Source organism: Dietzia natronolimnaea, assembly GCF_002289575.1.
In the GTDB taxonomy this organism is placed as follows: Bacteria; Actinomycetota; Actinomycetes; order Mycobacteriales; family Mycobacteriaceae; genus Dietzia; species Dietzia natronolimnaea_A.
The window spans coordinates 54,808-111,016 of the sequence record NZ_NTGA01000016.1 but is presented as its reverse complement, the minus strand read 5'-3'; the positions used below and the strand labels follow the sequence as shown (position 1 = coordinate 111,016).

The 56,209-nt window shown below is 72.2% G+C and carries 56 protein-coding genes (2 of these 56 running past the window's edge); 40 read left to right on the top strand and 16 right to left on the bottom strand.

The annotated features are described in order from the left end of the window. The 6 genes in view from CEY15_RS09535 to CEY15_RS18140 are tightly spaced (at most 14 nt apart) and all read left to right on the top strand, a layout consistent with a single transcriptional unit that may run on beyond the window. Nucleotides 1-252, top strand: partial view of a hypothetical protein gene (locus CEY15_RS09535; RefSeq protein ID WP_095718232.1) — the 3' portion only. It extends 198 nt beyond the left edge of the window; only the last 252 of its 450 coding nucleotides appear in the window; its start codon lies beyond the left edge, outside the window; it ends in the stop codon at nucleotides 250-252. Beyond that, entirely contained in the window at nucleotides 249-803 is a 555-nt protein-coding gene (locus tag CEY15_RS09530) for a DUF6286 domain-containing protein (protein WP_095718231.1), read from the top strand. Before CEY15_RS09535 ends, CEY15_RS09530 begins: the two co-directional genes overlap by 4 nt. Nucleotides 804-817: 14 nt before the next feature. Then, a complete protein-coding gene (locus CEY15_RS09525) occupies nucleotides 818-1,462 on the top strand; it encodes a hypothetical protein (RefSeq protein WP_095718230.1) in 645 nt (214 codons plus the stop codon). Beyond that, entirely contained in the window at nucleotides 1,459-2,037 is a 579-nt protein-coding gene (locus tag CEY15_RS09520; protein ID WP_095718229.1) for an RNA polymerase sigma factor, read from the top strand. Before CEY15_RS09525 ends, CEY15_RS09520 begins: the two co-directional genes overlap by 4 nt. Beyond that, entirely contained in the window at nucleotides 2,028-2,552 is a 525-nt protein-coding gene (locus tag CEY15_RS09515; protein WP_017838014.1) for a hypothetical protein, read from the top strand. The genes CEY15_RS09520 and CEY15_RS09515 overlap by 10 nt, the downstream gene beginning before the upstream one ends. After that, on the top strand, nucleotides 2,542-2,862 hold the full coding sequence (locus CEY15_RS18140; protein ID WP_141244238.1) for a hypothetical protein: 321 nt from the start codon (nucleotides 2,542-2,544) through the stop codon (nucleotides 2,860-2,862). Before CEY15_RS09515 ends, CEY15_RS18140 begins: the two co-directional genes overlap by 11 nt. Here CEY15_RS18140 and CEY15_RS09510 read toward each other — a convergent pair. The 5 genes from CEY15_RS09510 to CEY15_RS09490 all read right to left on the bottom strand — a co-directional run bounded on the left by CEY15_RS09510 (nucleotide 2,753) and on the right by CEY15_RS09490 (nucleotide 7,914). Further along, nucleotides 2,753-4,768 (bottom strand): heavy metal translocating P-type ATPase, encoded by a 2,016-nt coding sequence (locus CEY15_RS09510; protein WP_095718228.1) that lies wholly within the window; start codon nucleotides 4,766-4,768, stop codon nucleotides 2,753-2,755. The two genes, CEY15_RS18140 and CEY15_RS09510, sit on opposite strands and share 110 nt — an antisense overlap. After that, nucleotides 4,765-5,160, bottom strand: coding sequence for an ArsR/SmtB family transcription factor (locus tag CEY15_RS09505; RefSeq protein WP_095718227.1), 396 nt, complete (start codon nucleotides 5,158-5,160; stop codon nucleotides 4,765-4,767). The genes CEY15_RS09510 and CEY15_RS09505 overlap by 4 nt, the downstream gene beginning before the upstream one ends. A gap of 62 nt (nucleotides 5,161-5,222) precedes the next feature. Further along, entirely contained in the window at nucleotides 5,223-6,350 is a 1,128-nt protein-coding gene (locus tag CEY15_RS09500; RefSeq protein ID WP_095718226.1) for a hypothetical protein, read from the bottom strand. Between the two features lie 269 nt (nucleotides 6,351-6,619). After that, nucleotides 6,620-7,246: a CueP family metal-binding protein gene (locus tag CEY15_RS09495; protein WP_238556361.1), complete on the bottom strand. Its 627-nt coding sequence runs from the start codon at nucleotides 7,244-7,246 to the stop codon at nucleotides 6,620-6,622. A gap of 2 nt (nucleotides 7,247-7,248) precedes the next feature. After that, a complete protein-coding gene (locus tag CEY15_RS09490; RefSeq protein WP_095718225.1) occupies nucleotides 7,249-7,914 on the bottom strand; it encodes a DUF305 domain-containing protein in 666 nt (221 codons plus the stop codon). A 234-nt stretch (nucleotides 7,915-8,148) separates the two neighbouring features. On the opposite strand from CEY15_RS09490, the gene CEY15_RS09485 reads away from it, so the two are divergent. Both CEY15_RS09485 and CEY15_RS09480 read left to right on the top strand, forming a co-directional pair. Further along, complete coding sequence (locus CEY15_RS09485) at nucleotides 8,149-8,871, top strand: response regulator transcription factor (RefSeq protein WP_095718272.1); 723 nt, start codon at nucleotides 8,149-8,151, stop codon at nucleotides 8,869-8,871. 74 nt (nucleotides 8,872-8,945) lie between these two features. Continuing rightward, nucleotides 8,946-10,055 carry a sensor histidine kinase gene (locus CEY15_RS09480; protein ID WP_042330141.1) on the top strand — a complete coding sequence of 370 codons (1,110 nt, stop codon included), beginning with the start codon at nucleotides 8,946-8,948 and terminating at the stop codon, nucleotides 10,053-10,055. Here the strand turns inward: CEY15_RS09480 and CEY15_RS09475 are convergent, their stop codons facing one another. Further along, entirely contained in the window at nucleotides 10,056-10,460 is a 405-nt protein-coding gene (locus tag CEY15_RS09475) for a four-helix bundle copper-binding protein (protein ID WP_095718224.1), read from the bottom strand. 41 nt (nucleotides 10,461-10,501) lie between these two features. Then, nucleotides 10,502-11,704, bottom strand: coding sequence for an MBL fold metallo-hydrolase (locus CEY15_RS09470; protein ID WP_095718223.1), 1,203 nt, complete (start codon nucleotides 11,702-11,704; stop codon nucleotides 10,502-10,504). A 294-nt stretch (nucleotides 11,705-11,998) separates the two neighbouring features. Between CEY15_RS09470 and CEY15_RS09465 the strand changes: the two genes are divergently transcribed. Further along, entirely contained in the window at nucleotides 11,999-12,238 is a 240-nt protein-coding gene (locus tag CEY15_RS09465) for a hypothetical protein (RefSeq protein WP_141244237.1), read from the top strand. Nucleotides 12,239-12,310: 72 nt separating this feature from the next. Here the strand turns inward: CEY15_RS09465 and CEY15_RS09460 are convergent, their stop codons facing one another. The 4 genes from CEY15_RS09460 to CEY15_RS09445 are packed head-to-tail and all read right to left on the bottom strand — an operon-like array spanning nucleotide 12,311 to nucleotide 17,247. Next, on the bottom strand, nucleotides 12,311-12,934 hold the full coding sequence (locus tag CEY15_RS09460; RefSeq protein ID WP_095718221.1) for an ATP-binding cassette domain-containing protein: 624 nt from the start codon (nucleotides 12,932-12,934) through the stop codon (nucleotides 12,311-12,313). Beyond that, nucleotides 12,931-14,625 (bottom strand): ATP-binding cassette domain-containing protein, encoded by a 1,695-nt coding sequence (locus CEY15_RS09455; protein ID WP_095718220.1) that lies wholly within the window; start codon nucleotides 14,623-14,625, stop codon nucleotides 12,931-12,933. Before CEY15_RS09455 ends, CEY15_RS09460 begins: the two co-directional genes overlap by 4 nt. Beyond that, nucleotides 14,618-15,613 (bottom strand): ABC transporter permease, encoded by a 996-nt coding sequence (locus CEY15_RS09450; protein ID WP_245847459.1) that lies wholly within the window; start codon nucleotides 15,611-15,613, stop codon nucleotides 14,618-14,620. The genes CEY15_RS09455 and CEY15_RS09450 overlap by 8 nt, the downstream gene beginning before the upstream one ends. Beyond that, nucleotides 15,610-17,247, bottom strand: a complete 1,638-nt coding sequence (locus CEY15_RS09445; RefSeq protein WP_245847457.1) for an ABC transporter substrate-binding protein — start codon at nucleotides 17,245-17,247, stop codon at nucleotides 15,610-15,612. The genes CEY15_RS09450 and CEY15_RS09445 overlap by 4 nt, the downstream gene beginning before the upstream one ends. A 91-nt stretch (nucleotides 17,248-17,338) precedes the next feature. Here CEY15_RS09445 and CEY15_RS09440 point away from each other — a divergent pair, with 91 nt between their 5' ends. The 8 genes from CEY15_RS09440 to CEY15_RS09405 all read left to right on the top strand — a co-directional run bounded on the left by CEY15_RS09440 (nucleotide 17,339) and on the right by CEY15_RS09405 (nucleotide 26,311). Then, entirely contained in the window at nucleotides 17,339-17,662 is a 324-nt protein-coding gene (locus CEY15_RS09440; RefSeq protein WP_428844193.1) for an ArsR/SmtB family transcription factor, read from the top strand. 183 nt (nucleotides 17,663-17,845) lie between these two features. Beyond that, nucleotides 17,846-18,922, top strand: a complete 1,077-nt coding sequence (locus CEY15_RS09435) for an XdhC family protein (RefSeq protein WP_095718217.1) — start codon at nucleotides 17,846-17,848, stop codon at nucleotides 18,920-18,922. Continuing rightward, the gene (locus tag CEY15_RS09430; protein ID WP_095718216.1) at nucleotides 18,919-19,485 is read left to right on the top strand and encodes a nucleotidyltransferase family protein; all 567 of its coding nucleotides are present in this window, start codon (nucleotides 18,919-18,921) and stop codon (nucleotides 19,483-19,485) included. The genes CEY15_RS09435 and CEY15_RS09430 overlap by 4 nt, the downstream gene beginning before the upstream one ends. Nucleotides 19,486-19,627: 142 nt before the next feature. Beyond that, a complete protein-coding gene (locus CEY15_RS09425) occupies nucleotides 19,628-20,746 on the top strand; it encodes an isopenicillin N synthase family dioxygenase (protein ID WP_095718215.1) in 1,119 nt (372 codons plus the stop codon). Then, nucleotides 20,743-22,113 carry a DUF6986 family protein gene (locus tag CEY15_RS09420; protein WP_095718214.1) on the top strand — a complete coding sequence of 457 codons (1,371 nt, stop codon included), beginning with the start codon at nucleotides 20,743-20,745 and terminating at the stop codon, nucleotides 22,111-22,113. The genes CEY15_RS09425 and CEY15_RS09420 overlap by 4 nt, the downstream gene beginning before the upstream one ends. Continuing rightward, complete coding sequence (gene allB, locus CEY15_RS09415) at nucleotides 22,110-23,516, top strand: allantoinase AllB (protein WP_095718213.1); 1,407 nt, start codon at nucleotides 22,110-22,112, stop codon at nucleotides 23,514-23,516. Before CEY15_RS09420 ends, allB begins: the two co-directional genes overlap by 4 nt. 8 nt (nucleotides 23,517-23,524) lie before the next feature. Next, nucleotides 23,525-24,571 (top strand): allantoicase, encoded by a 1,047-nt coding sequence (gene alc / locus CEY15_RS09410; protein ID WP_095718212.1) that lies wholly within the window; start codon nucleotides 23,525-23,527, stop codon nucleotides 24,569-24,571. Nucleotides 24,572-24,769: 198 nt separating this feature from the next. After that, the gene (locus tag CEY15_RS09405) at nucleotides 24,770-26,311 is read left to right on the top strand and encodes an NAD(P)-binding domain-containing protein (RefSeq protein WP_095718211.1); all 1,542 of its coding nucleotides are present in this window, start codon (nucleotides 24,770-24,772) and stop codon (nucleotides 26,309-26,311) included. Between the two features lie 37 nt (nucleotides 26,312-26,348). Here CEY15_RS09405 and CEY15_RS09400 read toward each other — a convergent pair whose 3' ends face one another. Together CEY15_RS09400 and CEY15_RS18135 are read right to left on the bottom strand one after the other, a co-directional pair. Then, the gene (locus CEY15_RS09400; protein WP_245847452.1) at nucleotides 26,349-27,836 is read right to left on the bottom strand and encodes an HNH endonuclease signature motif containing protein; all 1,488 of its coding nucleotides are present in this window, start codon (nucleotides 27,834-27,836) and stop codon (nucleotides 26,349-26,351) included. A gap of 381 nt (nucleotides 27,837-28,217) precedes the next feature. Further along, on the bottom strand, nucleotides 28,218-28,919 hold the full coding sequence (locus CEY15_RS18135) for a helix-turn-helix domain-containing protein (RefSeq protein ID WP_245847450.1): 702 nt from the start codon (nucleotides 28,917-28,919) through the stop codon (nucleotides 28,218-28,220). 193 nt (nucleotides 28,920-29,112) lie between these two features. On the opposite strand from CEY15_RS18135, the gene CEY15_RS09390 reads away from it, so the two are divergent. The 12 genes from CEY15_RS09390 to CEY15_RS09335 all read left to right on the top strand — a co-directional run bounded on the left by CEY15_RS09390 (nucleotide 29,113) and on the right by CEY15_RS09335 (nucleotide 43,994). Then, nucleotides 29,113-30,474, top strand: coding sequence for an amidohydrolase family protein (locus CEY15_RS09390; RefSeq protein WP_095718210.1), 1,362 nt, complete (start codon nucleotides 29,113-29,115; stop codon nucleotides 30,472-30,474). Beyond that, nucleotides 30,471-31,235: an ABC transporter ATP-binding protein gene (locus CEY15_RS09385; RefSeq protein ID WP_095718209.1), complete on the top strand. Its 765-nt coding sequence runs from the start codon at nucleotides 30,471-30,473 to the stop codon at nucleotides 31,233-31,235. Before CEY15_RS09390 ends, CEY15_RS09385 begins: the two co-directional genes overlap by 4 nt. Beyond that, nucleotides 31,235-32,197, top strand: coding sequence for an ABC transporter permease (locus CEY15_RS09380; RefSeq protein ID WP_428844192.1), 963 nt, complete (start codon nucleotides 31,235-31,237; stop codon nucleotides 32,195-32,197). Before CEY15_RS09385 ends, CEY15_RS09380 begins: the two co-directional genes overlap by 1 nt. A gap of 161 nt (nucleotides 32,198-32,358) precedes the next feature. Beyond that, nucleotides 32,359-33,540, top strand: a complete 1,182-nt coding sequence (locus CEY15_RS09375) for a nitrate ABC transporter substrate-binding protein (RefSeq protein ID WP_095718208.1) — start codon at nucleotides 32,359-32,361, stop codon at nucleotides 33,538-33,540. Next, complete coding sequence (locus CEY15_RS09370; RefSeq protein WP_095718207.1) at nucleotides 33,537-34,865, top strand: FAD-binding oxidoreductase; 1,329 nt, start codon at nucleotides 33,537-33,539, stop codon at nucleotides 34,863-34,865. Before CEY15_RS09375 ends, CEY15_RS09370 begins: the two co-directional genes overlap by 4 nt. Beyond that, nucleotides 34,853-35,677, top strand: a complete 825-nt coding sequence (locus CEY15_RS09365) for a creatininase family protein (RefSeq protein ID WP_095718206.1) — start codon at nucleotides 34,853-34,855, stop codon at nucleotides 35,675-35,677. Before CEY15_RS09370 ends, CEY15_RS09365 begins: the two co-directional genes overlap by 13 nt. Beyond that, complete coding sequence (locus CEY15_RS09360) at nucleotides 35,674-36,291, top strand: pyridoxamine 5'-phosphate oxidase family protein (RefSeq protein ID WP_095718205.1); 618 nt, start codon at nucleotides 35,674-35,676, stop codon at nucleotides 36,289-36,291. The genes CEY15_RS09365 and CEY15_RS09360 overlap by 4 nt, the downstream gene beginning before the upstream one ends. Before the next feature lie 68 nt (nucleotides 36,292-36,359). Beyond that, on the top strand, nucleotides 36,360-37,760 hold the full coding sequence (locus CEY15_RS09355) for an amidohydrolase family protein (protein WP_095718204.1): 1,401 nt from the start codon (nucleotides 36,360-36,362) through the stop codon (nucleotides 37,758-37,760). Next, the gene (locus CEY15_RS09350; RefSeq protein WP_095718203.1) at nucleotides 37,757-39,136 is read left to right on the top strand and encodes an 8-oxoguanine deaminase; all 1,380 of its coding nucleotides are present in this window, start codon (nucleotides 37,757-37,759) and stop codon (nucleotides 39,134-39,136) included. Before CEY15_RS09355 ends, CEY15_RS09350 begins: the two co-directional genes overlap by 4 nt. Nucleotides 39,137-39,142: 6 nt before the next feature. Beyond that, nucleotides 39,143-40,039 (top strand): FAD binding domain-containing protein, encoded by an 897-nt coding sequence (locus CEY15_RS09345; protein ID WP_095718202.1) that lies wholly within the window; start codon nucleotides 39,143-39,145, stop codon nucleotides 40,037-40,039. Further along, nucleotides 40,036-42,666, top strand: coding sequence for a molybdopterin-dependent oxidoreductase (locus tag CEY15_RS09340; RefSeq protein WP_095718201.1), 2,631 nt, complete (start codon nucleotides 40,036-40,038; stop codon nucleotides 42,664-42,666). Before CEY15_RS09345 ends, CEY15_RS09340 begins: the two co-directional genes overlap by 4 nt. Beyond that, the gene (locus CEY15_RS09335; RefSeq protein ID WP_245847447.1) at nucleotides 42,663-43,994 is read left to right on the top strand and encodes an amidohydrolase family protein; all 1,332 of its coding nucleotides are present in this window, start codon (nucleotides 42,663-42,665) and stop codon (nucleotides 43,992-43,994) included. The genes CEY15_RS09340 and CEY15_RS09335 overlap by 4 nt, the downstream gene beginning before the upstream one ends. A gap of 64 nt (nucleotides 43,995-44,058) precedes the next feature. Here CEY15_RS09335 and uraH read toward each other — a convergent pair whose 3' ends face one another. Both uraH and CEY15_RS18480 read right to left on the bottom strand, forming a co-directional pair. Beyond that, nucleotides 44,059-44,382 carry a hydroxyisourate hydrolase gene (gene uraH / locus CEY15_RS09330; protein ID WP_095718199.1) on the bottom strand — a complete coding sequence of 108 codons (324 nt, stop codon included), beginning with the start codon at nucleotides 44,380-44,382 and terminating at the stop codon, nucleotides 44,059-44,061. A 10-nt stretch (nucleotides 44,383-44,392) separates the two neighbouring features. Beyond that, on the bottom strand, nucleotides 44,393-44,944 hold the full coding sequence (locus CEY15_RS18480; protein WP_176475065.1) for a 2-oxo-4-hydroxy-4-carboxy-5-ureidoimidazoline decarboxylase: 552 nt from the start codon (nucleotides 44,942-44,944) through the stop codon (nucleotides 44,393-44,395). 298 nt (nucleotides 44,945-45,242) lie between these two features. On the opposite strand from CEY15_RS18480, the gene CEY15_RS09320 reads away from it, so the two are divergent. The 11 genes from CEY15_RS09320 to urtE all read left to right on the top strand — a co-directional run bounded on the left by CEY15_RS09320 (nucleotide 45,243) and on the right by urtE (nucleotide 56,053). Continuing rightward, entirely contained in the window at nucleotides 45,243-45,563 is a 321-nt protein-coding gene (locus CEY15_RS09320) for an urease subunit gamma (protein ID WP_095718198.1), read from the top strand. Then, nucleotides 45,560-46,387 (top strand): sirohydrochlorin chelatase, encoded by an 828-nt coding sequence (locus CEY15_RS09315; RefSeq protein ID WP_095718197.1) that lies wholly within the window; start codon nucleotides 45,560-45,562, stop codon nucleotides 46,385-46,387. Before CEY15_RS09320 ends, CEY15_RS09315 begins: the two co-directional genes overlap by 4 nt. Nucleotides 46,388-46,432: 45 nt before the next feature. Beyond that, nucleotides 46,433-48,619: an urease subunit alpha gene (gene ureC, locus CEY15_RS09310; protein WP_095718196.1), complete on the top strand. Its 2,187-nt coding sequence runs from the start codon at nucleotides 46,433-46,435 to the stop codon at nucleotides 48,617-48,619. Further along, nucleotides 48,616-49,332, top strand: a complete 717-nt coding sequence (locus CEY15_RS09305) for an urease accessory protein UreF (protein ID WP_095718195.1) — start codon at nucleotides 48,616-48,618, stop codon at nucleotides 49,330-49,332. The genes ureC and CEY15_RS09305 overlap by 4 nt, the downstream gene beginning before the upstream one ends. A 37-nt stretch (nucleotides 49,333-49,369) precedes the next feature. Next, nucleotides 49,370-50,005 (top strand): urease accessory protein UreG, encoded by a 636-nt coding sequence (ureG, locus tag CEY15_RS09300; RefSeq protein ID WP_095718194.1) that lies wholly within the window; start codon nucleotides 49,370-49,372, stop codon nucleotides 50,003-50,005. Beyond that, on the top strand, nucleotides 50,002-50,949 hold the full coding sequence (locus CEY15_RS09295; RefSeq protein WP_095718193.1) for an urease accessory protein UreD: 948 nt from the start codon (nucleotides 50,002-50,004) through the stop codon (nucleotides 50,947-50,949). The genes ureG and CEY15_RS09295 overlap by 4 nt, the downstream gene beginning before the upstream one ends. Nucleotides 50,950-51,106: 157 nt before the next feature. Further along, nucleotides 51,107-52,360, top strand: a complete 1,254-nt coding sequence (urtA, locus tag CEY15_RS09290; RefSeq protein ID WP_017837968.1) for an urea ABC transporter substrate-binding protein — start codon at nucleotides 51,107-51,109, stop codon at nucleotides 52,358-52,360. Between the two features lie 84 nt (nucleotides 52,361-52,444). After that, the gene (gene urtB, locus CEY15_RS09285) at nucleotides 52,445-53,329 is read left to right on the top strand and encodes an urea ABC transporter permease subunit UrtB (protein ID WP_017837967.1); all 885 of its coding nucleotides are present in this window, start codon (nucleotides 52,445-52,447) and stop codon (nucleotides 53,327-53,329) included. Beyond that, nucleotides 53,326-54,537 carry an urea ABC transporter permease subunit UrtC gene (gene urtC, locus CEY15_RS09280; protein ID WP_245847444.1) on the top strand — a complete coding sequence of 404 codons (1,212 nt, stop codon included), beginning with the start codon at nucleotides 53,326-53,328 and terminating at the stop codon, nucleotides 54,535-54,537. The genes urtB and urtC overlap by 4 nt, the downstream gene beginning before the upstream one ends. Continuing rightward, nucleotides 54,534-55,355: an urea ABC transporter ATP-binding protein UrtD gene (gene urtD / locus CEY15_RS09275; protein WP_017837965.1), complete on the top strand. Its 822-nt coding sequence runs from the start codon at nucleotides 54,534-54,536 to the stop codon at nucleotides 55,353-55,355. Before urtC ends, urtD begins: the two co-directional genes overlap by 4 nt. 5 nt (nucleotides 55,356-55,360) lie before the next feature. Continuing rightward, complete coding sequence (gene urtE, locus CEY15_RS09270; RefSeq protein ID WP_176475069.1) at nucleotides 55,361-56,053, top strand: urea ABC transporter ATP-binding subunit UrtE; 693 nt, start codon at nucleotides 55,361-55,363, stop codon at nucleotides 56,051-56,053. Between the two features lie 102 nt (nucleotides 56,054-56,155). Here urtE and CEY15_RS09265 read toward each other — a convergent pair whose 3' ends face one another. Then, a protein-coding gene (locus CEY15_RS09265; RefSeq protein WP_095718191.1) for a TetR/AcrR family transcriptional regulator crosses the window boundary here: on the bottom strand, nucleotides 56,156-56,209 show its 3' portion. The gene runs 618 nt beyond the window's last position; the window shows 54 of its 672 coding nt (coding positions 619-672); its start codon lies beyond the right edge, outside the window; the stop codon is at nucleotides 56,156-56,158.

The window sequence follows — 56,209 nt, the reverse complement described above, 5'->3', positions numbered from 1 at the left end:
CTGCTGGGGGTGGGCGCCCGCCGGGACTTCGACTCGCGCCCGTCGGCCACCTGCGACCTCTACGGGACCGTCGCCGTGCTCACGCTGGACGTGGGCGTCGCGTTCCCCGTGAACCTGTCCGCCACCTGCCGAGGCCTGCGCCGGTACGTGCGCGAGAGGGTCGGCGAGTTGACCGGCCTCCAGGTGGGCCGGTTGGACATCGAGATCTCGTGGCTCAACCCCGGGACCGCGACGAGAGGAGCACTGAGATGAGTGCACGGACCCGCGGAAGTGGACTGATCAGACGGCCACCGCGCGCCATCCCGGTGGGACTGCTCGCCGCAGCGCTCCTGGTCGCGGGCGGCCTGGGGAGCTGGCTGCTGGGGACCTACCTGGTCGACGGCACCTGGCCCTCGGCGGCGTCCGCCACGGTGGACTCGATCTCGGGCACCGGCATCGGATCGACGGAGATGCGCATCGCCGCCGTCGTCCTGGCTGTGGTGGGGCTCGCTCTGCTGCTGGCCGCCCTCGTGCCGGGACGCCCGTCGCGCGTCCTGGTCCTCGAGGATGCCGTCCCGGGCGAAACCGCCATCTCCCGCCGGGACCTGGCGCGCCGCATCCAACGGCGCACCGAGAACGTCGACGGCGTGCACAGTGCGAGCGTGGCCGTGCGTCGTCGCCGGATCGATGTGGCCGTGGAGACCGTGGTCGACGATGCCGCCCCGGTGACCCGGGGTGCGAAGGACGCCGTGGACCGGGCGCTGGCCGAACTGCGTCCGGCCAGCCCGTCACGCCCCCGCGTGCGCACCCACCGCAGAAGCTGAGAGGACGACACATCATGCGTAGCCTTTCCGGAACCCGCAACCGCATCGCGTTGACGGTGGCGGGTCTGCTGACCCTGGCCGTCGCGGCGTGGCTGGTCGCGGTGTCCTTCGCCCTCATCCCCGCGGGCTCGCCGCTCGCCGGCCTGACGGTGCCGGCCGACTCGACGGTGTCGATGCTGGTGCAGGAGCACCGTGGGTGGGCACTGCCGGCCGCCACCGCCGCCTCCGTCCTCGCCGTGCTCGCCGGGCTGGGTCTGCTGCTCGCGCAGATCCCCACCGCACCGGCGCACACCTCTCTGCGTCTGCACGACGACGACGGCACCGTCCTGGCCACCCTGGAACCCCAGGTGCTGGAACGTGCGCTCGCCGAGCGGGTGGAGGGCGTCCCCGGCGTCGAGGAGGCGTCCGTGCGGGTCTCCGGCTCCACGACCTCCCTGCGGATCCTGGCCGAGGTGACGATCGCCGAGGAGGCGCAGGTGGAATGGGCTGTCGAGGAGGCCCGCCGGGTGCTTGCCGCGGATCCGGAGACCGCCCTCGGCACCAGTCCTCGGTCGGTCGACCTGCTGGTCCGCGTGCACACCCCGCGGACCTCCCGATCCGACCGCGTGGCCGTGCGCCATCACGGTGCGGGCGGGGAACTGGTCTCCGAGGCGGCATGACCCCCGCGCCCTCCCCGCCGGGGGAGTACCCCGACCGCACCCTGGTGCTGCGCGCACAGGACGGTGACCCCGAGGCCTTCGACGTGTTGATCGACCGCCACCAGGGTCGCCTGTTCCGCATCGCCTACCTGGTGTTGGGGGATCGGCAGGACAGCGAGGACGTGGTCCAGGAGTCGCTGCTCACCGCGTGGAAGCGGCTGCATCTCCTGGACGACCCGGATGCGGTGCGGAGCTGGCTGTCCCAGATCTGCTCGCGTCGGGCGACCGATATCGCCCGCCGCCGTGCCCGGCGCTCGACCGACGCCCAGCCGCCCGAGCTCCTGAACGTCCACCGCGACGAGGGCCCCCGCGCCGACCCCGCCCGCACCACGGAGGTCAACGCCCAGATGCAGGCGCTGGCGCGGGTGCTGGGGACGATGGACCCGGACCTCCGGTCCTGCTGGACACTGCGCGAGATCGACGGCATGTCCTATCGGGAGGTCGCGTCCGCGCTCGACATCACCGAGTCCACCGCGCGGGGCCGCCTCGCGCGTGCCCGCACGCACGTGATCGAATATATGAAGGAATGGCGGTGAACACCATGGACGGATCCTCCGGACCCGGTGGACCCGACGACGCCGAGGCCACCCGGCACTATCTCGATCAGATCAGTGCCCTGCACCGCGACTGGGACGAGCTCGAGAGCCGGGGCGACGACTCCGTGCAGCTGTCCGGTCGGGCGAGGTCGGCACTGGCGGAGGCCGTCCGCGCGGATGCCCGACACGGCGCGCGGGTGCAGATGCCTCCCACCGACATCGGCCCCTACTCGCTGACCGAACTCGCCCTGCGGACACTGATCCGCGACACCGTCGACGGCGTCCCGGGGGTGCTGAGTCTGCGGACCACCGTCGACCACGATCCGGTCGAGGGCTGGGGTACCCGCGGTCTGCCCCGCCGCATCGCGTGCCGCGTCTCGTTCGCGGCGTCGACCCCGGATCTGCCCGCCCTGGCGGACGCGGTCCGACAGGCGGTGCGTGGTGCGTGCGCCCGCGAATTCGACCTCGTCGACCTGGTGGTCGACGTCCACATCGAGGATCTTCATGAGAACTGAGCCGACGGCAGCGGAGTTGATCGACCTGGTGGTGGCCGTCCCCGGGGTCAACGGGATAGAACCCGGCATCGGCACCTCACTGCGGGCGCTCGATGCCCGCATACGGCGGGCCGGCTCCGCCCTGAGTCACTTCGGTCTCCACGTCGACCGCGACGGCAACAGGGTCACCGTCGAGGTGAGCCTGGACCCCTCCCGACCGGTCAGGCAGAGCGTGCGCGAGATCCAGTCGGTCCTGCGGGACGCCCTGGGCGCCTCGGTGCCGGTCGGTACCGAACTCGAGGTGCGGGTGCAGTCGCTCCACCGGGGCTGAGCCCGCGGCGCGTGCGTCCGGCGCGCACACCGTTGGCGATCACCAGGATCTCCGCGAGCTCGTGCACCAGCACGACCGCGGCCAGCCCCAGGACGCCGGCCAGCGCCAACGGCACCAGCCCGATGATGATCGCCAGCGAGAGCCCGATGTTCTGCAGCATGATCCGGCGGGAGCGGCGGGCGTGCTGCAGCGCCCGGGGCAGGTGCCGCAGGTCCTCGCCGAGGAGGGCCACGTCGGCCGTCTCGATCGCGACGTCGTTGCCCATCGCCCCCATCGCGATCCCCAGGTCCGCGGTCGCCAGGGCGGGGGCGTCGTTGACGCCGTCGCCGACCATCGCCGTCGCCCTCTCCGCGCGGAGCCGGGTGACGATGCGGGCCTTGTCCTCCGGCCGCAGGTCCGCGTGGACGTCGTCGAGCCCCACCTCGGCCGCCAGCGCGCGGGCGGTGCGGCCGTTGTCCCCGGTGAGCATCGCCACCCGATAGCCGTCGCGGCGCAACGCGGCGACCACCTCCGCGGCCTCGGGCCGCGGCTCGTCGCGGACCGCGATCGCCCCCAGCACCTCGCCCTCCCGCTCGACCAGCACGGCCGTCGAGCCGTGGTGCTGCATCCGTTCGACATCCGACGCCAGGGGGCCGGGCCGGATCCATCCGGGCCGACCCAACCGGACCGACCGCCCGTCGAGCAGCCCGGTCAGGCCGGCGCCGGTGACGGCGGTGACCTCCCGGGCCGCGGGGACCTCGTGGCCGGCCGCGTCCAGGATCGCCGCCGCCAACGGGTGTTCGCTGCGGGCCTCCAGAGCGGCGGCCACCGCGAGAACCTCCGCCCCGGAGACCCCGTCCGCGGTCGCGATCTCGACGACGGCAGGACGGCCACGGGTCAGGGTGCCGGTCTTGTCCAGGGCGATTCCGCGGATGCGGCCGAGGGCCTCCAGAGCGGCGCCACCCTTGACCAGCACACCGAACCGGCTTGCCGCACCCACGGCGGCGTACACGGTGACGGGCACCGAGATCGCCAGGGCGCAGGGCGAGGCCGCCACCAGGACGACGAGGGCCCGTTCGATCCACACCTGCGGGTCGCCGAGCAGGCTCCCCACCACCGCGATCAGCGCGGCGGCCACGAGGATGCCCGGGACCAGGGGCCTGGCGACGGTGTCGGCCAGCCGCTGGGCCTCGCCCTTGCGGGACTGTTCGGCCTCGACGATCCGGACGATCCTCGCCAGCGAGTTGTCCCGCGCCTCCGCGGTGACCGTGACCTCCAGGGCGCCGCTGCCGTTGATCGACCCCGCGTACACCTCGTCCCCCGGACCGGCCTCGACCGGGACCGATTCGCCGGTGATCGCCGAGTTGTCCAGGGCGGTCCGCCCTGTGCGGATGGTGCCGTCGGTGGCGATCCGCTCGCCCGGTCGGACGATCATCACCTCGCCCAGACGCAGGTCGTCGGGCTCCACCCGCAGCTCGCGCCCGCCGCGGAGGACGGAGGCGGTCGACGGCACCAGCGACAACAGGGAGCGCAGGCCGCGGCGGGTGCGTGCGACCGAATACTCCTCGAGCCCCTCGCTGATGGCGAAGAGGAACGCCAGCATGGCGGCCTCCTCGATCTGCCCGAGGATCACCGCACCGGCGGCCGCGATGGTCATGAGCGTGCCCACGCCGATCCTGCCGCGCACGAGCCGCCTCAGGGTCGAGGGGACGAAGGTGTAACCGGCCACCAGCAGCGCGAGCACGGACAGCGCGGACCCGGCCGCGTGGGGGCCGGCCGTCCAGTCGAGGATCAGTCCCGCGAGCAGCAGGAGCCCGGCGATGACCGCGGCCCGGATCTCGGTGACCTGCCACAGCTTCTCCGGACCGCGGTCCTCGTGCTCGCCGGCCAGCGGTTCGTCGGGGCCGCACCCGCACGCGTCGCTCACGAGACCTGGTCGGGGCACAGCGCGACCGCCGACCCGGTCGCGGCGAGGAGCGTCTCGGCGGAGGCCAGCAGGTCCATCAACTCGGGCCGGGCGAGCGAGTAGAACACCTGCCGGCCCTGCGGTCGCCCCTCCACGAGCCCGCAGTCCCGCAGGCACGCGACATGGGCGGACACCGTGGACTGCGCCAGCCCGAGCTCGGCCACCAGATCGGCGACCCGGGTCTCACCGCGGGCGAGCCGGCGGATGATCGCCAGCCGGGTTCCGTCGGACAGGCTGCGGAACAGCGCGGCAGCGGCATCGAGTCCGGGCCCTGACTCGGGGGTCGCTCCCGGCTCCGTCCCTGACCGGCACCCGGTGGTGTCCGCGTACGCAACCCCGGCATTGATCGTCATTCGACGATGATAACTGTGTTGAGCGATGTGTTCCAGGGTCGACGCCGGTGTCGACCCGGCCCCTAGGAGTTGGCGATCGCGAGCACCGCCCACACCGGGAGCCACAGGCCGAAGGTGAGGATGGTCAGGATCAGGTGCAGCACGTGGTTGACGCGCCCGCCGCCGCCGTTGGCGACGAACACGGTCTGCTGCATCGGGTACGGCTGCGGCATGAAGGGCTGCGGCATGAAGGGCTGCGGCATGAAGGGCTGCGGCATGAAGGGCTGCGGCATGAAGGGCTGCGGCATGAAGGGCTGCGGCATGAAGGGCTGCGGCATGAAGGGCTGCGGCATGAAGGGCTGCGGCATGAAGGGCTGCGGCATGAAGGGCTGCGGCATGAAGGGCTGCGGCATGAAGGGCTGCGGCATGAAGGGCTGCGGCATGAAGGGCTGCGGCATGAAGGGCTGCGGCATGAAGGGCTGCGGCATGAAGGGCTGCGGCATGAAGGGCTGCGGCATGAAGGGCTGCGGCATGAAGGGCTGCGGCATGAAGGGCTGCGGCATGAAGGGCTGCGGCATGAAGGGCTGCGGCATGAAGGGCTGCGGCATGAAGGGCTGCGGCATGAAGGGCTGCGGCATGAAGGGCTGCGGCATGAAGGGCTGCGGCATGAAGGGCTGCGGCATGAAGGGCTGCGGCATGAAGGGCTGCGGCATGAAGGGCTGCGGCATGAAGGGCTGCGGCATGAAGGGCTGCGGCATGAAGGGCTGCGGCATGAAGGGCTGCGGCATGAAGGGCTGCGGCATGAAGGGCTGCGGCATGAAGGGCTGCGGCATGAAGGGCTGGGGAGGGTACTGCTGGGCCATGACGTGCTGCGGCATGAGGTGCTGGGGCAGGTACGGCCGGTACGGGCCGGGAACGAAGGGGTCGTTGTCGAACGCGGGTGGCGCGCCCAGATGTCGGGGGGCGAAGTCCTGGTCAGGGCGGTACGGCGCGGCGGGTGAGTTGCCGTAGGGCAGACCGCCCTCGTGCGCCAGGGGTTCGGCGGGCCCGGCGGCCGGGCGGGTCGGGAACTGCTCCGTCGGGAACCGTTCCGTCGGGAACTGCTCAGGGGGGAACCTCTGGATGGGGGCGAACTGGTCCGTGGGCGCCGGAAGGCGGTCCCGACCGGCGTCCGAGGACTCGTCGGGCCGGTAGGGGAACTGCTCGTTCATGGCGTCTCATTTCACGGTGCGGTAGAGGCGACTCGACTGACGTCGGGGTCACCCTAGCCGCGGCCGTGCGCCGCTCACCCGGGGCGGAACGGAAATCCGGGAGAAGATCGGGGGACCCCTGCAGCGCGCCCGGCCGGGTCGTCAGGGTCTACCCCTACGAGCCACCGCTCTCCCGGCGTCTGTTGGGTACGTCACCTCGGCGAGTCGGGTCAATTGGCGCGGGCCTGAGCAGGTCAGTCGTCAGATAGGTCGACGCGATCGGCCGCCGCCTACGCCACCTGCATCGTGGTCAGGCAGGTCAGGTCGTCGTCGCCGGTGGAGACGGGCGAGGTCGTCGAGTCGCCCTCGTGCGCGATCGTCAGGGTGCCGGTGAGGTCGCGCGGGAGCCACAGGCCCACGAAGCCGTTGTCGTAGGTCGTGCGGGTCTCGTCGAGCACGGTCTGCCCGGTCGCCCCGTCCGTCACGGTCACCTGCACGGTCTCGCCGCCGAGCTCCCCGAGGCACGTGGTGAGGCTGTGGAAGAAGCAGTCGTGCGTGAAGGTCCGGTACGGGGCCACGGAGAGGTAGAACTCGTCGGCCGGCATCGGCAGCGCCGCCTCCTCGAGGTCGCCGGTGGGGTCGCTCAGGACCAGCTGGTCCGGTTCGACGGAAGCCCACAGGTCGTCGGGCCGCTCGGCCACGGGCATGGTGTCGAGCCGCTCGATCACCTGCCGGGCGTCCAACCCCTCGAGGCCGTGTCGCTCGACCAGGGTGGCCGCGGCCCGGTCGGAGGTGGAGTCCGGCTCCGGCCCGGCCGAGGTGCAGGCGGTCAGCCCCAACGATCCCGCGACCACGGCCGCGAGCAGGGCGCGACGGCGCGCGGACGGGCGGGGAACAGTCGTCAGAGCGCTCGTCACGGTCACAGGCCGGCGAGCATCTCGCGCATCTGATCGATCTCCCGCTGCTGGGTGTCGATGATGGTCTGGGCCAGCTCGACCGCCTGCGGGTGGGTGCCGCCGGATACCTGGTCCTCGGCCATGTCGATCGCGCCCTCGTGGTGGACGATCATCTGCTCCAGGAACAACCGCGCGGCGTCGGTGCCCTCGGCGTCGGCCAGCTCCTGCATCTCCTCCGGCGAGAGCATCCCGTCCATCATGCGCATCTCGCCGGCGTCACCCATGTGGTCGCCCATGTGATCGCCCATGTGATCGCCATGATCGTCGCGGCCCATGCCGGGCTCGCCCCACTCCTCGAGCCACTCGTCGAGCTGCTCGATCTCCGGGCCCTGCGCGGCCTTGATCTCCTCGGCCAGCTCGCGGACGTCGTCGGGGACGCCCTCCTTGGCCAGGATGATGTCGCTCATCTCGATGGCCTGCTCGTGGTGCGGGATCATCATCCGCGCGAACCGCACGTCGGCGGCGGAGTGCTCGGACGCGTCGCCCTCCTCGGTGGTCGCGGGAGCGCCGTCCTCGGCGGTGGTGGTCGTGGCCGGCGTCGTGGCCGTCGTGTCGTCGCCGTCGTCGGCACAGGCGGAGAGCGTGAGGACGGCCACGGCTGCGGCGGCGAGGAAGATCCTGCTGGTCATCGTCGAGGTCCTTTCGAACGGAGCGGCCGGGCGCCCGGACTGCTGGGAACCATCCTGCCCGTCGGGTCCGGCGCTTCGGATGGAGGTCGTGTGAAGGTTTGGTCAAGGCCGTCGCGGGGGCGGCGGATCCGCAGGCGGGGCGCGATGATGGGACCCATGACCCCCAACCCTGGCGACCACGGACAGACCGGTGCACCCGGTCCCGTGCCGCGCCCACCCACGGGGTTGCGGGCGATGGTCGTCGACGACGAGCAGTCCCTCGCGGACCTGGTCGCCTCGTATCTCCGTCGCGACGGATTCGAGGTCACCGTCACCGGCGACGGTGCCGAGGCGGTCACGCTCGCCCGGTCGGTGGACCCGGACGTGATCGTCCTGGACCTGGGGTTGCCGGGGCTGGACGGGGTCGAGGTGTGCCGGCGGATCAGGGCGCACTCCGACGCGTACGTCGTGATGCTCACCGCCCGGACCGACGAGGTCGACACACTGATCGGGCTGTCCGTCGGCGCGGACGACTACATGACCAAGCCGTTCAGCCCCCGCGAGCTCATGGCCAGGATCCAGGCGATGTTGCGCAGACCGCGGGGTCCCGTGACCGGGTACGACGACGACGTGGCCGCCGCCGGGGCCGCGGGCACCACCACGGTGGAAGCGCGGTCGCGGAGGATCGGGGATCTGACCATCGACGTGGCCGGTCGCGAGGTGAGCGTCGACGGGCGGGCCGTCGCCCTGACCCGCACCGAGTTCGACGTGCTCGCCGCCCTGTCCCGCGACCCGGGTGTCGTGTTCACCCGATCCCAGTTGATCGAGAGGGTGTGGGGCCCGAACTGGGTGGGCGACGACCACCTGGTGGACGTCCACGTCGCGCACCTGCGCCGCAAGCTCGGTGACGAGGCCACGCGGGGTCGCTACGTCCGCACGGTCCGCGGCGTGGGCTACCGGATGGGGCCCGGGCGGTGAGCGGCGGCGCCGTCGGTGAGGTGCGGCGCGGCCGGCTCGCAGGGGCGAGTTTCGGGACGCGTCTGTTGGTGGTCATGGCCGGGGTGGTGGTGGGCTGCGCGGGGAGCGCCTGGCTCGTCGCCTCGGTGCTGGCGCCCGAGATCTTCCACGACCACCTCGGGCAGGCCGGGATCGAGCACGACTCCGCGGAGGCCGCCCACGTCGAGGAGGCGTTCACGGATTCGATCGTCCTGGCCTGGGGGCTGGCGGTGGGCGTCGCGGTGCTCCTGGCGTTGCTGGCGAGCTGGTACCTCACCCGCAGGGTCCAGCGTTCGGTCGCGGTGGTGACCGCCTCGACCGCCGAGATCGCCGGCGGGCGCTACGACACGCGCGTCGCGAGTCCCGAGCTGGGGCGGGAGTTCGACGACCTGGCGACGAGCGTCAACGAACTCGCCCGGAGACTCGACGCCACCGACACCACGCGACGCCGGATGCTCGCCGACCTCGGTCACGAGATGCGCACCCCGCTGGCCACGATCGACTCCTACCTCGAGGCCGTCGACGACGGTGTGCGGGACTACGACGACGACACCAGGGAGGTGCTGTGGACGGCCACCCGCCGACTCGAACGCCTGGCGTCGGACATCGTAGCCGTCTCGGCCGTCGAGGAGCACCTGACCCGCCTCCATCCGGTCCCCACCACCATCGCCGGGTTGGTGGGGAGCGCCCTCGACGCCGCCCGGGAGCGGTTCGCGGACAAGGGGGTGGAGCTCACCGCCCGCGACCTCGTCGACGCCGAGGTCACCGTGGACGTCGACCGCATGGGCCAGGTACTGGGGAACCTGCTGGACAACGCACTACGGCACACCCCTGCCGGTGGCTCCGTCACCGTCAGCACCAGCCTGCTCCCCGCGGACACCGGCACCAGGACGTCCGGCACCGACACGGTGGCTCTGAGGCGGGTGTCCGTCACTGTCACCGACACCGGCGAGGGCGTGGCCGCGCACCACCTGGATCACCTCTTCGACCGCTTCTACCGCGTGGACACCGCCCGCGGCCGACACGGCGGGGGAAGTGGCATCGGGCTGGCGATCACCCGGGCACTCGTGGAGGCCCACGGCGGTCGCGTCAGCGCGGCCAGCGACGGCCCCGGGCACGGCGCACGCTTCAGCTTCACGATCCCCCGAACCGCGCGGTGGCCCTGATCACCCGATCGCGCTGAGCAACTCCGCGCACGCCGTCTCGCAGCGGCGGCAGGCCTCGGCGCAGATCGCGCAGTGGGCGTGCATGTCCGCGTGGGACCCGCAGTCGTCAGCGCACGTCGCGCACGCGACGCGGCACGCGCTGAGCAACTCCTTGACCGCCCCCGAGATCGTCCCGGTCCGGCGACTCAGCACCGACGCGGTGGCCGCGCACACGTCCGCGCAGTCGAGATCGGTGCGGATGCAGTCGCGCATCTCCGCGACCGACTCCTCGGCCAGGCACGCGTCCGCGCAGGCGGTGCAGATGCGCGCGCACGCGGACGCGGCGTCGATCGCCTCCGCCAGCAACTCGACGGGCAGACCACCGGTCGGGTGGGGGTGGGACGTGATCATGTCGATGGTGCTCATGGTTCCTCCTGAAGCTCGTTCTGGTGAGGGCGGGGCGGGGGTCATCGGGTGGCCAGGACGATCCGCTGCAGGTCGTGGCCCACGATCACGTCCCCGCCGTAGCCCTCCTGGGCCCAGTCGTGCCACTGGCGCACGTCCACGACGCCGGAGTAGTCGCCGAGGTGCGTGAGGACCAGTCGCTCGGCGCCGGCGCGCTCGGCGACCTGCCCCGCCACCTGGACCTCGACGTGGGACTCCAGGTTGTGCTCGATCATGGCCGGCGGCAGATTGCCGCCGCGCACGTTGATCGCCTCGTGCACGGGGGTGTCGGTGCCGAGCGCCAACCGGTCCAGGTTCTCGCTGAGGCTGGTGTCCCCGGAGAACGTCACCGACCCGTGCGCGGTGTCGAAGCGGAAGGCGAACGCGGGGAAGACCGGCCCGTGCGGGACGAGGGTGGCGGTGACCCGGACGTTCTGGTCCTCCATGACGAGGAACGGGTCCATCGCCGGGGAGGTGTTGGTGTAGCTGGCGCCGACGTCCGGGATCACGATCTCGTGGACGTCGAACAGCGTGCGCGGGTCGGGCGGTCCACCGGTGGGGCCGTTGTCCCGGAGGAAGATGTTCGACGTGTAGGCGTAGGCCTCGTCCAGCCGCTGCGTCATCTCCGCCGTGCCCGGGGTCGGGCTCTGGGGGGCGACCACCGGGAAGTCCGGGTAGTCGACGTTGGGCGGTCGCAGTCCGCCCGCGGACCCCGGGCCGTGGACGCCGACGGGGGCCACGAGTTTGTCCCCGGCGGCGTTGGCGACCACCCCACCGATGAGCGCGAAGTTGTAGTAGTCCGCGATGTGGTCGGCGTGCAGGTGGGTGAGGAAGATGTCGCTGATCGCCGCCAGTTCCAGGCCCGTGAGCCCGTACTGCGTCACCGCGGACCGCCCGCAGTCGATCACGTAGGCGGCCCCGTTGACCACGAGGACCGACGCGATCCCCACCCGCGTCTTCTCCACCATCGGGCCGGCGAGTGTCCCCAGGAGCAGTAGCTCGAGTGGTTCACGCTGCGCCGAGGGGATGCCGTCCGGCGGGGTGCCGCCGGACGACCCGAGGGAGCCGGAGCCCAGGGAGCCCGTGAGGCTCTGGGCTCCGGCGGAGCCGCTGCCGAAGCCCACGATTCCGGTCGCCGCGACCGCCCCGCCGAAGGCGGAGAGGACCGAGCGGCGGCTGAGGCGGGAAGTGCGCGGAGGCGGGGGGAGTGGTTCTGACGGGGGCATGGCGGCGTCCTTCTTCCGGGGTCGAGTCAGAGGCGGCGACGAGCCGGAGAAGTGCGCGCTACCAGCGCGTTGTGCCCGGAATGTAATCTACCTCACACTCGGTCGGATAAAAGCACATTCACGATCCGGGTCAGAACGGGACCTGGGTCCGGAGCAGCCCCTCTGCCGGGGCCCGGCCGCTGAGTGCTCGGCAGAACTCGAACGCGTCCATGGTGAGGTTCTCTCCCGCGCCCGAGTGTCCGCCGTGCTGCCAGCGTCCGCCCGCAGGGCTCGTTGGTGATCCCCAACGGGGGGATGACCGCGTCGTACAGCCAGGGTGCGGCCACCTGCGACCTGGCAGTCAACGCCAGCACGGTCGGACCGGTGCCTTATGACAATGGCACCGGCATCGCGAATGCCGTCAGCCAGAGTGGGGTCAACTTCACCGCCACGCAGAGCGGGTCGATACCGTGCCCGACGTCCGGCACCGCCCTCGCGACCACCGAGCTGCAGCTTGAGCTCGACGGCGGCGGCAACCCGGTTGTCGGAGCGTAACGCTCTGGGATAGCCCCTGCCGGCGTGTCTGTCGTGCGTCATCGAGCCATGCGGTTGCGGACGGCATTGGAGTCACACCCCCAACTCCCTCACCTCGTCGGCCCAGCTGCGGGCCAGTCGACGATCGTGGGTGATCGCCAGGACGCCGAGGCCGCCGTCGGCACGCCGGCGGAGTGTGCGGGCGATCGCGGCCGTGCTCAGAGGATCCAGGTGCGCGGTGGCCTCGTCGGCGATCAGATATCGGGGCTCCTGGGCCAGTGCGCGGGCCAGGCACGCGCGCTGGAGCTGCCCGCCCGAGACCTCCGCGGGGAGGCGGTCCAGCAGCGCCGGGTCCAGACCGACCTCGTCCGCCAGCGCGTCCGGGTCCACCGTGACGCCGCGCACCGACGCCGCCAGGGTGAGGGCGCGGCGCAGCGTCATAGTCGGATCGGAGGCGGCCATCGGATCCTGGTCCAGCAGGGCCGTGTGACCGGGGAGGCGGCCCCGGCGACGGCGCACACGCGCACCCGCCGCGGTCACCGAGCCGGACCCGGGGGCGAGCAGGCCCGCCAACAGGTGCGCCAGAGTGGTCTTGCCACACCCGGAGGGGCCGACGAGGGCGGTGATCCGTCCGGGCCGGATGACCAGATCGGTGGGTGGGAGGGCGAACCCACCATCGGGACGGCGGTAGGTGACCCGGTCGGCGACGAGAGTCATGACGACGACGACCCCACGGTCGCCCCGAGGTTCGCTGCGGGATCGGTAGCTTGATCGACAGCGGGATCGACAGCGGCCGTGGACTCCGAGTGCAGTGCGGCGGCCAGGAGCTCACGGGTGTACGGGCTCTCGGGGTCGACGAGCACCCGCGAGGCCGCTCCCAGCTCGCAGAGGCGCCCCGCCCGGAGCACGGCTACCTCGTCGGCGGTGTCCGCTACGGTCAGCGCGGCCAGATCGTGGGTGATCACCACGACGCCGATGCCGCGCTCCGCGGCCAGGCGGCGCAGCAGCCGGAGGATGGCCAGGGCGGGCCCGGCGTCCAGCCCGGCGGTCGGCTCGTCCGCCACGAGCACCGCCGGGGTGATGGCCAGCGCGACCGCGATCGCCGCGCGCCGCAGCTGCCCGCCGGACAACTGGTGTGGGTAGCGGTCGGCGAGCGCCGGGTCGAGACCCACCTCGAGGCACAGGTCGGCGACCGAACGGCGGGCATCGGGGCCCCGGTCGGCCACGGCGAGAGCTTCTGCGAGTTGCCCGCGCACGTGCCGGGTGGGCGTGAACGCGGTGGCCGCCGACTGAGGAACGTGGCCCACGGTTCCGGGCAGCACCACCCGGCCGCGCACCTGCGCCCCGGGAGGGAGCAGGCCGCAGCAGGCGTCGGCGAGGGTCGACTTTCCGGCCCCCGACTCGCCGACGAGCGCCAGGACGCCGCCCGCGTGCACGGCCAGCGTGACGTCCGCCAGCACGGAGCGCGGGCGACCGTCGGGGCTGGGCAGCTGGACCGTGAGCCCGTCTACTCTGAGCGCCTGCGTGAGCACCTCGTCGTCGTCATATCGGTACCTCGGCAGCGGTGACCGCCCGCGGGGACCACGCCGGCCGGCGGGCGCGAGCAGCGCCATGGCCCCGGTCACCACGATCAGCGCGGCGGACGGGAAGGCCAACGCCCACCAGCGACCCAGCAGCAGATCCTCGCGGGACAGGGCGATGAGGGTCCCCAGGCTCGCCTCCTCGGGCGGCAACCCGATGCCGAGGAACGACAGGGTGGACTCGTGCCACACGGCGTGGGGGAGCATCACCACCACCGCCAGCCCCGCCTGCCCGGCGACGGCCGGGAGCACGTGGTGGCGCACCAGCCGTGCGGGGGAGAACCCGGCCACCCGCGAGGCGGCCACGTACCCGGAGGCCATGACCTTCTGCGTCTCGGCGCGCACGATCCGCGCCACCGGAGGCCAGTGGGTCAGCGCCAGGGCCACCACGAGGGCGGTGATCGACCCCCGGAACAGCGCTACCACCACGACCGTCGCCAGCAGGTGCGGGACCGCGGCCACGGCGTCGGTCAGGCGCATGAGCAGCGCGTCCACGCGCGCCCCGCCCGCGCAGGCGGCGGCGCCCACGACCACGCCGATCCCCGCCGCGGCCAGCGCCGACCCCGCGGCCACCGCGAGGGAGACCTGCAGCGCCTGCGCGACCCGCACGGACGTGTCGTGGCCCAGCGAGTCGGTGCCCATGAGGTGCGGCCATCCCGGGGCCAGACCGGCGCGGAGATAATCCGTGCCCGCCCACCCCGCCGGGGCGAGCAGCGGCCAGCCGATCGCGTACGCGACGACCAGCGCCAGGAGGAGCATCGCGACGGCGCGGCGGGGGGGCAGGAGGAGGCGGGGGGCCTGGCGGCGGGGAGTCACGTACTCACGCATCGATCCGCACCCTGGGGTCGGCCAGCAGCAGCAGGCAGTCGGCGAGCCAGGTCCCCACCAGGACGGTGGCCGAGGCGCCCAGGGTCACCGCGGCCAGCAGCGCGAAGTCGGCTTCCAGGGCGGCGTCCACGGTGGCGGCGGCCAGGCCGGGCCAGGCGAAGACGGTCTCCACCACCAGGGAACCCGCGATGAGTTCGGGCAGCCGCGCCCCGATCAGCGCGATGAGCGGCGTCCACGACACGGCCGCGATGTGCCCGGTGAGCACCGTGCGCTCGCTCAGCCCCCGGGCGCGGGCCTCGGCCACGGGTGCGGAGGCCTCCGCGTCGAGGACCGAGCGGCGCAGGGCCAGCAGCATCCACGGGACCTGACCCGCGGCCAGCGCCACCGCGGGCAGGACGAGATGGCGTGCGAGGGTCGCGAGCGTGGGGTCCTGTCCGGGCGGGGCCGCCCCGGTGACCGGCAGCCACCCCAGCGTCACCGCGAACACCGCGACCGACCCCATGGCCAGGACGAACGGGGGCACGGCGCTGAGCAGCACGGCCATCGCGGCCAGGGCCCGGTCGACGGCGCCGTGTGGTCGGCGGGCGGCGGCGACACCGGCCGCGAGGGTGACCGCGAGCGCCAGGGCGAGTGCGGTGGCGGAGAGCAGGACCGTCCAGGGCAACCGCTGCGTCACCACCTCGAGCACCGGTTGCCGGTAGGAGTGAGAGAACCCGGCGTCGCCGGCGGCCAGTCCGCCCACCCACGTCCACCACGCCTGCCACCACGTCAGATCGGTCCCCAGCGCGGCGGCCGCGGCGGCTCGCTCGGCCACGGTGGTGCGCTCGTATCCGGCACCGAAGTGGGCGGCCAGCGGCTCCAGGGGGGAGACCGCGGCCAGGACGAACGCACCGACCGTGACGGCCACCAGGACCAGTGGCGCCGCGACGGCGCGACGGGCCGTGAGGCGTGCCAGGTCGGAGCGGCGTTCGCCGAGTCGGCGGATCACCGGTCGCGGGTCCAGGAGGCGAGCGACCACCACGGACCCCACGTCACACCGTGCGTGTGCGGTTCAAGGATCGGTGCGGGCCGGGTGTGGCCGATGTTCCGGAGAACGTAGGTGTGGTCGAGAGTGGCCAGGAATACGTGGCCGGGGGCGCGGGCGTAGGCGCGCTGCGCCTCGCGGTAGAACTCCGTGCGTTCGACGGGGTCGGCGGTGGTGCGGGCCGCGTCCAGGGCCGCGTCCACCCGCGGGTCGCTGAAGTCCCCGGGGTTGTCCAGCGGGCCGGTCGCGGCGGTCCGTGAGTGCAGGGCCCGGTAGGCCTGGGTGTCCACGGTGTAGGGGTTGTCGCCGCCGCCGAGCAGGATCGCCACCTCCCCGATCCGCTGCTCGATCTGGTCCCAACTGCCGCCCCACACGGTCACCGCCACCCCGAGGTCGCGTAGTTGGTCGGCGAACGCCGAGGCCAGCTCGCGACGGACCGGGTCGGTGGCCGGGTAGGCCAGGGTGAACTCGGCGCGCTCGCCGTCGCGGACGAGCACGTCGTCGTCGCCGGGCCGCCATCCCGCCTCCCGGAGGATCTCGGTCGCCTCGGCGGTGCGCTCGCCCGCGTCCCGCGCCTCGGTGAACGGTGAGGACTCGTACTCCGGGTAGGCGTCGCTGATGGGGGAGGCCACCGGCCTGCCGTGCCCGGACAGGACGCGGTCCACCAGCCCGTCGCGGTCCACGGCCACGTTGAGCGCCCGCCGGGCCGCGGGATCGCCGGCGAACGGATGCGACATGGGTAGCGCCACCGCGCGCCAGTCCGCCGACGCCACCGAGACCAGTTCCAGGCCGTCCCGATCGGCCAGCCCCTCGGCGAGCCGGGGTGGCAGCGAGGCTCCGTCGACCTCCCCGGCCCTCACCATCTGCGCCCGCGCATCGGCGTCCGGAACCGAGCGGATGACGAGTCGGGTCACCTCGGGCGGGCCGTCGCGGTGCTCGGGAAAGGCCTCGAGCACGGCCTCCGCGGCGGTGAGGCGGTCGAGCCGGTAGGGGCCCGTGCCGACCGGCTCCGAGTTGAGGACCGATGCCGAGGCCGGTCCCGGGGTCAGCGCCTCGGAGGGGGCGATGCCCAGCAGCAGCCGGGCCGGCATCCCCGGGTCGGGCGCGTGGAGGTGGAAGCGCACGGTCAGAGGGTCCGGGGTCTCGACCCGCTCGATCGTGGAGTAGTCCGAGGCGATGGGGGAGGCCGAACGCGGGTCGACCACGGCTCGGTAGGTGGCGGCCACGTCGCCCGAGTCCAGCTGCGAGCCATCGTGGAAACGCACCTCGTCGCGCAGTCGGACCGTCCAGGTGAGGCCGTCGTCGCTGACCTCGGGCTCCTCCGCGGCCAGGGCGGGTTCGAGCCGGGGCAACGTCGAGTCGTCCTCCGCGGCCGGGCGCAGGAGCCCCTCGTACAGCGGGGAGACGCCGGTCGACCCGTATCCGGCCACCGGATTGAACTCACCGGGGTCCCCGCCGTCCGCCAGGACGATCTGGTCCACCTCGCCCTGGCCCCCCTCTCCCTGGCCCCCGGCGGGGGAGGAGGTGGGCACCGAGCAGCCGGCCAGGACCAGGGTGACGGCGAGGCCGGCGCCGACCAGGGTGACGATCGATCTCACGCACAGCTCCTGCCAGACAAGGGTAGGTGTCCGGTTGGACACATAGTGGGCAGAGCGTAGCCAGTGGATGTGTCAGCGTTGTTAACGGATAATGCAGGTGACGAGCGCGGGTGACGGAGGGGGAGCGATGGAGCTGGGAGACTGGGCCGAGCGCTTCGAGTTGCTCGGCGACCCCACCCGGCTGGGCCTGCTCGCGCACATGCACCAGGCGGGCCCCGGGGTCGCGACCGTCTCGGACTTGGCCGCCGCGACCGGGATCACCCGCAACGCCGCGTCCCAGGCCCTGCGCATCCTGCGGGATCGGGGCTGGGTGACCGCGGTCCGCGACCCCGAGGACGGCAGGGTGGTCCGGTACTCGCTCGCCGACGACACCGTCCACCGCATCCTCCACCTCATGGGTGCCCGCCACCACTGAGTGCGCTGCGTTGTCGACTTGCGCGGGCGGATTGGTCCATAGGGAACGCGGAAGCCGGATGGGAGCGGGCAAAGAGGACGCGCGAGTCAATGAGGACGCGCGACGCGGAGGACTCGTCCACGCGTAACTCGCGGCGCGATCCGGCGAAACACCCGCGCAATCTCGCCGCGTCACGATGTGCGCATGGACACCGTCGCCGAGACCGTGAGCCGGTGGCGCGCCGAGGGGATCCCGTGCGCGCTCGCCCGCGTCGTGGGCACCGGCGGCTCCGCCCCGCTGGCCACCGGCACAGCGATGGCCGTGGCCGCGACCGGAGAGCTGGTCGGTGGGGTCTCCGGCGGGTGTGTGGACGGGGCGGTGTTCACGCTCTGCCAGGAGGTCGTGGCCGACGGGCGGCCGGCCTCCGCGGTGTTCGGCCCCGACGGCGACGAACTCCTGGCGGTGGGCCCGACCTGCGGCGGAAGCCTGGAGGTGTACGTGGAGTACGTCCCCGCCCACGGCAGGCATGCGGTCGACCGCGTCACCGCCGCCCTGGGCGAGGGACGGCCGGTGGCGATCACCACCGTCCTGGACGGACCCCGCTCCGGTGAATGGACGGTTGTGGTGGGGACACCGCCGACGGAGGATGACGACGAGGACGCGCAGCACACCGACGACCTGTCCCCGGCCCGCGACCGTGCCGCCGAGATGCTCGGCGGGCCGGGGACCGCGCTGGTGGAGAGCGCAGCCGGGCGCGTGTTCGTGCAGTCCCTCGCTCCGCCTCAGCTCTTGGTGTTCGGCGCCACCGCGTTCGCCGAGGCCCTGGCCACCATCGGGCACCTGCTCGGTTACCGAGTCACGGTGTGTGACGCCCGGCCCGTCTTCTCCCGCCCGGAGCGGTTCCCGAACGCCGCCGAGGTGGTGCGGTGCTGGCCCCACGAGTTCCTGCGGCGGACCCGCGTGGGCCCGGGCACCGCGATCTGCGTTCTCACGCACGACCCCCGCTTCGACATCCCACTGCTCGCCGAAGCCCTGCGCACCGACGCCGGGTACATCGGCGCCATGGGCAGCCGGCGCACCCACTTCGAGCGCCTGGCGCTGCTCCGCGAGGCGGGCGTCGCCGAGAGCGAGTTGGGGCGACTCCGCTCACCCATCGGCCTTGACCTCGGCGCCCGCACCGCCGCCGAGACGGCCGTATCGATCGCCGCGGAGCTCGTCGCCCACCATCGGGGCGGGACGGGTGCCCCGCTCACCGGCCTCGACGTGGCCATCCACCGGTGACCGCGAGGGTGGGGCTCGTGCTGGCGGCCGGAGCGGGTCGTCGCTTCGGCGGGCCCAAGGCGCTGGTCGAGTACCGGGGAGTGCGCCTGGTCGACCGCGCCGTAGGGCTGCTGCGCGGGGGCGGATGCGACCTCGTCGTCGTCGTCACCGGAGCAGCCCCGGTCGACGTGGCCGGCGCGCGGGTGGTGCACAACGAGGAATGGGACTCGGGGATGGGGTCGTCTTTGCGGGCCGGCCTGGTGGCGGTGGCGGGGCGTGACGTGGTGGTGGTGCCGGTGGACATGCCGTGGCTCGGCGTGGACGCGGTGCGGCGGGTCCGCGGGGCGGGATCCGGCGACGGCCACAGCGCGGACCTGGCGGTGGCGACCTATGACGGCCGGTGGGGTCACCCGGTGCTGCTCGGCGGACGACACCACCCGGGGGTGATCGCGTCGGCGGTCGGTGACGTCGGCGCGCGTCGGTACCTGCGCGCGCACGCCGACTCCGTGGTCGAGGTGCCGTGCGGGGACACCGGGTCGCCGCGCGACGTGGACGTGCCCGGGGACCTTCTGCCCGCCCCGTAACACCCGTGACACACTGGGTATCCGGCCGGTAATAGCGCGCGGATACAACTGGTCATCGGCTCGGCCACCTCTCACCGGCAGGCCGCGCCCCGGTACCCCGGCCCCCGTCACCTCGGCCGGCACCCCAGATCCGGGAGCGGACATGACCACATCACCAGCGACCACCCCAGCAGTGAGCACCCCACAGACCGGGTTCAGCGTCCCGGTGATCGACCTGAGCCCGTACACCACCGGCTCCGGCGGCGCCGACGACACGCCCGCCGACGACACGCCCGCAGCCCGTGAGCGCGTCGCCCGCGAGATCGACGCCGCGTGCTCGCAGGTGGGATTCATGCAGATCGTCGGGCACGGCATCGACGACGCGGTGATCGACGGATTGGCGGGGGCTATCGACGAGTTCTTCGCACTGCCCCCCGAGACCAAGAACAGCTATCGCGTGGCCGACGCCAACCGCGGCTACAGCCCACCGAAGAGCGAGACGCTCAGCCTGAGCCTGGGAGTCGAGTCCGCCAGCCGGATGAACGACTTCTTCGAGGCCTTCAACGTCGGCGTCGAGGCGCGCTCCTTCCCCGACCTGGCCCTGGACGAGGCCGACTACGGGATCAACGTGTGGCCGGAGTGCGGGGACTTCCGGGCCCGGATCGACGCCTACTTCGACGAGGCCTCGCGGGTCGCGCGAACCCTCACCCGGGCGTTCGCCGACGCACTCGGTGTCCCCCCCGAGGTGTTCACCGACATCACCGGGCACTCGATCGACGTGCTGCGACTGAACAACTACGCCCTGCCCCCGGGCCCGATCACCCTCGACGGCGAACTCACCGGGATGGGCGAGCACACCGACTTCGGACTGGTCACCGTCCTGTGGGCCGACCGTGTCGCGGGCCTCCAGGTCCTGTCCTCCGACGGGGTGTGGCACGACGTCCAGCCGGTCGAGGGCGGACTGCTGGTGAACCTGGGGGATCTCACCGCGCGACTGACCGGCGACCGCTGGATGTCCACCCTGCACCGGGTCAAGCCGCCGGTCGTCGACGGTGGGATCGTGCGGCGGCGCTCGGCGGCGTTTTTTCACGATGGCGACGTCGACGCGGTCGTAGGCACCCTGCCCGGCCTCGTCGGCGCGGACCAGTCCGCGTACGAGCCGATCACCGTGCGCGACCACATCGCCGCCAAACTCGCCGGCTCCCGCCAGGGCCGGGCCAACACTGCCGCCGTCCGCGAGGCCGCGCGAGTCCTGGCGGCAGCCCAGCAGGAGCGCCGGTGACAGGAGGTCTCAGAGGGCTTGACGGGCTGGCCGACGCTCTGGATTCGGACCTCGCCGGCGCCGACGCGGACCTCGCAAGGCGGTTTCCGGGCCCTGCCGCCACCCGCCAACCGGTCCACACCCTGTACCTGCCCGCCGAACGCGTCCACGCCGGCGTGGTGGCCGAGGTCGGCGCGGCCGCGCTCGAGGTTTTCGACACCCACCTGCCGGACGCGCCCACGCTGGTGAGAGTGTTCGGGGAACTGGTGCCTGGGGGACCCGACCCCGAGGTTGAGGCCGCATCCCTCCACGCACTCGTGAGGGGCAAACTCGAGCGGGAACCCGTCGAGGACCTCCGCATCGACTTCGAGGACGGCTTCACCCAGCGGGGCGTGCCCGCCGCTGCCCGAGACCGCGACGAGGACGCGCACATCGATCGGGTGGTCGCGGATCTGCTGGCGGCACCGTCGCTCCTGCCTCCGTTCTGGGGGCTGCGGTTCGGCTCCCTCGACCCGCAGACCCGCCGGCGCGGGATCCGGACCTTCACCAGGTTCGTCAGCGGACTCGCGGCGGGCGGCGGTTGGCACGGCGGTCTGGCGAGCGGTTTCCGGCCGACCCTGCCCAAGGTCACCTCGGTGGACCAGGTGCGGGCCATGGTGCGGATGTGCCGCGAGCTCGAGAAGGCGAGCGGGCTGGCCGAGCGGACCCTCGGGTTCGAGATCCAGATCGAGACCCCGCAGTCGATCTGTGGGCCCGACGGGTCCGCGCTGGTGGCGCGGCTGGTGCACGCGGCCGACCGACGCTGCATCGGGCTGCACTACGGCACCTACGACTACTCGGCGGCCTGTGGGATCGCCGCCGAGTACCAGGCGATGGACCACCCCGTCGCCGACCACGCCAAGGCCGTCATGCAGGTCGCCGCCGCCGGCACCGGGGTGGCGCTGTCGGACGGCTCCACCAACAGACTGCCGGTGGGGGAGGCGGACGCGGTCCTCACTGCCTGGCAGCTGCACGCGCGGCTGGTCGATCGGTCCCTGCGTCGCGGCTTCTACCAGGGCTGGGACCTTCACCCCGCGCAGCTGGTCTCCCGTTACGTGGCCACCTACGCCTTCTACCGTCGCTCGCTGCCCGCCGCCGGCGCCCGCCTCTCGGCGTACCTCGGCACAGCCGACAGATCAGCTGCCTCAGGCGCTGAGTCGCCTGGATACCTCGACGAGCCGGCCACCGCCCGCGCGCTGGCCGACTTCTGCGTCCGCGCGCTGGACTGCGGCGCGGCCACCGACGCCGAGGTCGAGGGTCTGGCCGGCGCGGACAGGGCCACGCTCGACAAGCTTCGGCGACCCGGCACCGGCCAGGCCCCCCACAGCCCAGGGGAGGCCACGACATGAGTGCACACGGCGCCCCCGAGACTGTCCTGCGCGCGCGCCGCGCGGTGATCGGCTCCGAGATCGTGCCCGCCACCGTGACGGTCTCGGACGGGATCATCCTGGCCGTCGAGACCGGCCCCGCGGCCCCGACCTCCCCGACTCGGGCCGGCACGCACGTCGTGGATCTGGACGACGACGTGGTGCTGCTGCCCGGCCTCGTCGACACCCACGTCCACGTCAACGAACCCGGCCGCACGGACTGGGAGGGATTCGCCAGCGCCACCCGCGCCGCGGCGTGCGGCGGGGTGACCACCCTGATCGACATGCCGCTCAACTCCAGCCCTGTCACCACCACGCCCGATGCGCTCGACGCCAAACTGGCCAGCGCGGGCGGCAAGCTGCAGGTGGACACCGCGTTCTGGGGCGGAGCGGTGCCCGACAACCTGGGCCGTCTCCGCGAACTCTGGGACCGCGGGGTGTTCGGATTCAAGTGCTTTCTGCTCGACTCCGGGATCGAGGAGTTCCCGCCACTGGATGCCGCGCAGATGGTGGCGGCCATGGAGGAGATCGCCGGGTTCGACGGATTGCTGATCGTCCACGCCGAGGACGCCGGGACCATCGACGCGCAGCCTCCCGCGTCCGGGCCCGCGTACGCGGGGTTCGTCGAGTCCAGGCCGGTCGCCGCAGAAATCCGCGCGGTGGCGCAGGTGATCGACGGCGTGCGCCGCACCGGATGCCGGACCCACATCCTCCACCTCTCGGCCGCCGACGCCCTCCCGCTGATCCGTTCGGCCAAGGCGGAGGGGCTGCCCCTCACGGTGGAGACGTGCCCGCACTACCTCTCGCTGTTCTCCGAGGAGATCCAGCCCGGCGCCACCCACTACAAGTGTTGCCCGCCGATCCGGGAGGCCGGCAACCGCGAGCGGCTCTGGGAGGGGTTGCGGGACGGCACCATCGACCTGGTGGTCTCCGACCATTCGCCGTGTGTTCCCGAGCTCAAGCGCTTCGACACCGGTGACTTCGGCCAGGCCTGGGGTGGCATCGCCTCGGTTCAGCTGGGCCTGCCGATCATCTGGTCCGAGGCGCGACTGCGCGGACTGGGGCTGCCCGATGTCGTCCGGTGGATGTCGTCCGGCCCCGCCGAGTTCGCCGGACTTCACGACCGCGGGTCGATCCGCCCGGGCGCCCGCGCCGACCTGGTGGTCCTGGCCCCCGACGAGGCGTTCGTGGTCCTGCCCGAGCGGTTGCAGCACAAGAACCCCGTCACCGCGTACGCCCAGCGGGCACTCGGTGGCGTGGTGCGCGAGGTCTACCTCGCCGGCCGTCGCGTCGACCTCGACGGCCCCGCCGCCGGCACCGCGGTCTTCCGCCCGGGTCCACCTGAGCCAGCTGTGCCACCTTCACGAACGGAACTCCCCAGATGACACCTCCGATGACAGAGCCCGCCTACCTCGCCCTGCCCGACCTCGCCTCCCGCGAGTTGGCCGGCAGTGTCGTCTACGCCGACGACGAGTTCTTCGCCGAGAAGGAGAACCTGATCCTGGCCTCCGAGCCGGTGTTCGACCCATCCCTGTTCGGACACAAGGGCAAGGTCTACGACGGCTGGGAGACACGCCGGCGGCGCTCGCCCGGGCAGGACGCCGCGATAGTCCGCCTCGGGGTGCCGGGCGTGGTGCGCGGGGTCGTGGTGGACACCGCCTTCTTCCGCGGCAACTACCCCCCGCAGGTCGCCGTGGACGGCGCGTGGATCAACGGTTACCCCGGGGTCGACGACCTCGCGGGTGCCCATTGGCGGCCGCTGGTCCCTGAGGCGGACGCGGCGGGAGACACCCGCAATCACTTCGCGGTCCCCGACGCGGCACCGGTGACCCATGTGCGTCTGCGGATGATCCCCGACGGCGGTGTCGCAAGACTGAGGGTCCACGGTGACCCCACCCCTGACCCCGCGTTCCTGCGGGGAACCGTCGACCTCGCCGCCGCCGAGAACGGCGGTCGGGTGGTCGACTGCTCGGACCTGTTCTACTCCTCGCCGGCCAACATCATCGCCCCCGGCCGTTCCCGCATCATGGGCGAGGGCTGGGAGAACTCCCGGCGGCGCGGAGGAGGAAACGACCACGTGACCGTGGCGCTCGCGGGCGAGGGGTCGGTCGACCACGTGGAGATCGACACCTCCTACTACATCGGTAACGCGCCGGGGTCGGCGTCGCTTCGTGGGATCGCCCGCGCAGAGGATCTGGACCACCCCGACCGGTGGGTGGACCTCGTCCCACGTACGCCCCTCCAACCGGACTGCCGTCACCGCTTTCTGGTGGGACAGCCGGGCCATCCGGTGGGTCCGGTGCGGTTCGTCCGGCTGGACGTGTTCCCCGACGGCGGTATCGCCCGCCTGCGCGTCCACGGCACGCTGAGCCCCGAGGCCCTCGACCAACTCGCCGCGCGGGTCGCCCTGGCACGGCACACCGGGCTCATGCGCCCGTAACACAGGCGAAAAACCACGCTGCCAGACTCGGGTTCGACACCACGATGGTGCGGTCGGCCCCGCCGATCCGACCGTCGCGTCCCGCGGCGCGGCGGTCGAGTCATCAGTCAGGCATCGCCGTGGTGTCCGCCCGGGCGCAGGACCCGGGTGGGCCCGCGGCATGGACCCGGGCCCGCTGAACCCAGGAGTTCCTCCGCCATGACCGCCGTGACCTCCGACGCCGTAGCCTCCGCCCCCGACACCGTGACCGCGGCCCAGGACTCCCGGCGCCTTCCCGACGCCGAGGAGCGCCTCGCGGCCCTCCGGGCCCGTGTGCACGAGGACATCGCCGCCACCAGCCATTCGCGCGACTGGATCCCTCGCGATCCGGGGTCCAGCGAGCTCGACGTCCTGGTGATCGGCGGGGGGCAGGCCGGCCTGGGCGCCGCGTTCGCGCTGCAACGCCAACGGATCGACCGCGTCCTGGTGGTGGACGACGGTCCGGAGCAGCAGGTGGGGTGCTGGGACCGCTATGCCCGTATGCACACCCTGCGCAGCCCCAAACACATGAGGGGAATCGAGTTCGACGTCCCCTCCCTGCACGTCCGACGCTGGTTCGAGGCCGTGTACGGCGAGGCCGCGTGGGCCGCCGTCGAGCTCGTTCCCCGGCTCGACTGGAACGACTACCTGCGGTGGTACCGGGAGGTCACCGGCGTCCGGGTCCGGCATCAGACCCGCGTCGCGGCGATCCACCGGCCCGCCACCCCGGACGGGCCCTTCTCCGTGGAACTGAGTGGGCCGGCGGGGGACGAGACCACGGTAACGGCCAGGCGCATCGTCTGCGCGCTCGGACTCGCGGGCGGGGGCGGGGCGCGCGTGCCGGACCTCATCTCTTCCTCGCTGCCCCGCGAGCGCTGGTTCCACACGGAGGACCCGATCGACTTCGCCGCGCTGCGGGGTCTGCGGGTGGCGGTGCTGGGCGGTGGCGCATCCGGGTTCGACAACGCGGCCACCGCTCTTGACCACGGCGCGGTCCGGGCGCACGTGTTCGTTCGACGGGCGACCCTCCCGGCGTCCAACCCGCTGCGGTGGATGGAATTCCCGGGCATGCAGGAACGCTTCTACGACCTCGACGACGACGCCAAGTGGGAGTTCGGCGTGATGTCCGGTGGCCTCCCGCAGCCGCCCACCCAGCACTCGGTGTGGCGGTGCTTCGCCCACTCCGGCTTCGCACTGCACACCGGCTGCGGGTGGAAGGCCGTGTCGATGGTCTCCACCGACGCCGGTGAGCAGGAGATCGCGATCGACACCGACAGGGGGCGGTTCCACGCCGACGTGGTGCTGGCCGCGACCGGATACACGGTGGACCTGCGGTTGCGTCCGGAACTCGTCGAGTTCGTCGACGACATCGCGCTGTGGTCCGACCGTCACCCGCCCGCGGTGGACCACCCGGCAGGCCTGAGTCCCTATCTGGGTCCCGGGTTCGAATTCACCGAGCGAGACCCGGGCACCGCCCCGTGGCTCTCCCGGTTGCACCATTTCTCGACCGGCGCCCGCGCGTCCATGGGCGTGACCGGGAACCAGCTCTCCGGCATCTACGGCGGTATCGGGCGGATCGCCTCGACGATCACCACCGCGATCACCCGGGAGAACTGGGGCCGACTCGCCGGGGACTTCGCGTCCTTCGAGCACATCGAGGTCCGCTCCGTCGGTCCCCACGACGCGTCCGACGGGTGGTATCCGACGAGCTCGCGGTTCTGACCGCGCGAGTGTCGCTGCGCTCATCAGACTGCGCTCATCAGAACGGGGGCTCGTCCCCAGGCCCCGTGGTCGAGGGCGCCGAGGGTTCCACCGGACCGGGCGGTGGAGCGTGTCGCCGGAGTCGCGCCTGCGCGCGGAGAGTGTGTCGTTCGGCATCACGCCGGTGCCGCAGGTGCGGACGTCTCCGGGATTCCGCACATCCGCTGCCGGTCGCGCCTGCCTCGGCGGCCTCCTGCTGACGCCGGCTCGCCTCGGGTCGTCGGGGAGCGGCGTGGTCTGAGAGAGGGCCCGTGGGATACGTCGTGACACGGGTTGCGGGGTCTCTGTCCGGATGGTGGGGACCGTGGATCCACACATAGGAACCGTCGGTGTCCCGGTAGTAGGCCCACACTCCGTCGGTCTTGAGCCTGTGGTGGAAACGGCAGAGGCTCCCGAGGTCGTCACAGGTCGTGTGCCCGCCGCGTTCGGGAAGGTCATGGTCAAAGGGGATGATGTGGTCGAGGTCGGACTTCTCGGCCGGTGTCTGGCAACCGGGGAACACACAGGTGCCGTCGCGTCCACGGCAGAAGTGGGCCAGGGCCTCGGACGGGGCGTGGCGTCGGGCGGCGGCGGTATCGGGATCCGAGAGTTCGGAGAGCTCGTGGACGCGGTGGCTGACTTCGCGCTGCAGTTCGTCGGCGGTGTGCCCGGAGATCGGACCGTATCCGGCGAGGGAGATCCCACGGTTGAGCGGGCTGCCGTCGTCGTAGGCGTGGAGGACCACCCGACGCGCCGCGGACCGGGCCTCCGGGTCGCCGGGGTGTTCTCCTCGCGGGTCGGGCAGGCAACTCCACCCACGGCTGAGCGCGAGCAATCCGGCCGCTCGGAGTTGGCCGAGCGTTCGCGGATCGCCCACCGGTGCGGTGCGGGCGAGCGCCTCGACACGGTCCGCGATCTCCAGTGCGTCCTCGGCGGTGAGCGTGGCCGTGATGATCGCCCGGTCGTCGCGGATGGGCACCAGTTCCACGTCCTGACCGCGACGGGACTGTTCGGCGCGGGCGTCGGCACCCAGCGGATCGCAGGCGGAGATGGTCTTGAGGAGCATCTTGCGAAGCGGCCCCAGCCGCGGCGGGTGGGTCCGGCGCCTGGTGGGAGCCAGCCCCTCGCTGATCCGGCGGTCAACGTCGGGCATGAAGTGATCGGCCACCAGGGCTGTCTCCTCGGCGATGGTGTGGGCGGCGAGGATCCCTATCCATCCCGTCGCCAGGAGCGCCGCGGTGCGTGGAAGTCGCTCGGTCAGCTCGACTGCGGTGGTCACCAGCCGGGATGCCCCGTGGCGGGAGAGTGCCATGGAGGCGCCGATCATCGTGGCCGCCGCCTCCCACGGGTCGCGGTGAAGGTCGCCCTCGGCGGCGAAGCCGTCGGTGGCCGATCGGACACAGTCGTAGGCGTAGGCGAGGGTCCGCCCCTCGGCCGCGTAGATCGTTCGTTGGGTGAGGTAGCCGCGTTGCTGGCCGGGGTCCCACCGGGCGAACGCCTCGGGCACCAGGACGGGGAGTGTCGGCCCCGTCGTAGCGGTGAATCCGGGAGGTGGCACCAGTGTGTCGGGAGGGTCGGCGTTGTCACGTGGCGCGGTGGTGTCTCGTGGCGCGGCGGTGTCTCGTGACGCGGTGTGGTCACGTGTCGCAGTGTCGTCGGACGGGTGAGGTGGAGGCGAGGTCATGATTCGATCGTATGTTCGAGGTACGACATGCTGTCCTGGCGGAGTGGCCGGCCCTCCTGACCTGCGGTGCCCTGCTCGGCCCCCGCAGGGCACCGCAGGTCAGAAGGGTGCTAAGTCCGCGAAGGAGGGGGGCGGGATGGGGCAGAGGTGGGGTCGAGGGGTGGCTGCCGACATCCAGCGGCGGGCGACGGGTGGTCCGACGCCTCAGCCCGGCCGCACCACGATCAGGCACGCCGTGCCGCCCTCGGGCACGTACCAGCGGTGGGGGAGTGTCCCGTCGTACCGCGCCACGTCCCCCGGCTCGAGCCTGCTGTGTGATCCGCCCACCTCGAGCAGGACGGTGCCACGGGTGACGTAGATCCATTCGCGACCGGGGTGTTCGAAGAACCGTCCCGGGACGTGATTGGTCTCCACGAACTCGAGGAACTGCGTGTCGTTCGGCCCGCCCGGCAGTAGTCGGGTGTGGCCCCCGACTGTCCCCTCCGCACGGGTGAGGATTGCGCCCTCCGACGCGCGACGAATGTCTACCTGAGTGGACGTCACGCCGCCGGCGGTCGTCGCCGCGTCGGCTGCGGTCGTCGCCGCGTCGGCTGCGGTCGTCGCCGCGTCGGCTGTCGTCCCGTCGCCGCCCGATGCTGCCGGGCCGGTCGTCGTGGGGCGTCCTGGTGGCTGGTCGACGGCGTCGACCGCTTCCAGCAGGTGCGCCTGGGTGGTGCCCAGCGCGTGCGCGAGACCCTCGAGGGTCGACATGCTCGGAGCCGCTTTACCTCGCTCGATCTGGCTGAGGAAGGGTTGGGAGATGCCGGCCTGACCCGCCACCTCCACGAGGGTCAGGCCCAGCTGCTGGCGGTGGTGCCGGATGCGGGAACCCAGGCGCGTCAGTCCGTCTTCGCGAAGTCCCGACACCGGTGCCTCCCGTTCTCCGTGAGCGCTCTGCGAGCGGTTACAGGCCAGATCCGGCGGGGTAATCCGGCCGAAACACCCGCCCGTGACACTGATCTGTATTGACGAGGTCAATATCCCGCGTCCTGATCGAAAGCGCAAGGACACCATACCGACCCGGTCGGGGCCGGTCCGGCAGAGCAGGAGAACCCAGTCAGTGGACACACTCACACGCCAGCGTGGTGACGGGGCGCCGAGCCGCGGCACCCTTGATGCGAGGCCGGACGGCCCCGCCGCGAGGGCTCACACCACAGTCCCGAGGCAGGTCGACCGGATCACCGGGGTCGGGTTGCCCGACGGCCGGGTGGTCGACGTGGACATCGAGGGTGGTGTGGTCGTCGCCGTCACCGAGGTGGGCGGCGCCGGCCTCCCGGACCTCGCGAACCCGGGCCCGGCGGTGATCGACGGTCGCGGTTATCTGGCGCTGACGGCGCCGGCGGAACCCCACGCGCACCTCGACAAGGCCCTCAGCTGGGGCGCGACCAGACCGCCGGGGTGCGACCTCGGTGCGGCGATCGACGCCTGGCGGGCCTTCTCCGTCACGGTGGACGAGGACGAGATCCACGAGCGGGCGCTGGCGGCGGCCCGCCGACTGGTCGCCAGCGGCACCACGGCGGTACGCACCCACGTCGACCTCCATGACGACGGTGACCCCCTGCGCGGGATCCGGGCGCTGGTCCGGGTGCGTGACGAGCTCGCGGACCAGGTGGACCTGCAGATCGCCGCGATGGTGGGCGACGAGGATCCCGCCGACCGCGTCCGCGCAGCCCTCGAGGCCGGGGCCGACCTCATCGGCGGCGCCCCCCACATCGCCCCGGACAGTATCGCCGAGACGCACCGACTGATCGATCTGGCCGAGGAACTGGGAGTGGGTGTGGACCTGCACGTCGACGAGTTCCTCGACGGCGACCACGCGATGCTCACGACCTTCACCGACCGGGTCGCCTCGTGGGAGCCCGGTCGCATCCGGACCGCCGGCCACTGCTGCCGGATCGGCGCGATGGACGCCCTCGGCCAGGCATCGGCCGCAGAGGCGCTGTGCGAGGCGGGGGTAGGGGTGGTGACCCTGCCCATCACGAACCTCTACCTGCAGGGGCGGGCGGAGTGCACGTCCACGCCCCGCGGACTGCCTCCGGTGCAGGGGTTGCTGGACGGCGGCGTCACCGTGGGTGCGGGTGCGGACAACGTGCGCGACCCGTTCAACCCGGTCGGCCGGTCCGACGCGGTGGAGACCGCGATGCTGCTCGTCGTCGCCGCCCATCTGGACATGGACACCGCATGGCACCTGGTCACCGACGGCGCCCGCGACGTCATGGGCCTGCCGCCCGCCGGCCCCGTTCCCGGCCATCGCGCGGATCTGCTGCTCGTGCGCGCGGGCGGGCTCGATGACGTGATCGCCGACGCCCCCGTGGACCGGATCGTGCTGCGCGCGGGCCGCGTCGTGTCCGCGACGGCGTCCGTCGTCGTCGACCCCTTTCTCACCCAGGCCCACTCTCCCGACCTCCAGGAGGCACCATGACGACCCCATCCCGCCCCGTCCTGCGGCCGGGTGCCGAGATCCTCGGTTTCTCCGACGTCGGCGTGACCTACCCCAACGGCACCCGCGCGCTCGAGGGCGTGGATCTGCGCGTGGGGGCCGGTGAGTTCGTCAGCGTGGTGGGGCCCTCGGGCTGCGGCAAGTCCACGCTCCTCGGCCTGGCCTCGGGCCTCGCGCAGCACACCGACGGATACATGCAGACCGGCACCGACCGGGTGGGGTACGTCTTCCAGGACGCCACGCTGCTGCCGTGGCGCACGGTCGCCCAGAACGTCGAGATGCTGGCCGAGCTCGACGGGATCGGCAAGGCCGAGCGGCGTCGGCGGGCGCAGGAGGCGATCGACCTCGTGGGGCTGTCCGGCTTCGAGCAGTCCCTGCCGCGCGAGCTGTCCGGCGGCATGAAGATGCGGGTGTCGCTGGCGCGCTCGCTGACGCTCGAGCCGGAGCTGTTCCTGTTCGACGAGCCGTTCGGCGCGCTCGACGAGATCACGCGCCAACGACTCGGTGACGAGCTCCTGGGGTTGTTCGCCGCCAAGCGTTTCGCGGGCCTCTTCATCACCCACTCGGTGTCGGAGGCGGTGTACCTGTCCACCCGAGTCGTGGTGATGTCCGGCCGTCCCGGTCGCATCATCCACTCCGTCGAGGTGCCCTTCGACGTCCCCCGCGACCCCGAGGTCCGCTACTCGGCCGACTACATCAACCTCGTCGGCGAGGTTTCCCAGGCACTCGAGGAGGCACACTGATGGACAACACCACCACCGCCACGCCGGCTCTCCGGGCGGGTCGGGCCGCGCCCGGGCCGACCGCCCCGGGTGAGGAGCCGGGCCCCCACGATGGCGCCGGGTCCGGGGACCCGGGGTCACAGTCGGCGACGACGACAACGACGACGACGACGAAGCTCGCGCGTCCGCGACTGACCGCGGACGGCCCGCTGGTGCGCATCGGCGGGCCGCTCGTCGTGTTGGCCCTGGTCCTGGGGCTCTGGTATTTCGTCAGCTACGTGGTCCTGGAACCCTCCCGCCGGTTCCTGATGCCGGCACCGCACGTCGTCATCACCGAGGGGTTCATGGGCCCCAACCTCCAGGCCATGCTCGACGCGCTGGGGCGGACCACGGTGGTGGCGCTGACCGGCCTGGCGATCGCGTTCGTGATCGGCGTGGTGTGGGCCATCCTGATGAGCCAGGAGACGTGGGCGGAGCGCTCCCTGTTCCCCTACGCGGTGGTGCTGCAGTGCATCCCGATTCTCGCGCTGGTGCCGCTCATCGGGTTCTGGTTCGGATTCGGCTTCACCGCGCGGGTGTTCGTCTGCGTGCTCATCGCCCTGTTCCCGATCGTCTCCAACACCCTGTTCGGGCTCAAGTCCGTCGACCCGGGGCTACGGCGTCTCTTCCGGCTCCATCACGCCGGCCGGTTTACCGTACTGCGCAAGCTCGAGGCGCCGGCCGCGCTGCCCGCCCTGTTCGAGGGGCTGCGCGTGGCCGCCGGGCTGTCGGTGGTGGGCGCGATCGTCGGGGACTTCTTCTTCAAGCAGGGCGACCCCGGAATCGGCATCCTCATCGACACCTACCGGGCCCGGTTGCAGTCCCCCGAGCTGTTCGCCTCCATCCTGCTGGCCTCGCTGCTCGGCGTGGCCGTGTTCCTGGCCTTCGGGCTGCTCTCACGCAAGGTGGTGGGCCGGTGGTACAACGCCGAGGACCAGCGGTGACGGCCGCCGTTCCCTGAGTCGGATCCCTGGACTAACCCACAGCCGTGCATTAACCCACATCTGCCCGAGCGGCAACACAACCGAAACGAAGCATCGCTTCACTGTAGATATTGATCACGTCAATACGGGAGACCGGACCCGGTCCCCGGGAGGAGACCCCCATGCGCCGCACCCACACCACCAGGACCGTGCTCTCCGTCGCCGCCCTGTGCACCCTCGGAGCCGCCACACTCACCGCCTGCGGTGGTGGCGACTCCGAGACCGAGGCCGCGTCCGGCTACACCGGTGAGATCGGTGCCGTGGACCTCAGCGCGAGCTGCCCCGCCACCGTGGTGGTGCAGACCGACTGGAACCCGGAGGCCGAACACGGACACCTGTACGAACTCCTGGGGCCGGATCCCACGATCGACGCCGCGGCCAAGGCGGTCTCGGGTCCGCTGTTCGCCTCCGGGGAGTACACCGGTGTGGACGTGGAGATCCGGACCGGCGGGCCGGCGATCGGGTTCCAGCAGGTGACCGCGCAGATGTACCAGGACACCGACATCATGCTCGGGTACGTGGACTCGGACCAGGCCGTGCAGAACTCCCTCAACAACCCGACGGTCGGGGTGTTCGCCCCGCTCGACATCAACCCGCAGATGATCATGTGGGACCCGGAGACCTACCCCGACGTGGCGCGGATCGCCGACCTCAAGGACGAGGACACCCGCGTCCTGTACTTCGAGGGCAACGCGTACATGGACTACCTCACCGGGGAGGGGATCCTGGACCCCGCGCAGGTCGACGGCAGTTACGACGGCTCGCCGTCCAACTTCGTCGCGGCGGGCGGAACGGTCGCCCAGCAGGGCTACGCCAGCGCCGAGCCGTTCATCTACCAGAACGAGGTCGCCGAGTGGGGCAAGCCCGTGGCCTACGAGCTGCTCCACGACACCGGATACCCGATCTACAAGTCCATGATGGCGGTGCGCTCGGCAGAGCTCGAGGACAACGCCGCGTGCCTCGAGCAGCTGGTGCCGGTCCTGCAGCAGGCCGAGGTCGACTACTTCGCCGACCCCGCCCGCACCAACGAGGTGATCGTCGACGCCGTCGAGCAGTTCAACACCGGATGGGTCTACAGCGACGAACTGGCCGACTTCGCCGTCGAGGCCATGCTCGACCGCGAGATCGTCGGCAACGGTCCCGACTCGACGATCGGCAACTTCGACGAGGAACGACTGGCCGACATCGTCGCGCTCGTCTCGGGCATCTACGAGGCCGCCGACGTCTCGATCGCCGAGGACGTCACCCCGGAGAGCATCGCGACCAACCGGTTCATCGACCCGGCCATCGGGATGACCCAGTGAGCGAGACCCAGACGGTGACGCCGCCGGCCGCCACGGCCCCGGACGTGGGCGGACTCGTGGAGGACCTGACCGCGCTGCTCGGCCCGGACCTCGTGCTCACCGACGACCGCAGTCTCGACAAGGCCTCGCAGGACGGCTCCTACCTGAGCCCCATCCTGCGTGCGCAGTGGCCCATCGGACGGCCCGAGGTGGTCGTGCGGCCCACGAGCGTCGAACAGGTCCCCGCCGTCGTCCGGGCCGCGGTCCGGCACGGTGTCCCCATCACCTCTCGGGGCAAGGGCACCGGGAACTACGGGCAGGTGGTCCCGCTCCACGGGGGGCTGGTGCTGGACCTGACCGCGCTGCGGGGCATCGACCACGTGGACCCGGAGGCCGGGACGGTCACCGCGGAGGCCGGGGCGCGCATGATGAGCCTGGAGAAACGCCTCGCGCGGGACGGCTCGCAGCTGTGGATGTATCCCTCGACCGTGCAGTCCACCCTGGGGGGATTCCTTGCCGGGGGGTCCGCCGGTACCGGCACGATCGTCCACGGCCGCAACCACGAGGGGTTCGTCGAGGCGCTCGACGTGGTCTACGCCCACCCGGATGCCGAGATCGTGCACCTGGAAGGCGACGACGCCCAGCCGTTCGTGCACACCTACGGGGTCGCGGGGATCATCGTGCGCGCCACCGTGCGGATCGAACCCCTGCAGGAGTGGCGGTGCGTCTACGCCAGTTTCGACGACCACCACGACGCGTTCTCGGTGGTCCCGCGGATCCACCGGCTCGATCCGGCCCCGCGGCTGTGTTCGGCGGACGGCGCGCACGTGGCCGGGTGCCTGCCGCCCGACGAGGCCATCCCACCCGGCCGGGCCAGTCTGCGGGCGATCGTCGACGCCTCGGTCGTCGACCGGGTGAGCGCCCTGGTCGCCGAGGCCGGGGGAGTGGTGGAGGCGGTCCGCTCAGGGGTCAACGAGTCCATCAAGGTCTCGACCCTGTCCTACAACCACCCCACCCACTGGTTGCAGAAGGCCGAGCCCGACACGTGGTTCCACATGGAATGCCAGGGCGACGCCCTGGTGGAGCGGCTGGACGAGGTCGAGGCCGTCTACCCGGGCGGGACCCTGCACCTCGAGGCCGGCCACGGGCGGATGTTCGGCATGCTCAACGGGCACTACACCGACCCGGACGCCGCCTACGCGGGCGTGCCCGTCCTGGAGGAACTGGGTGTGAAGGTGCACTCCCCGCATCAGTACCGCGTGGACCACGGCACCGAGGAGGTGCGGGCACTCGCGGCCCGGACGGACCCCTATGGCCTGCTCAACCCCGGGCGGTGGGGGTCGTGATCGGGCCCGCACGTCGATACTCGGACCTCAGTACGGTCGAGGCCGCGGATGTGGGCCGGGGCGATCCCGTGGCGGTCATCCCCGCCGGTGCGATCGAGCCCCACGGCCCCCACCTCCCCCTGGCCACCGACCTCATCGTGGCCGAGGCGGTGGCCTCCCGCGCGGTCGAGGAGGCAGCCGGGGTCGACGCCTGGCTCATGCCCGCGCTCGGTTACACCAAGAGCGACGAACACTCCTCGTTCCCCGGGGCGATGTGGATCACCGCGGACACGCTGCTGTCCCAGGTGCGGGAGCTCGGCTCGGCGCTGCGTGCCAGCGGGTTCCGCCGCGTGCTCTTTGTCAACTGCCACGGCGGCAACTCCGCCCTGTTGGAGGTGGCACTGCGGGAACTGCGCCGGCGCAGCGGTCTGCAGACCTTCCTCTACGCCGGTAAAGCCGTGCCGGGGCCCAGTGAACTCGGGATGGGGATCCACGCCGGTTGGGCCGAGACGTCGATGATGCTCCACCTGCGCCCGGACCTCGTGGACATGTCCGTGGCCGAGGCCCGGGTCCCGACCGCGTTGGCCGGCTGCCAGCACATCGGATTCACCGGCCCCGTGAAGTTCGGCTGGCTGGCCGACGACCTGTCCGACACCGGGGTGATCGGCGACCCCACCGGCGCCGACCCCGACACCGGGGCCCGGCTGGTGGCCGATCACGTGGCCACCGTGGTCGGTGCGCTCGGGGAGATCGCAGATTTCGCCCCCGCCCGCTTCGACCCCGCCCGCGGGATCCCGGACGCTGTCCCCGCCGCGGCGGGAGCCGCACGATGACCGCCGCCGAACTGCCCGGTACCCGGGCGGATGAGATCCTGCCGGAACCGGGGGAGGACCCGCTGGCCGCGATGGTGGCCTGGCTCGCCGTCGACCCCCTCGACCCGCCCCTGGGGGTGCTGGCCACCGTCGACCCGGAGGGTACGCCGAGGTGCCGGCACCTCCTGATCTCCGGGGTGAGCGCCGAGGGACCGACCTTCCACACGGACTCGCGGTCCCAGAAGGTGGAGGACCTCGCCGCGAACCCCCGCGCGACCCTCGTCGTCCTCAGCGACGACCGGACCCGCCAGCTCACGATGACCGGCCCCGCGGCGCCCACCGACTCCGACGAGCAACTGCGCACCTACCGCGACCGGACGCCCTATCTCAAGCTCCTGGCCTGGACCAACAGCACCGCCACGGCCGCCCTGCCCCCGGACGGACGCCGCCAGGTGTGGGCGGAGGCCGTCTCGCGGCGCGGACCCGCCCCGCAGGAGCCGCCCGACACCTGGACCGGCTACCGCCTGCGACCCGACACTCTGACGTTCTGGAAGGGCGACGCCGACGCCCCCTCGCACCGGAGACGGTTCCACCTGCGCGACGGTGGGTGGCTGGCCGAGGAGCTCCCTGGCTGAGGACGTCGCCCCGACCCCCAGTGTCCCGCCGACCCCAGCACCCCGCCGCCCCCGACGAGAGAAGCCCCATGATCACCTTCACCGATGCGCTCGTCATCCCCGTCACGGCCGACGACCCCCGGTGGTTCCACGGCTGGGTTCACGTCGACGAGGGCGGGGTGATCGCCGCGCTGGGCCCCGGCGACCCGCCGCCGGGCCTGCCCGGCACCGTCCACGACCTGGGCGGGTCGATCCTGGCGCCGGGGTTCGTCTCCGCGCACAGTCACCTGTTCACCGCCGGGATGCGTGGCATCGCCCCCGATGACACGCTCTACGGGTGGGTCTCGCGGATGGGCGAGATGATGGTCGGGGCGGAGTCCGAGGACCTGTACTGGTTCACCCTCGCCGGCTGCCTGGACTTCCTGCGCAACGGCGTGACCAGCGCCTACAACTTCACGCAGAGCCGGGTGGTGGCGGTGTTCGACCACGCCACCTCGACCCTGGTGGCCGAGCGGGTCCACGACGTCGACTTCCTCACGCGGCAGATCGACGCGCAGGCCGACTCGGGGCTCCGGTGCGTCACCTCGACCCGCCTGGACGATGAGCAGCTGCCCGAGGCGGAGTGCTTCGAGGCGTTCGCCCACGTCACCGAGCACCGCCTGCGCACGGTGCCCCGGGACCTGGACCTCGGCGGCTCGGTGTTCGGGTCGGTGCAGTGGTCGTCGTCGCCCGTCACCGCCGACCGCGAACGCGAGACCATGTCCCGCCACGGGGTCGGGAACCAGGCCCACTTCGTGGAGACCGCCGAGCACCTCCAGGTGCAGCGGGCCAAGTTCGACTGGTACGACCGCGCCGGGGTCCTGGGTCCCGACTTCGCCTTCGGCCACTTCGTCCACCCCACCGAGGACATGGTGCGGCGCGTGGCGGAGACGGACTCCGCCGTGATCTGGCAGGCCACCTCCAACGGGCGGCTGGGCTCGGGCATCGCCGACGTCACCGGGTACCGCGAGGCGGGCATCCGGGTGGGGATGGGGCTGGACGACCAGTCCTGCACCGACGTCTCCGACCCGTTCCAGAACATGCGCATCGGCCTGTACACCCAGCGGGCTGTGCACTCCGACGCCTCGATCCTGGCCGCGCACGAGGTGCTGCGGATGCACACCCTGGGGGGCGCACAGGCGCTCGGCCTGTCCGACCGGATCGGCAGCATAGAGGTGGGCAAGCACGCCGACCTCCTGGTCGTGGACCCGACCGCCCCGGCCACGGGACCGATCTGGGACCCGGTGGCGACGTACGTGTTGGCCTGCTCGCTGCGGAATCTCACCCACGTGTACGTGGGCGGCCGGCTGGTGGCCGAGGGGGCCCGGAGCCTGCACCCGCTCGCGGACGAGGCCGATGCCCAGCTCACCGAGCGCATGGTCCGCTCGGCGCGGGCGCGCGGGTTCATCCCGGCATTCACGCGCCCTGCTCCTGTGGGGACGCGACCGTGACGGCGGGGGGCGGTGGCGCCGTCCTGATCGAGAACTGCGCGATCGCGACCGTGGACGACCGGGCGGCCGAGTACGCCAGCGGTCACGTCCTGCTGATCGGGGGCCGGATCACCGCGGTGGGGGCGGGGCCGTGCGATCCCGCACTCGTGCCCGACGGTGTGGACCGGGTCGACGGCACCGGCTGCCTGGCCACGCCGGGGCTCGTCAACACCCACCACCACCTGTACCAGTGGCTCACCCGCGGACTCGCGGCCGACGCCACGCTCTTCGAGTGGCTCACCGCGTCGTATCCGGTGTGGGCGGGCATCGACGCCGACGACGTCCGCACCGCCGCGCTCGGGGGCCTGGCGCACCTGGCGCTGGGCGGCTGCACCACCACCACCGACCACCACTACGTGGTGCCCGCCGACGCCGGGGACGTGTTCGCCGCCGAGATCTCCGCCGCCGCCACGGTGGGACTGCGCTTCCACCCGTGTCGCGGGTCCATGGACCTGGGCCGCAGCGCGGGTGGACTGCCGCCGGACTCGGTGGTGGAGGGCATCGACGCGATCCTGGCCGGTACCGCCGAGGTGATCGACCGGCACCACGACGCCACGCCGGGGTCGATGTGCCGGATCGCCGTGGCACCGTGCTCGCCGTTCTCGGTGACCGGGGACCTGCTGCGCGCCAGCGCGGACCTGGCCCGTGAGCGGGGCGTGCGCCTGCACACCCACCTGGCCGAGACCGACGACGAGGAGGCGTTCTGCCGCGAACGGTTCGGCAGCACCCCCATGCAGTACATGGAGTCCGTCGGCTGGACCGGCCCCGACGTGTGGTTCGCCCACACCGTGCACCTGGACGACCCCGCGATCGCCGCGATGGCCTCCGGCGGCATGGCGGCCGCGCACTGCCCGGTGTCCAACGGTCGGCTCGGCGCCGGCATCGCCCGCGTCCCCGACATGCTCGCCGCGGGCGTGACCGTGGGGTTGGGCGTCGACGGCGCCGCGAGCAACGAGTCGGGAGTGCTGTGGGAGGAGATGCGCCAGGCCCTGCTGCTGGCCCGGGCCACCCGGGGCCCCCGCGCCGTGGACGTGCGCACCGCCCTGCGGATGGCCACCGCGGAGGGCGCGCGGACGCTGGGCCGCCAGGACGAGATCGGCCGGCTGGCACCGGGCTACCTGGCCGACGTCGCGCTGTGGCGACTGGACACCCCCGCCCACGCCGGCATCGACGACCCGGTGGCCGCCCTGGTGCTGGGCTCTCGCCCGCCCATGGCCGGGGTGTGGGTGCACGGCAGGCGCGTCGTGGCGGACGGCCGGGTCATCACCGTGGACGCCGAGGCCGTGGCCCGGGACGTCGTGGCCGCCCGCCGCCGACTGCTGGCCAAGGCCGGGTGAGGCCCAGTGGACCTGGTCACCGTCACCGAACTGCACCGGCCGCGCACCCGCGACGATGCTCATCGAGCACTGCTGGCCGGTGCGGCGCCCCTGGCCGGAGGGACCGCACTGCACGGTGAGGCGCACCTCCATCCCGCCGGCGCCGCGGCGCCACCGGGGGAGAACACGCCGGCGCTCACCGGGCTGGTGGACCTGCTCGATCTCGGCTGGCCCGACGTCGAGGAGCTCCCGGACGGTGGCCTGCGGGTGGCGGCGACCGCCTCGTTGCGGACCGTGCTCGACCACCCGCTCACCGCGGAGCTGCGGCCGTTCCTGCACGACGCCTTCTCGTGCCTGCTGGCCTCGTGGAAGATCTGGGCCCGCGCGACCTGGGGAGGCAACCTCTGCGCCGCACTGCCCGCCGGCGCCGGCACCGCTGCGGCCTGCACCCTCGGTGCGACCGCGGAGATCTGGACCCCGGACGGCGGCACCCGCACGATCCCCGCCGCCGACGTGGTGACCGGCCCGGGTCACACGTCCCTGGCCCCGGGGGAGATCCTGCGGGCCCTCCACATCCCCGCGGGGGCGGGCCGCGCGCGCTACGCCGTCCGCCGGCACTCGCTGGTGCCCAGCGGCCGCTCCGGGTCACTGGTCACCGGCCGCCTGGACCCCGACGGGAGCTGCACGCTCGTCGTCACCGCGGCGGTCCCCGCCCCGCAGGTCCTGGAGTGGGCCACCCCGCCCCCGCCCGAGGTCGCCGCGGCCGCGGTCCGCGACCTGCGCCACTGGCACGACGACCCCCAGGGTCACCCGAGCTGGCGCCGTCACGTCGCGGGGATCGCGGCCGCCGCCGTCGTCGTCGACCTGTGCGGCGAACCCGGCACCCAGCCCAGCACCCACCCCGGCCAGGAGGAGGAGAGATGAAGATCTCGGTCGACGGGCGCGACTACGCGCCGACCCCGCGGCCCGGCCAGTGTCTGCGGACGCTGCTGCGCGAACTCGGCCAGGTCGCGGTCAAGAAGGGCTGCGACACCGGCGACTGCGGCGCCTGCACGGTGCTGGTCGACGGCGTGCCCACGCACTCCTGCGTCCTGCCCGCCCACCGGGCCGAGGGCGCCGACGTGCACACGGCCGCCGGGGTGCCCGACGAGGTCCCCGCGGCGTTCGCCCGCGCCGCGGGGTTCCAGTGCGGGTACTGCACGGCGGGGATGGTCACCACCGTCACCGGACTGGACCACGCCCCGTGCGCCCGCGACGGTGGCCCGGCCGCGCGGACCGCCGCGATGAAGGGCAACCTGTGCCGGTGCACCGGATACCGCGCGGTCGAGGACGCCCTCGACGGCGCCGCGAACGCCTGCCCGGCCGGAGGGATCGGCAGCCCCGTCGCCGCGCCCGCCACCGACCGCGTCGTGCGCGGGGCCGAGCCGTTCACCCTGGACACCACGCTGACCGGCTGCGCTCACCTCGCGGTGCTGCGTTCCCCGCACGCGCACGCCCGGATCGTGGAGATCGACGCCTCCCGCGCCCTGGCCATGCCCGGTGTGGTGGCCGTCCTGACCCACCACGACGACCCGGACGTCCTGTTCTCCACCGCCCGCCACCAGCGGCGCACCGACGACCCGGACGACACCCGGGTGCTGGACCCGGTGGTGCGCTACCACGGGCAGCGTGTGGCCGCGGTGGTGGCCGAGACCGCTCAGCTCGCTCGCCTGGCCTGCGGGGAGATCGACGTGCGGTACGAGGTCCTGCCGTCGGTGCTGGACCCCGAGGCGGCGCGGCAGCCCGGGGCCCCGGTGGTCCACGGGGACAAGAGCCCCGGGTCCCATCGGATCGCCGACCCCGCGCGCAACGTGGTGGCGAGCTGGCGTGGCGCGGTGGGGGACGTCGACGCCGGGGTGGCCCGCGCCGCGCACGTGGTCACCGGGACCTGGAGCACCTCGCGGGTGCAGCACACGCACCTGGAGACGCACGCGGTGATCGTCCGCCACGTCGACGGCGGGCCCCGGTGCGGCGGCGCCCTCGACATCCGCTCGTCCACGCAGGTGCCGTTCCTCGTCCGGGACGAGCTGGCGTGGATCTTCGGCCTGGAGCGGGACGACCTGCGCGTCCACGCCGCTAGGGTGGGCGGGGGATTCGGCGCCAAACAGGAGATGATCGTCGAGGACCTGGCCGTCCTGGCCGCCCTGCGGACCGGGCGCGACGTGGTGTGGGAGTACACCCGCGCCGAGCAGTTCACCTCCGCCACGGTGCGGCACCCCTACCGGGTGACGGCGACGGTCGCGTGCGACGCCCGTGGCCGGCTCACCGCGCTCGACCTGGACGTGCTCTCCGACGCGGGCGCGTACGGCGGGCACTCGGCGGGCGTGATGTTCCACTCGATCACCGAGTCGGTGGAGCTGTACCGCTGCCCGGCCAAGCGCGTGGCGGCCGAGGCCGTCTACACCACCACCGTCCCGTCCGGCGCCTTCCGCGGGTACGGGCTGGGGGAGGTGGGGTTCGCGCTCGAGAGCGCGCTCGATGAGCTCGCCGAGGCCGCCGGGATCGACCCCGTCGAACTACGGCGGCGCAACGTGGTGCGCCCGGGTGACCGGTTGGTGAGCTCCGCGGGCGACGACGACGAGCTGGCCCTGTCCTCCTACGGACTCGACGACTGCCTGGACCTCGTCGCCGGAGCCCTGGAGTCGGGACGGGGGGAGTCGGCCCCTGCCGGGTGGTCCGAGGGGAGCGGGGTCGCGGTGTGCATGATCGCCACCAACCCGCCGGGGGGCCACCACGGCTCCGCCCGCGTGGAGATCGACGTCGACGGCACCGTGCACGCCTACGTGGGCACCGCCGAGTTCGGCAACGGCACCGCCACCGTGCACACGCAGATCGTGGCCGAGGTGCTCGCGGTCCCGTCCGACTCGGTGGTGCTGCACGCCTCGGACACGGCGCAGCTCACCCACGACACCGGTGCGTTCGGGTCGGCCGGGACGGTGGTGGGCGGTCGCGCGCTGCACCGGGCCGCCACCCGAGTGGCCGACCTCCTGCGGGCCGGCGCCCACCTGCCCGTGTCCGCCGAGGGCTCCGCCGACGGGCTCGGTCGGCAGGCGGCCTTCACCGTCCAGGGCGTCCGCGTGGCCGTGTGTCCCGACACGGGCACGGTCCGGGTGCTGCAGAGCGTCCACGCCGTCGACGCCGGGCGGGTCCTCAACCCGCAGCAGCTGCGGGGTCAGGTGGAGGGCGGCGTCGCCCAAGCCCTGGGGGCGGCGCTGTACGAGCAGGTGATGCTCGACGACACCGGCGCGGTGGCCAACGCGACCCTGCGCCACTACCACCCGCCCCGCATGGGAGACGTGCCGCGCACCGAGGTCTTCTTTGCCAACACCGTCGAACCCCAGGGCGTCCTGGGCGCCAAGTCCATGTCCGAGGCGCCCTACTGTCCGGTCGCGGCGGCCGTCGGCATCGCCGTCCGGCGGGCCACGGGGGTGCGACAGGACTCCATCCCGCTGACGCCGGACCGGGTGTGGATGCGCTCGTTCGCGCCGACGCCGATCGGGGTCAACGCGTGAGCGCGCGGGTTCTGCGGGTGACGGGAGCCTCAGCGGTCTGGTCCCCGGGTCGCGCGTCCACCGAGCCCACGACGCTCGAGTGCGTGGACGGGAGGATCGCCGACGGTGTTAGTTCTGGCGGTGCTGAGTCTGCCGAGACCCTCGACGCCGACGGCGGGGTGATCACCCCGGGGCTGGTCAACGCGCACCATCATCTGCTGCAGAGCGCGTTCCGGACGCTGCCCGGCACGCGGGGGGTGGAGATGTCAGTCTGGCTCGCTCGGATGCGGCAGGCCTACGTCGACGCCCGCGTGGACCCGGACCTGGTGGGGCTCGCCGCCCGGGTGGCGCTGGCCGAGTCGCTGTTGTGCGGGGTCACCACCGTCGCCGATCACCACCTGACCTGGCCGCCCGGTGTGGACCCGGTGCAGATCGCGGGGGCCGCCTTCGACGCGGCGGGTGACGTGGGTGCCCGCCTGGCGTTCGTCCGCGGCACCGTGGGCTGCGACCCGGACGCGGCCGCCTCGTCGGTGGCGCGGATCCACGCCGCGCACCTGACCGGAGCGCGGGACGGGGTGACCGGGGATGGCATGCGGCAGCTCGCCGTGGGCCCGTCGGGGATCCACGCCGACGGACCCGCCACGTTCGGCGCCCTCGGCGAGGTCGCTCGGGACCTGGGCTTGCGTCGGCGCACGCAGGCCAACGAGCAGGTCGACGTGGCCCGCGCCGCCGAGCTGTACGGGCGGCGGCCCCTGGATCTGCTGGACGAGTGGGGCTGGCTCGCCCCCGACGTCACCCTGGCCCACCTGTGCGACATCACCGACTCCGAGGTGGCGCTCGTCGCGGGGTGCGGGGCCTCCGTCACCCACGCCCCGGCCTGCGATCTGCCCATGGGGTGGGGCGTGGCCCCCGTCGCGCGGCTACTCGACGGTGGGGTGCGCGTCGGACTGGGCACCTCGGGCGGCGGGAGCAACGACGCCGGACATCTTCTCGCCGATGCCCGGCTGGCCATGCAGGTCGCCCCGCTGGCCGGGCGGCCGATGGACGCTCTCGAGGCGCTGACCATGGCCACCGCCGGTGGGGCGGACGGACTGGGCCGGACCGAGCTGGGCCGATTGACTCCGGGATCGGCGGCCGACCTGGTCGTGTGGGACGTCTCGGGCGTGGCGGACGCCGGTGTGGCCGACCCGGTCCCCGGCCTGCTGTGGGCCGATCCGGGCCGACGTCCCCGTCACGTGGTGGTGGGCGGAGTCGTGGTGGTGCGGGACTTCCAGCTGGTCCGGTGCGACGAGCGTGCCGTGGCCTCCGAGCTGCGCCGCGAGTGCGCACGGAGGGGGATCGGGCGGTGACCTGGGGTGCCCTGCGACCCCTGTGCAGGGCACTGCAGGTCAGAGCGTTGGCGAGGACCGCGGCTCAGGACCCGCGGTAGGTGCTGTAGCCGAAGGGCGACAGGATCAACGGCACGTGGTGGTGGGCGGCCGGATCGGTGACCTCGAAGCACACCACCGCCTCAGGGTAGAAGCCGCGAAGGCCTTTTGAGCGCTGGTAGGCGCCGGTATCGAAGTGCAGGCGGTACACCCCGGCGCCGATCTCGACCCCTCCCAGCTCGGGCGCCCGTCCGTCGTCGTCGGTGGTGCCGGTGGCCAGTACCGCGCCCGCGGCGTCGGTGAGCAGATACGCCAGTCCGGACGCGGGGGCCCCGGTGGACGTGTCCAGCGCGTGGGTGCTCAGGGACATCAGGTGCTCCTCACAGTGTGCCGGTGTCGAGCAGCCGGTCCAGTCGCAGGGCGTTGATCCTCGCGAGGTGGTCGCGGGTGCACGCGAGCTCCTCGGCCGGGTCGAGCGCGATCCTCCGGTCGAGCTCGTCCACGATCTCGCGCGCCGACAGCCCGGTGGCGCAGACGAGGAACGCGTGCCCGAAGTGCTCGGCGTGGCGCCGCTGCCCGTCGGCCAGGCGCCGCGCAAGCTCGGCATCAGCGGTCGCCGCCGCGCTCTGCTCGCGGGCCGAGGCGCCCTTGACCGGTTCGGATCCCGCGCCCGCTCTCGGCCCGATCGGCGGGTGCGCGTCGACCGCGGACAACACCTCGGCGTCGCTCTGGTCGGCGAGCACCCGTCGGGCCGCGGTGTGCAGGGCCGTTCGCGAGCCATACGGCCGGCCCCCGAGCACCGTGCGCGCCCACCCGGCCGAGCCCGAGAGCTCCGTCAGTGCGGGCAGCAGGTCTTCCGCGGGTGCGGAGTCGAAGTCGCGCACGGCGGCGTCGTCGTCGGTCGCCGTCGCCTCGGCGGTGTCCTGGGGCATTGGTTCATCATGGCAGTCGACGGGGCCCGGATCGCCGACGACGCGGGAGTCGTAACGCGCTGTAACAACCGCGGCCGCCGGACCTGCCGCCATTGTCGTCGCCGGGTGCGCTGCCCTCTGACCTGGGGTGCCCTGCTCACCCTCCGCAGGGCACCCCAGGTCAGGGGCTGTGCCGGGTGCTCGGAGCCGGGGGTGGGGGCGGTCCTCGGCACCGGTGTTACACGGCCGACACACGGTGGTATTAGCGTGATCGACACGCCCCGGCGCGCTGACGCTCCGAGCACGAGAGGACCCGCCGATGAAGCTCACCCCCCGCGAAATGGACAAACTCACCCTGTTCACCGCGGCGGAGGTGGCCCGGCGGAGGCTCGACCGCGGAGTGCTGCTCAACATCCCGGAGGCCACCGCGCTCATCTCGTGGGAGATCGTCGAGCACGCCCGCGACGGTCGCACCGTCGCCGAGTGCACGGACCTCGGGCGCCGGGTCCTGGATGCCGGGCAGGTCATGGCCGGTGTGGTGGAGCGGCTGCCGATGATTCAGGTCGAGGCCACCTTTCCCGACGGCTCCAAGCTGGTGACCGTGCACGATCCCGTCGGCCCGGTGGAGCAGCAGGAATGACCGCTCACGTCCCGGCCCACCCGCACGCCCACGCGCATCAGCACACCGACCCGGCCACCGCCCGGATCGTCGTGGCGCTGGGTCCGGAGTCCGAGCAGATGCCCGATCTGGGGATCCCGGCCGCTGCGCCCGGGCGTGGGCTGTCCGACCTGGTGGCGGCGGAGGGCCAGGCGGGTGACCTCGTCGTCGTCGTCCCCATGACGTTCGGCCGCGCACCGGCGATGATCGCCGACTGCGCCCGCACCCTCCGCGACGTCCGGGGCCGTACCGGCGGCACGCGGCTCGCGCTGGCCGCGCCGCTGGGCGACGCCACGATGCTGGTCACCCGACTGCGCGCCGCGATCCGACGCCGCGATCTCGCCGACGCCGCGGCCGATTCGGTGCTGGTCGTGAGCCCGGCGATCGACCCGTTCGCCGACGCCGAACTCTTCCGCCTCGCCCGCCTCGCCCGGCAGTACGGCCGGCCCGAGCTGGTGGAGGTCGCATTCCACGGTGGCGCCGAGCCGGACCCCGACCTGGCCGGCGGTCTCGCGCGTCTCGATGCGCTCGGTGCACAGCGACCGGCCATCGTGAGCGCCACACTGGCGCCGGCCCCGCCCACCGGCCGCGATCTGCCCGGCGAGGGCGAGTACCTGATGGGCCCGGCCGTCGTGCGCAGCATCATCGACACCCGTGTGCGCGAGGCGGTCCACCGGCTCGACCACGGCGCTGGTGGTGTTACAGGCGCAGATGGCATCGACGCGGCGCTCAACGCCGAGGACGGCCACGGTTACGCCCACTCCCACGTGGCGGCCGACGGCAGCGTCTACACCCACTCGCACTAGACACCACCTCACAGACCCACCCCACCCACCACCCAGAGGAGCGCGATGTCCGGATCCGGGAAGTACCAGTACGGCGACGGCGACATCACGCTGGGCGCCGGTCGCGCGACCATCGAGCTCGAGGTCACCAACACCGGCGACCGCGCGGTCCAGGTGGGCTCGCACTACCACTTCTTCGAGTCCAACCGGGAGCTGCGCTTCGACCGGCCGGCCGCTTACGGGCGCCACCTGGCGATCGGCGCGGGCCTGGCGGTGCGGTTCGAACCCGGGCAGACCCGCACGGTGCGGCTGGTGGACTACGCCGGCGAGCGCGTCTGCCGCGGCTTCTCCGGACTGGTCGACGGGCCCCTCGACGACCCGGCCGTGCGGGAGCGCGCGCTGGAGCGGATGCACGACGGCGGGTTCCTGTGTGTCGGCGCTGAGGTGTCCGATAACGCTGGGGTGCCCGATGACGACGACGACGAGGCCGGGCGCCACGCCGAGGGCCCGCCGACCGTGCTCCCCCGCGCGACCTACACCGACATCTACGGACCCACGATCGGTGACCGGTTCACGTTGGCGGACACGGTGCTGACCGTCGAGGTCGAGACCGACCACAACGCTGTCACGACCAACGGCTCCAGCGGCTACGGCCAGGAGGCCGTCTACGGCGGCGGCAAGGCGATCCGGGACGGCATGGCGCAGGACCCGGCGGGAACGCGGGCCTCGGGCGCGCTGGACCTGGTGATCACCGGGGCCACGATCCTCGACGCCGTGATCGGGGTGGTCAAGGGCGACATCGGGGTGCGCGACGGCCGGATCGTGGCCGTGGGCAAGGCCGGCAACCCGCACCTGCAGGACGGCGTCCACCCGGACCTGGTGATCGGCCCCGGCACGGAGGTCGTGGCGGGCGAGCACAAGATCGTCACCGCCGGGGGAGTGGACACCCACATCCACTTCATCGCACCGCAGCAGGTGGACGAGGCCCTGTCCAACGGGGTGACCACCATGTTCGGTGGCGGGACCGGCCCGTCCGACGGCACCAAGGGGACCACCTGCACGCCGGGCGCCTGGAACATAGGCCGGATGCTGCAGGCCGCCGACGGGTTGCCGGTGAACATCGGGATCCTGGGAAAGGGCAACACCTCCCAGCCGGAGTCGGCGGTCGAGCAGATCGTCGCCGGCGCGGCGGGCCTGAAGATCCACGAGGACTGGGGGACCACCCCGGCAACCATCCGCTGCGTGCAGGAGGTCGCGGACGAGTACGACGTGCAGGTGGCAATCCACACCGACACCCTCAACGAGTCCGGCTTCTACGAGGACACCCGCGCCGCGCTCGGCGACTCGACCATCCACACGTTCCACTCCGAGGGCGCCGGCGGCGGACACGCGCCCGACATCCTGCGGGTGTGCGGTGAGCCCAACGTCCTGCCGGCGTCCACCAACCCGACGCTGCCCTACACCGTGAACTCGGTCGACGAGCTGCTCGACATGGTGATGGTGTGCCACCACCTGTCGCACGACATCCCGGAGGACGTGAGCTTCGCCGACTCCCGCGTGCGGGCCGAGACCATCGCCGCGGAGACCGTGCTGCACGACGAGGGAATCATCTCGATCTTCTCCTCCGACTCCCAGGCCATGGGGCGGATCGGCGAGTCGTGGCAGCGGGCGTTCCAGACGGCCCACCACTGCCGGGTCGAACGCGGGCCGCTGCCCGAGGACAGCGATCGCAACGACAACGAGCGGGTCCTGCGGTACGTCGCCAAGATGACCATCAACCCCGCCATCGCCGCCGGGATCGCCGACCACCTGGGCTCGATCGAACCCGGCAAGCTCGCGGACCTGGTGGTGTGGCCGGCCGAGTCCTTCGCCGCCAAGCCGTCGCTGGTGATCAAGGGCGGGATGATCGTGTGGGCGCCGATGGGTGACCCCAACGCCTCGCTGCCCACCCCGCAACCCGTGATCTACCGGCCGATGTTCGGCGCGTACGGCGGGGCCATGCAGTCCACCCGGGTGACGTTCCTGTCCGCGGCCGCGATCGAGGCCGGCGTGCCCGAGCAACTTGGCCTGACCTCGCCGTGCCTGCCCGTGCGCCGGTGCCGCGGGATCGGGAAGAAGGACATGGTCCGCAACGACCGCTGCCCGCGGATCGAGGTGGACCCCGACACCTACGTGGTGACCGTCGACGGCGAGCCCGCCACCATCGCCCCCGCGACCACCCTGCCGCTGGCCCAGCTGCACTATCTGGCATGAGCGGCTCCGACCTGTCGCGGCTGCTGCTCGCGCTGCAGTTCACCGACTCGTCGTTCCCCTCGGGGATGTACACCCTGTCCCACGGGCTCGAGGGGCTGGCCCAGCGGGGTGAGGTCGACGCCCGGCGCCTGCCGCAGGTGCTGCACTCGATGCTGCGCCACGCCATCGGTCCCGCGGACTCCGTCGCGCTGGCACTCGCGTGGGCGGCCACCCGCGAGCACGGAAACCGGGACGCAGAGGCGCCGATGGAGGCGCTGACCCGCATCGACCGACGCCTGCACGCCACCCGGCTGACGCGGGAACTGCGCGACGGCGCCACCCGGACGGGCAAGCAGGTGCTGGATCTGGCGGCCGAGTTGCTCGACGACCCGGTGGTCAGCGCCTGGAACGGCCACGTCCGAGCCCGCCGGTCGCCCGGGTCCCAGTCCGTGGTGATGGGTGTGGTGTACGCGCGTGGGGGACTGGACCAGCGCGACGCCGTGGCGGCGGATCTGACCGCCGTGGTGATCAGCCTGGCCGGCGCCGCACTGCGACTGCGGCTGGCCGACCACCGCAGTGCCCAGGCGCTGGTCCGCGGGGCGGCGCCCGTGATCGAGGAGGTCGCCGACGCCGCCGTCGGCACCGTGCTGGAGGATCTGGGCGGGTTCGCGCCGATACTGGACCTGGCCAGTTGTCACCACGAGAACTCCGACGCTCGGCTCTTCGCCAGCTGAGGACACGACGGACACGCCACAACGGAAGGGAACGCACATGACCGAGGGACGAGGCGTGCTGCGCATCGGGATCGGCGGGCCCGTGGGCTCGGGCAAGACCGCGTTGATCGAGGCGCTGGTGCCGTTGCTCATCGAGCGCGGTCGGGAGCCCGCGGTGATCACCAACGACATCTACACCCAGGAGGACGCCGAGCACGTCCGCCGCACGCTGGCGGGCGTCCTGGACCCCGCCAAGGTCGTGGGCGTGGAGACCGGCTCGTGCCCCCACACCGCGGTCCGCGACGACCCCACCATGAACCTGGCCGTGGGCGCCGAGATGCTCGAGGAGCACCCGGACGTCGACACCCTGATCTTCGAATCCGGCGGGGACAACCTCACGCTGACGTTCTCACCCGCGCTGGTGGACCTGTTCCTCTTCGTACTGGACACCGCCGAGGGCGAGAAGATGCCACGCAAGCGGGGCCCCGGCATCACGGAGTGCGACCTGCTGGTGATCAACAAGATCGACATCGCCCAGTACGTGCGCTGCGACCTGGGGGTGATGAGCTCCGACGCCGACCGCGTGCGCTCGGGCAAGCCCGTCGTGCTGACCGACTGCCTCAGCGGCACCGGGGTCGACGAGGTGTTGGATTACTTCGAGTCGCGTCGCGCGGACCTGCTGCCGAGCGCGTGACCGGGCCGGTTTCCCGGGCCGACCGGCTGGCACGCGCGGCCGACCCCGGTCACGTCTCGCCGGCCGTGGCGGCCGGCCCGGTAAACGCGGCCGGGTCGCTGCCCGTGGGATCGCCGGGCAAGGTCGGCGTCCTGGACCTGGACTACCGGGTCGCCGACGACGGGCGAACCGTCCTGGCCGACCGCTACCAGAAGTCCCCTCTACAGGTGATGCGCCCGCTGTACGTCGATCCGGGCCTGCCCCACGTGCCGGTCACCTATCTCATGTCCACCGGCGGTGGAGTGGTCGGCGGCGACAGGCTGGACATCGACGTCCGGCTGGCCGACCGGTCCCATGCGGTGATCACGACCCAGGCCGCCACCCGGATCCACCGCATGGACGCGGGGTACGCCACCCAGAACGTCACGCTGACGCTGGGCGCGGGGGCGGTGTGCGAGTGGGTTCCCGACCCCCTCATCCCGTATGCCGGGAGCCGGTTCCAGCAGAGCCTGCGGGCGACGGTCCCCGAGGACGCGGTGCTGATGGTCTCCGACGTCCTCACCGCCGGCCGGGTGGCCCGCGGTGAGCGGTGGGCGGTGGACGCGCTGGTCTCGCGGGTGGAACTCGCCCGGCCCGACGGCACTCCGGTGGTGGTGGATGCCACCAGGATCGCCGGGGGGTCCGGTGGGTTCGACGACGACCTGGTCACCGGCGGGTCCGATGCCATCGGCACCCTGTTCGTCCTGGCGCCGGGGCCGGCGACGGACCTGGCGGACTCGATGAGGGCGGGTGTCGACCCCTCCGCCGGCGTGTGTGGTGTGAGCACCCTGCCCGAGGGGTGCGGGGCGTGGTCCCGGGTGGTGGGCGGCAGCCCGGAGGCGGTGGAGGCCGCAGTGCGTGCGATGTGGTCCGCCGCGCGCGGGCACGTGCTGGGGGCGTCGGCGCCCGATCTGCGCAAGGGCTGAGAAACGCAGGGTTCACTGAAGGTGGACGCAGGCAACACGCACGAAACACGGCGGAACCGTGCGGCTCACATGAAACTCATAACTTTGGCTTCATCGAGCGTCGATCCCCGAGAAGCGGGGGCCATCGACCGCCCGCCCACGGCAAGGATGAACCCGCGTGAATCCCATCTCCAGACGCACCGTCGCCGCCGCCGCACTGGTGGTCCTCGGGGCCGGTGCTCTCACCGCCTGCGGTAACCGGACCTCGGACACCGCCGCAGCCTCCGCCGAATCATGTGTGGACACCTCCGGTGACACCATCAAGATCGGGTCGCTGCACTCGCTCTCGGGCACCATGGCGATCTCCGAGAGGACGGTGCGCGACTCGGTCGCGCTCGCCGTGGAGCAGATCAACGCCGACGGCGGCGTGATGGGCAAGCAGATCGAGACGGTCGTCGAGGACGGCGCGTCCGACCCGGCCGTGTTCGCGGAGAAGGCACAGAAGCTCATCACCAGCGACTGCGTGGCCGCGATCTTCGGAGGGTGGACGTCGTCCTCCCGCAAGGCCATGCTGCCGGTCGTCGAGGACGCCAACGCGCTGCTGTACTACCCCGTCCAGTACGAGGGCCTGGAGTCGTCCCCGAACATCTTCTACACGGGCGCCACGACCAACCAGCAGATCGTCCCCGGCCTCGAGTACCTCAAGGAGCAGGGCGTGGAGTCGATGTACCTCGTCGGCTCGGACTACGTCTTCCCGCAGACCGCCAACCGCGTCATCAAGGCGTGGGCGGAGGCGAACGACGTCGAGATCCTCGGCGAGGACTACACGCCGCTCGGGTCCACCGACTTCTCCACCATCGTCAACAAGGTGCGCACCGCCGATCCGGACGCGGTCTTCAACACCCTCAACGGCGACTCCAACGTCGCGTTCTTCCGCGAGTACACCAACGCCGGCCTCACCGCCGAGAACACCCCGGTGATCAGCGTGTCGATCGCGGAGGAGGAGGTGCAGGGCATCGGCGCGGCCAACATCGAAGGCCAGCTCACGTCGTGGAACTACTACCAGACCATCGACAGCCCGGAGAACACCTCGTTCGTCGAGGCGTTCAAGGCCAAGTACGGCGACGACAGGGTCACCTCTGACCCGATGGAGGCCGCATACACCTCGCTGTTCTTGTGGAAGAACACCGTCGAGAAGGCGGGCAGCTTCGACGTCGCCGAGATCCAGGAGAACGCCGGCGGGGTCAGCTTCGACGCCCCGGAGGGCACCGTGACGATCAACGGGGACAACAACCACATCTCCAAGACGGCGCTCGTCGGGGAGATCCGCCCCGACGGTCTGATCTACGAGGTGTGGAGTTCGGGCGAGCCCATCGAACCGGACCCCTTCCTCGAGGGCTACGACTGGGCCGGAGACCTGTCCGGTAACTGACCTGGTCACAAGCCCACTACCCCCCGCGGCGGCCCCGGCGAACGGGGCCGCCGCGGGGGGTGAATGCAGGAGAAAGGAGCCGGTGTGGACGTCATCATCGGTCAACTCGCGACAGGATTGAGCATCGGTTCGATCCTTCTGCTCGCCGCGCTCGGACTGTCCCTGACCTTCGGGCAGATGGGCGTCATCAACATGGCGCACGGCGAGTTCATCATGGCCGGGTGTTACACGGCCTACGTCATCCAGCAGTTCGTCGCCGCCTCCGGGGCGGGGCTGGCGATCTCCCTCGCCGCGGGGTTCGTGGTGGGCGGGATCCTCGGGGTGATCCTCGAGGTGCTGCTCATCAGACGGCTGTACGCCCGTCCGCTCGACACGCTGCTCGTGACCTTCGGCGTCGGGCTGGTCCTCCAGCAGGTCGCGCGCGACATCTGGGGCGCCCCCGCCGTCAACGTCGAGGTGCCCGCGTTCCTGCGCGGCAACCTGGTGCTGTTCGGCGCATCCGTCCCGTACACCCGCGTCTTCATCTTCCTGCTGGCCATCGCGTGTGTCGCCGCGCTGATGGCGGCCATGCGGTTCACCCCGATGGGGCGGCGCATCCGGGCGGTCACGCTGAACCGTGATCTCGCCGAGAGCTCCGGCATCAACTCCCGGCGCAGCGACCTGACCACCTTCTTCATCGGTTCCGGACTGGCCGGCGTGGCGGGCGTGGCGTTGACGCTGATCGGGTCGACGAGCCCCACCATCGGGCAGTCGTACCTCATCGACGCCTTCCTCGTGGTGGTGGTCGGGGGCCTCGGTCAGCTGCGGGGCGCGGTCATCGCCGCCTTCGCCCTGGGGATCCTCAACTCGTTCTTCGAATACTCCACGACCGCGTCCGTGGCGAAGGTGCTCGTCTTTGTGACGATCATCGTCTTCCTCCAGATCCGCCCGCAGGGGCTGTTCGCCGTCAAGACCAGGAGCCTGGCATGACCGACACCGCCACCCTCGGCACCACCACCCCGGACCCGGCCGAACCCCCCTCGGGACGTCGGTTCCGTCCGCCTCGTCTACCTCTGCCCGGTGCGCTGACCACCGAGGGAGAACGTCCCCGCTGGGTGTTCTGGGCGGCGCTCGCCGTCGCCGCGATCCTCATCTTCGGCGTCGCCCCACTTTTGCTCAGCGAGTTCCGACTCAACCTGTTGGCCAAGTTCTTCTGCTTCGGCATCGTCGCCAGCGGCATCGGGCTGGCGTGGGGGCGGGGCGGGATGCTCACCCTGGGCCAGGGCGTCTACTTCGGCGTCGGCGCGTACGCCATGGCGATGTACCTCAAGCTCGCCGACGCCCGCGATCGCGGTGGGCCCGACGCCCTGCCGGACTTCATGCAGATCGCCGGGATGCGGTCGCTGCCCGGGTACTGGGAGCCGTTCGCCTCGCCGGTGTTCGCCCTCGCGGTGATCCTGCTCCTGCCGCCCCTGCTGGCCTTCGGGTTCGGATACCTGGTGTTCAACCGCAAGGTCAAGGGCGCCTACTTCGCGATCCTGTCCCAGGCACTCGCGGCAGCCGCCGCGATCTTCCTGGTCAGCCGCCCCGAGCTCGGCGGCTCCAACGGCCTCAACCGGTTCACCGGCTTCTTCGGCTTCGCCCTGTCGGACCCGGCGAACCGTCAGATGTTGTACTTCATCACCGGTGGCGCGCTCATCGGGGTGGTGTTGCTGGTCCGGCAGTTCATGCAGTCGCGCTTCGGTGAGCTGCTCGTCGCCGTCCGCGACCAGGAGGAGCGGGTCAGGTTCCTGGGCTACGACCCCGCCCTGGTCAAATCCCTGGCCTACGCGGTCGCCGCCTTCGCGGCCGGGATCGCCGGTGCGCTGTTCGTCCCGATCGTCGGGATCATCTCGCCCTCGGCGATCGGCATCGCCCCGTCGATCGCGTTCCTCATCGGTGTCGCGATCGGTGGCCGGGCCACGTTGCTCGGCCCGGTCCTCGGGGCGATCGGTGTGGCCTGGGCGCAGACGACCTTCTCCGAGGCCTACCCGTCGCAGTGGACCTACCTGCAGGGCGTGCTCTTCATCGTCGTCGTGGGCTTCCTGCCCGGCGGCCTGGCCAGCCTGTTCGTCATCCGCCGGCGTCGCGCATCCACCGAGTCGGGCCGCGCGACCCCCGCCGGCACCGGATCCACCACCACAGAGGAGACCTCATGACCCCCACGGCTGTGGCCACCGGCGCGCGGACGGGACGGACCTACCTGGAGGTCCGCGGTCTCACCGTGACGTTCGACGGCTTCCGCGCGGTCGACGGTGTGGACCTGACCCTGATCCAGGGTGATCTCAAGTTCCTCATCGGGCCCAACGGAGCGGGCAAGACCACTGTCGTCGACGCGATCACCGGACTCGTCCCGGCGACGGGGACGGTCGACAAGACCGGGCAGCCGGTCCTGGGGATGAAGACGCACAAGATCGCCCGCATGGGGATCGGCCGGACCTTCCAGACGGCCAGCATCTTCGAGGACCTCACCGTGGAGCAGAACCTGGACATCGCGGCCGGCTCCGGTCGGGGATGGCTGACCCTGCTCCGCCGCCGCCGGGGACGCGCGACGGTGGTCGCCGAGGCCCTGGAGACGATCGGCCTCGAGCACCTGGCCAGCACAAAAGCCGGGGTGTTGGCCCACGGGCAGAAGCAGTGGCTGGAGATCGGCATGCTGCTCGTCCAGGATTCCGACGTGATGCTCCTCGACGAGCCCGTGGCCGGTATGGGGGCGGAGGAGCGCAAGGCCACCGGTGAGCTGCTGCAGCGCATCGCCGCCGAACGCACGGTGGTCGTGGTGGAACACGACATGGACTTCATGCGGGACTTCGCCACCTCCGTGACCGTCCTGGCGGCCGGGAAGGTCCTCGCCGAGGGCACGGTCTCAGAGATCCAGGCCGACCCCAAGGTCCAGCAGGTGTACCTGGGCACCGCGGCCGCCACGGGCACGGAACTGGAAACCGGCACCGAACTCGAGAAGGAGTCAGGCGAATGAGTGCACTGCTGACGATGTCGGGCGTCCGCGCCGGATACGGCGGGTCCGAGGTCCTCCACGGGATCGACCTGGAGGTGCCCGCCGGCGGCGTGGCCGCTGTGCTCGGGCACAACGGGGCGGGCAAGACGACCCTGCTGCGGGCGGCCGTCGGGCTGCTGCCGTGCAAGGCCGGCCGGATCACCTTCGACGGCCGGGAGATCACCGGACTCAAGCCCCACGCCCGCGTGGCGATGGGGATCGGTTACGTGCCGCAGGGCCAGCAGTCGTTCACCCAGCTCACCACGGCCGAGAACCTGCGGGTCGTGGCCGATGGCCGCAAGGGGGGTAAGGCGCTCATCGACGAGTCCCTGGACCTGTTCCCGGCCCTGAAGGAATTGCTGGACCGGAAGGCCGGCCTGCTCTCCGGGGGGCAGCGCCAGCAGTTGGCGATCGCCCGGGCGCTCATCACCGAGCCCCGACTGCTGGTGCTGGACGAGCCGACCGAGGGCATCCAGCCCAACGTCGTGGCCGAGATCGAGCGGATCATCGTGGATCTGGCCTCCCGCGGTGACCTGTCGGTGCTGTTGGTCGAACAGCACGTCGGGTTCTCGCTGCGTGCCTCGGACGTCTACTACGTGGTGGAGTCGGGACGGGTCACCCACTCGGGTGCCTCCGACGACACCGCCACCCACGAGGTCGCCTCGGCGCTGGCGATCTGATCCGGGCGGGCCCCTCTCGTCAAGACCGTTCGGCACACATCGGCCGAGAGGCAGGTGTGCGGAACGCTCTTCTCGATGCCGCGGGCCGGGCGGTCGGGCCGGTCAGCGCGGCGCGGGCCGGGCCAGACCTCCCGCGAGCCAGTCCACGAGATCGGC

Coding starts and splice junctions, on each gene's coding strand:
- CEY15_RS09530 (WP_095718231.1), top strand. CDS start 249: ATGAGTGCACGGACCCGCGGAAGTGGACTGATCAGACGGCCACCGCGC.
- CEY15_RS09525 (WP_095718230.1), top strand. CDS start 818: ATGCGTAGCCTTTCCGGAACCCGCAACCGCATCGCGTTGACGGTGGCG.
- CEY15_RS09520 (WP_095718229.1), top strand. CDS start 1,459: ATGACCCCCGCGCCCTCCCCGCCGGGGGAGTACCCCGACCGCACCCTG.
- CEY15_RS09515 (WP_017838014.1), top strand. CDS start 2,028: ATGGCGGTGAACACCATGGACGGATCCTCCGGACCCGGTGGACCCGAC.
- CEY15_RS18140 (WP_141244238.1), top strand. CDS start 2,542: ATGAGAACTGAGCCGACGGCAGCGGAGTTGATCGACCTGGTGGTGGCC.
- CEY15_RS09505 (WP_095718227.1), bottom strand. CDS start 5,160: ATGACGATCAATGCCGGGGTTGCGTACGCGGACACCACCGGGTGCCGG.
- CEY15_RS09500 (WP_095718226.1), bottom strand. CDS start 6,350: ATGAACGAGCAGTTCCCCTACCGGCCCGACGAGTCCTCGGACGCCGGT.
- CEY15_RS09490 (WP_095718225.1), bottom strand. CDS start 7,914: ATGACCAGCAGGATCTTCCTCGCCGCCGCAGCCGTGGCCGTCCTCACG.
- CEY15_RS09485 (WP_095718272.1), top strand. CDS start 8,149: ATGGTCGTCGACGACGAGCAGTCCCTCGCGGACCTGGTCGCCTCGTAT.
- CEY15_RS09480 (WP_042330141.1), top strand. CDS start 8,946: ATGGCCGGGGTGGTGGTGGGCTGCGCGGGGAGCGCCTGGCTCGTCGCC.
- CEY15_RS09475 (WP_095718224.1), bottom strand. CDS start 10,460: ATGAGCACCATCGACATGATCACGTCCCACCCCCACCCGACCGGTGGT.
- CEY15_RS09470 (WP_095718223.1), bottom strand. CDS start 11,704: ATGCCCCCGTCAGAACCACTCCCCCCGCCTCCGCGCACTTCCCGCCTC.
- CEY15_RS09465 (WP_141244237.1), top strand. CDS start 11,999: ATGACCGCGTCGTACAGCCAGGGTGCGGCCACCTGCGACCTGGCAGTC.
- CEY15_RS09460 (WP_095718221.1), bottom strand. CDS start 12,934: ATGACTCTCGTCGCCGACCGGGTCACCTACCGCCGTCCCGATGGTGGG.
- CEY15_RS09455 (WP_095718220.1), bottom strand. CDS start 14,625: ATGCGTGAGTACGTGACTCCCCGCCGCCAGGCCCCCCGCCTCCTCCTG.
- CEY15_RS09440 (WP_428844193.1), top strand. CDS start 17,339: ATGCAGGTGACGAGCGCGGGTGACGGAGGGGGAGCGATGGAGCTGGGA.
- CEY15_RS09435 (WP_095718217.1), top strand. CDS start 17,846: ATGGACACCGTCGCCGAGACCGTGAGCCGGTGGCGCGCCGAGGGGATC.
- CEY15_RS09425 (WP_095718215.1), top strand. CDS start 19,628: ATGACCACATCACCAGCGACCACCCCAGCAGTGAGCACCCCACAGACC.
- allB (WP_095718213.1), top strand. CDS start 22,110: ATGAGTGCACACGGCGCCCCCGAGACTGTCCTGCGCGCGCGCCGCGCG.
- alc (WP_095718212.1), top strand. CDS start 23,525: ATGACAGAGCCCGCCTACCTCGCCCTGCCCGACCTCGCCTCCCGCGAG.
- CEY15_RS09405 (WP_095718211.1), top strand. CDS start 24,770: ATGACCGCCGTGACCTCCGACGCCGTAGCCTCCGCCCCCGACACCGTG.
- CEY15_RS09385 (WP_095718209.1), top strand. CDS start 30,471: ATGACGACCCCATCCCGCCCCGTCCTGCGGCCGGGTGCCGAGATCCTC.
- CEY15_RS09380 (WP_428844192.1), top strand. CDS start 31,235: ATGGACAACACCACCACCGCCACGCCGGCTCTCCGGGCGGGTCGGGCC.
- CEY15_RS09375 (WP_095718208.1), top strand. CDS start 32,359: ATGCGCCGCACCCACACCACCAGGACCGTGCTCTCCGTCGCCGCCCTG.
- CEY15_RS09360 (WP_095718205.1), top strand. CDS start 35,674: ATGACCGCCGCCGAACTGCCCGGTACCCGGGCGGATGAGATCCTGCCG.
- CEY15_RS09355 (WP_095718204.1), top strand. CDS start 36,360: ATGATCACCTTCACCGATGCGCTCGTCATCCCCGTCACGGCCGACGAC.
- CEY15_RS09340 (WP_095718201.1), top strand. CDS start 40,036: ATGAAGATCTCGGTCGACGGGCGCGACTACGCGCCGACCCCGCGGCCC.
- uraH (WP_095718199.1), bottom strand. CDS start 44,382: ATGTCCCTGAGCACCCACGCGCTGGACACGTCCACCGGGGCCCCCGCG.
- CEY15_RS18480 (WP_176475065.1), bottom strand. CDS start 44,944: ATGCCCCAGGACACCGCCGAGGCGACGGCGACCGACGACGACGCCGCC.
- CEY15_RS09320 (WP_095718198.1), top strand. CDS start 45,243: ATGAAGCTCACCCCCCGCGAAATGGACAAACTCACCCTGTTCACCGCG.
- CEY15_RS09315 (WP_095718197.1), top strand. CDS start 45,560: ATGACCGCTCACGTCCCGGCCCACCCGCACGCCCACGCGCATCAGCAC.
- ureC (WP_095718196.1), top strand. CDS start 46,433: ATGTCCGGATCCGGGAAGTACCAGTACGGCGACGGCGACATCACGCTG.
- CEY15_RS09305 (WP_095718195.1), top strand. CDS start 48,616: ATGAGCGGCTCCGACCTGTCGCGGCTGCTGCTCGCGCTGCAGTTCACC.
- ureG (WP_095718194.1), top strand. CDS start 49,370: ATGACCGAGGGACGAGGCGTGCTGCGCATCGGGATCGGCGGGCCCGTG.
- urtC (WP_245847444.1), top strand. CDS start 53,326: ATGACCGACACCGCCACCCTCGGCACCACCACCCCGGACCCGGCCGAA.
- urtD (WP_017837965.1), top strand. CDS start 54,534: ATGACCCCCACGGCTGTGGCCACCGGCGCGCGGACGGGACGGACCTAC.